Annotated in this window: 40 protein-coding genes and 2 pseudogenes; 23 read left to right on the plus strand and 19 right to left on the minus strand. The window is 71.7% G+C overall.

Annotation, left to right across the window (positions count from 1 at the left end; all coding sequences use genetic code 11):
* Nucleotides 1–391: pseudogene (locus FREUN1FDRAFT_RS20040) on the minus strand (serine/threonine protein kinase); the annotation flags it as partial.
* A 2-nt stretch (nt 392–393) separates the two neighbouring features.
* A complete protein-coding gene (locus FREUN1FDRAFT_RS20045) occupies nt 394–876 on the minus strand; it encodes a hypothetical protein (RefSeq protein WP_232295294.1) in 483 nt (160 codons plus the stop codon).
* On the opposite strand from FREUN1FDRAFT_RS20045, the gene FREUN1FDRAFT_RS20050 reads away from it, so the two are divergent.
* From FREUN1FDRAFT_RS20050 to FREUN1FDRAFT_RS20060, 3 genes are all read left to right on the plus strand, one after another.
* Nucleotides 860–1,519, plus strand: a complete 660-nt coding sequence (locus FREUN1FDRAFT_RS20050; RefSeq protein WP_198144420.1) for a hypothetical protein — start codon at nt 860–862, stop codon at nt 1,517–1,519. The two genes, FREUN1FDRAFT_RS20045 and FREUN1FDRAFT_RS20050, sit on opposite strands and share 17 nt — an antisense overlap.
* Before the next feature lie 27 nt (nt 1,520–1,546).
* Nucleotides 1,547–2,227, plus strand: a complete 681-nt coding sequence (locus FREUN1FDRAFT_RS20055) for a hypothetical protein (RefSeq protein ID WP_006541985.1) — start codon at nt 1,547–1,549, stop codon at nt 2,225–2,227.
* 331 nt (nt 2,228–2,558) lie between these two features.
* Nucleotides 2,559–3,296, plus strand: coding sequence for a hypothetical protein (locus FREUN1FDRAFT_RS20060; RefSeq protein WP_232295295.1), 738 nt, complete (start codon nt 2,559–2,561; stop codon nt 3,294–3,296).
* A gap of 81 nt (nt 3,297–3,377) precedes the next feature.
* Here FREUN1FDRAFT_RS20060 and FREUN1FDRAFT_RS20065 read toward each other — a convergent pair whose 3' ends face one another.
* The gene (locus tag FREUN1FDRAFT_RS20065) at nt 3,378–4,190 is read right to left on the minus strand and encodes a mycofactocin-coupled SDR family oxidoreductase (RefSeq protein WP_006541987.1); all 813 of its coding nucleotides are present in this window, start codon (nt 4,188–4,190) and stop codon (nt 3,378–3,380) included.
* 158 nt (nt 4,191–4,348) lie between these two features.
* A complete protein-coding gene (locus FREUN1FDRAFT_RS45230; RefSeq protein ID WP_035952554.1) occupies nt 4,349–4,732 on the minus strand; it encodes a hypothetical protein in 384 nt (127 codons plus the stop codon).
* 284 nt (nt 4,733–5,016) lie between these two features.
* Between FREUN1FDRAFT_RS45230 and FREUN1FDRAFT_RS44035 the strand changes: the two genes are divergently transcribed.
* The 3 genes from FREUN1FDRAFT_RS44035 (at nt 5,017) to FREUN1FDRAFT_RS20080 (ending at nt 6,727) form a co-directional block, all read left to right on the plus strand.
* Nucleotides 5,017–5,157 (plus strand): hypothetical protein, encoded by a 141-nt coding sequence (locus FREUN1FDRAFT_RS44035; protein WP_157475064.1) that lies wholly within the window; start codon nt 5,017–5,019, stop codon nt 5,155–5,157.
* A 451-nt stretch (nt 5,158–5,608) separates the two neighbouring features.
* A complete protein-coding gene (locus tag FREUN1FDRAFT_RS20075) occupies nt 5,609–6,178 on the plus strand; it encodes a hypothetical protein (RefSeq protein WP_006541989.1) in 570 nt (189 codons plus the stop codon).
* A gap of 165 nt (nt 6,179–6,343) precedes the next feature.
* Nucleotides 6,344–6,727 carry a hypothetical protein gene (locus FREUN1FDRAFT_RS20080; RefSeq protein WP_006541990.1) on the plus strand — a complete coding sequence of 128 codons (384 nt, stop codon included), beginning with the start codon at nt 6,344–6,346 and terminating at the stop codon, nt 6,725–6,727.
* Nucleotides 6,728–6,855: 128 nt separating this feature from the next.
* Here FREUN1FDRAFT_RS20080 and FREUN1FDRAFT_RS48105 read toward each other — a convergent pair.
* A pseudogene (locus FREUN1FDRAFT_RS48105) lies at nt 6,856–7,274 on the minus strand (YciI family protein).
* Between the two features lie 479 nt (nt 7,275–7,753).
* Here FREUN1FDRAFT_RS48105 and FREUN1FDRAFT_RS20090 point away from each other — a divergent pair.
* Nucleotides 7,754–8,818: a hypothetical protein gene (locus tag FREUN1FDRAFT_RS20090; RefSeq protein ID WP_035952557.1), complete on the plus strand. Its 1,065-nt coding sequence runs from the start codon at nt 7,754–7,756 to the stop codon at nt 8,816–8,818.
* Between the two features lie 14 nt (nt 8,819–8,832).
* Complete coding sequence (locus FREUN1FDRAFT_RS20095; RefSeq protein WP_006541993.1) at nt 8,833–9,591, plus strand: effector-associated domain EAD1-containing protein; 759 nt, start codon at nt 8,833–8,835, stop codon at nt 9,589–9,591.
* Nucleotides 9,592–9,880: 289 nt separating this feature from the next.
* On the opposite strand, the gene FREUN1FDRAFT_RS20100 is transcribed toward FREUN1FDRAFT_RS20095, so the two are convergent.
* Together FREUN1FDRAFT_RS20100 and FREUN1FDRAFT_RS41675 are read right to left on the minus strand one after the other, a co-directional pair.
* Nucleotides 9,881–10,216 (minus strand): DUF6458 family protein, encoded by a 336-nt coding sequence (locus FREUN1FDRAFT_RS20100; protein WP_006541994.1) that lies wholly within the window; start codon nt 10,214–10,216, stop codon nt 9,881–9,883.
* 179 nt (nt 10,217–10,395) lie between these two features.
* The gene (locus FREUN1FDRAFT_RS41675; RefSeq protein WP_006541995.1) at nt 10,396–10,761 is read right to left on the minus strand and encodes a RidA family protein; all 366 of its coding nucleotides are present in this window, start codon (nt 10,759–10,761) and stop codon (nt 10,396–10,398) included.
* An 81-nt stretch (nt 10,762–10,842) separates the two neighbouring features.
* Between FREUN1FDRAFT_RS41675 and FREUN1FDRAFT_RS20110 the strand changes: the two genes are divergently transcribed.
* Nucleotides 10,843–12,318 (plus strand): cytochrome P450, encoded by a 1,476-nt coding sequence (locus FREUN1FDRAFT_RS20110; RefSeq protein WP_006541996.1) that lies wholly within the window; start codon nt 10,843–10,845, stop codon nt 12,316–12,318.
* Nucleotides 12,319–12,329: 11 nt separating this feature from the next.
* On the opposite strand, the gene FREUN1FDRAFT_RS20115 is transcribed toward FREUN1FDRAFT_RS20110, so the two are convergent.
* The gene (locus tag FREUN1FDRAFT_RS20115) at nt 12,330–13,733 is read right to left on the minus strand and encodes an aspartate aminotransferase family protein (RefSeq protein ID WP_006541997.1); all 1,404 of its coding nucleotides are present in this window, start codon (nt 13,731–13,733) and stop codon (nt 12,330–12,332) included.
* Nucleotides 13,734–13,863: 130 nt separating this feature from the next.
* Nucleotides 13,864–14,286 (minus strand): molybdopterin-binding protein, encoded by a 423-nt coding sequence (locus FREUN1FDRAFT_RS20120; RefSeq protein WP_006541998.1) that lies wholly within the window; start codon nt 14,284–14,286, stop codon nt 13,864–13,866.
* A 366-nt stretch (nt 14,287–14,652) separates the two neighbouring features.
* On the opposite strand from FREUN1FDRAFT_RS20120, the gene FREUN1FDRAFT_RS20125 reads away from it, so the two are divergent.
* Both FREUN1FDRAFT_RS20125 and FREUN1FDRAFT_RS20130 read left to right on the plus strand, forming a co-directional pair.
* The gene (locus FREUN1FDRAFT_RS20125) at nt 14,653–15,705 is read left to right on the plus strand and encodes a phospholipase (RefSeq protein ID WP_006541999.1); all 1,053 of its coding nucleotides are present in this window, start codon (nt 14,653–14,655) and stop codon (nt 15,703–15,705) included.
* Between the two features lie 60 nt (nt 15,706–15,765).
* A complete protein-coding gene (locus FREUN1FDRAFT_RS20130) occupies nt 15,766–17,277 on the plus strand; it encodes a DHA2 family efflux MFS transporter permease subunit (protein ID WP_006542000.1) in 1,512 nt (503 codons plus the stop codon).
* 29 nt (nt 17,278–17,306) lie between these two features.
* On the opposite strand, the gene FREUN1FDRAFT_RS20135 is transcribed toward FREUN1FDRAFT_RS20130, so the two are convergent.
* From FREUN1FDRAFT_RS20135 to FREUN1FDRAFT_RS20145, 3 genes are read right to left on the minus strand one after another with little or no spacing between them, the layout of a single operon-like run.
* Nucleotides 17,307–18,359, minus strand: coding sequence for a TIGR03842 family LLM class F420-dependent oxidoreductase (locus tag FREUN1FDRAFT_RS20135; protein WP_006542001.1), 1,053 nt, complete (start codon nt 18,357–18,359; stop codon nt 17,307–17,309).
* Nucleotides 18,360–18,380: 21 nt separating this feature from the next.
* A complete protein-coding gene (gene hydA / locus FREUN1FDRAFT_RS20140; RefSeq protein ID WP_006542002.1) occupies nt 18,381–19,835 on the minus strand; it encodes a dihydropyrimidinase in 1,455 nt (484 codons plus the stop codon).
* A complete protein-coding gene (locus tag FREUN1FDRAFT_RS20145) occupies nt 19,832–20,680 on the minus strand; it encodes a nitrilase-related carbon-nitrogen hydrolase (RefSeq protein ID WP_006542003.1) in 849 nt (282 codons plus the stop codon). The genes hydA and FREUN1FDRAFT_RS20145 overlap by 4 nt, the downstream gene beginning before the upstream one ends.
* An 851-nt stretch (nt 20,681–21,531) precedes the next feature.
* Here FREUN1FDRAFT_RS20145 and FREUN1FDRAFT_RS20150 point away from each other — a divergent pair.
* Complete coding sequence (locus FREUN1FDRAFT_RS20150) at nt 21,532–23,055, plus strand: LCP family protein (protein WP_006542004.1); 1,524 nt, start codon at nt 21,532–21,534, stop codon at nt 23,053–23,055.
* A 141-nt stretch (nt 23,056–23,196) separates the two neighbouring features.
* Here FREUN1FDRAFT_RS20150 and FREUN1FDRAFT_RS20155 read toward each other — a convergent pair whose 3' ends face one another.
* The 6 genes from FREUN1FDRAFT_RS20155 to FREUN1FDRAFT_RS20180 all read right to left on the minus strand — a co-directional run bounded on the left by FREUN1FDRAFT_RS20155 (nt 23,197) and on the right by FREUN1FDRAFT_RS20180 (nt 31,274).
* Nucleotides 23,197–24,258: a phosphotransferase gene (locus FREUN1FDRAFT_RS20155; RefSeq protein ID WP_006542005.1), complete on the minus strand. Its 1,062-nt coding sequence runs from the start codon at nt 24,256–24,258 to the stop codon at nt 23,197–23,199.
* 12 nt (nt 24,259–24,270) lie between these two features.
* Nucleotides 24,271–24,678, minus strand: coding sequence for a hypothetical protein (locus FREUN1FDRAFT_RS20160; protein WP_006542006.1), 408 nt, complete (start codon nt 24,676–24,678; stop codon nt 24,271–24,273).
* A 78-nt stretch (nt 24,679–24,756) separates the two neighbouring features.
* Nucleotides 24,757–26,214: a class I adenylate-forming enzyme family protein gene (locus tag FREUN1FDRAFT_RS20165; protein ID WP_006542007.1), complete on the minus strand. Its 1,458-nt coding sequence runs from the start codon at nt 26,212–26,214 to the stop codon at nt 24,757–24,759.
* Nucleotides 26,214–26,969, minus strand: a complete 756-nt coding sequence (locus FREUN1FDRAFT_RS20170) for an ABC transporter ATP-binding protein (protein WP_006542008.1) — start codon at nt 26,967–26,969, stop codon at nt 26,214–26,216. The genes FREUN1FDRAFT_RS20165 and FREUN1FDRAFT_RS20170 overlap by 1 nt, the downstream gene beginning before the upstream one ends.
* A complete protein-coding gene (locus FREUN1FDRAFT_RS20175) occupies nt 26,966–29,857 on the minus strand; it encodes a branched-chain amino acid ABC transporter permease/ATP-binding protein (protein WP_006542009.1) in 2,892 nt (963 codons plus the stop codon). The genes FREUN1FDRAFT_RS20170 and FREUN1FDRAFT_RS20175 overlap by 4 nt, the downstream gene beginning before the upstream one ends.
* 25 nt (nt 29,858–29,882) lie before the next feature.
* Nucleotides 29,883–31,274, minus strand: a complete 1,392-nt coding sequence (locus tag FREUN1FDRAFT_RS20180; RefSeq protein WP_006542010.1) for an ABC transporter substrate-binding protein — start codon at nt 31,272–31,274, stop codon at nt 29,883–29,885.
* A gap of 265 nt (nt 31,275–31,539) precedes the next feature.
* Here FREUN1FDRAFT_RS20180 and FREUN1FDRAFT_RS20185 point away from each other — a divergent pair, with 265 nt between their 5' ends.
* From FREUN1FDRAFT_RS20185 to FREUN1FDRAFT_RS20235, 11 genes are all read left to right on the plus strand, one after another.
* The gene (locus FREUN1FDRAFT_RS20185; protein WP_006542011.1) at nt 31,540–32,769 is read left to right on the plus strand and encodes a CaiB/BaiF CoA-transferase family protein; all 1,230 of its coding nucleotides are present in this window, start codon (nt 31,540–31,542) and stop codon (nt 32,767–32,769) included.
* Entirely contained in the window at nt 32,766–33,263 is a 498-nt protein-coding gene (locus tag FREUN1FDRAFT_RS20190; RefSeq protein WP_006542012.1) for a Zn-ribbon domain-containing OB-fold protein, read from the plus strand. Before FREUN1FDRAFT_RS20185 ends, FREUN1FDRAFT_RS20190 begins: the two co-directional genes overlap by 4 nt.
* A complete protein-coding gene (locus tag FREUN1FDRAFT_RS20195) occupies nt 33,260–34,489 on the plus strand; it encodes a thiolase family protein (RefSeq protein WP_006542013.1) in 1,230 nt (409 codons plus the stop codon). The genes FREUN1FDRAFT_RS20190 and FREUN1FDRAFT_RS20195 overlap by 4 nt, the downstream gene beginning before the upstream one ends.
* Before the next feature lie 8 nt (nt 34,490–34,497).
* A complete protein-coding gene (locus tag FREUN1FDRAFT_RS20200) occupies nt 34,498–35,970 on the plus strand; it encodes an aldehyde dehydrogenase family protein (RefSeq protein WP_035952565.1) in 1,473 nt (490 codons plus the stop codon).
* Complete coding sequence (locus FREUN1FDRAFT_RS20205; RefSeq protein ID WP_006542015.1) at nt 35,967–37,175, plus strand: amidohydrolase family protein; 1,209 nt, start codon at nt 35,967–35,969, stop codon at nt 37,173–37,175. Before FREUN1FDRAFT_RS20200 ends, FREUN1FDRAFT_RS20205 begins: the two co-directional genes overlap by 4 nt.
* A gap of 32 nt (nt 37,176–37,207) precedes the next feature.
* On the plus strand, nt 37,208–38,002 hold the full coding sequence (locus tag FREUN1FDRAFT_RS20210; protein WP_006542016.1) for an SDR family NAD(P)-dependent oxidoreductase: 795 nt from the start codon (nt 37,208–37,210) through the stop codon (nt 38,000–38,002).
* Between the two features lie 14 nt (nt 38,003–38,016).
* On the plus strand, nt 38,017–39,264 hold the full coding sequence (locus FREUN1FDRAFT_RS20215; RefSeq protein ID WP_035952584.1) for a cytochrome P450: 1,248 nt from the start codon (nt 38,017–38,019) through the stop codon (nt 39,262–39,264).
* Nucleotides 39,264–39,698 carry a nitroreductase family deazaflavin-dependent oxidoreductase gene (locus FREUN1FDRAFT_RS20220; RefSeq protein WP_006542018.1) on the plus strand — a complete coding sequence of 145 codons (435 nt, stop codon included), beginning with the start codon at nt 39,264–39,266 and terminating at the stop codon, nt 39,696–39,698. The genes FREUN1FDRAFT_RS20215 and FREUN1FDRAFT_RS20220 overlap by 1 nt, the downstream gene beginning before the upstream one ends.
* 92 nt (nt 39,699–39,790) lie before the next feature.
* The gene (locus FREUN1FDRAFT_RS20225) at nt 39,791–40,396 is read left to right on the plus strand and encodes a TetR/AcrR family transcriptional regulator (protein ID WP_006542019.1); all 606 of its coding nucleotides are present in this window, start codon (nt 39,791–39,793) and stop codon (nt 40,394–40,396) included.
* Nucleotides 40,397–40,402: 6 nt separating this feature from the next.
* Complete coding sequence (locus FREUN1FDRAFT_RS39970; RefSeq protein WP_006542020.1) at nt 40,403–43,357, plus strand: ABC transporter substrate-binding protein; 2,955 nt, start codon at nt 40,403–40,405, stop codon at nt 43,355–43,357.
* 149 nt (nt 43,358–43,506) lie between these two features.
* Complete coding sequence (locus FREUN1FDRAFT_RS20235; RefSeq protein ID WP_006542021.1) at nt 43,507–45,255, plus strand: GGDEF domain-containing protein; 1,749 nt, start codon at nt 43,507–43,509, stop codon at nt 45,253–45,255.
* A gap of 168 nt (nt 45,256–45,423) precedes the next feature.
* Here FREUN1FDRAFT_RS20235 and FREUN1FDRAFT_RS20240 read toward each other — a convergent pair whose 3' ends face one another.
* Entirely contained in the window at nt 45,424–46,296 is an 873-nt protein-coding gene (locus FREUN1FDRAFT_RS20240) for an NAD(P)-dependent oxidoreductase (RefSeq protein WP_006542022.1), read from the minus strand.
* Nucleotides 46,297–46,384: the final 88 nt, after the last annotated feature.

A 46,384-nucleotide genomic window follows, 5' to 3' on the forward strand; every position in this document is an offset into this window, starting at 1 on the left:
CCACGAACTCGGTCACCAGATATGGGACGTCCCCGGTGACGTCGACGTCGAGCACCGCGGCCGTGCAGAACCGGGCGACCCGCCGCGCGCTGTCCGCCTCCCGCTTGAGCCGCGCCCGGAACTCCGGCCGGCTGGCCAGGTCGGTGCGGATCAGCTTGACGGCCACCTGGCGGCCGGCGGGGTCCACACCCAGGTGGACAGTGCCCATCCCGCCCGCGCCGAGGCGGCGCACCAGCCGGTACCGGCCGACCTCGGTCGGGTCGGTGGTTCCCCCGGGCCCGCCGGTTCCGCCGGTCGCCCGGGACGAGGACGAGCCCGCGGACGACGGACGGTTCGGGGACGCCGGTGGGTTCGGGGACGCCGGTGGGTTCGGGGACGCGGAGGAACTCATCGTCATCCGTCGCGGCCGGCCGTGGTGGAGGTGGAGGCCGCGACGCCGGGAGAGCGCCCGTGCCGCGGTGCTGCCTGCTGGTGCACGGCCAGGCCGCCGACGGCCAGGCAGAACAGCAACAACAGCGACGAGGGGGAGACACTGGTGTCGGCCGAGACCAGCATCATGTCGACCCCGGACGCGAGCCGGATTCCGCAGTCGGCGACGACCTGCCGATGGCCCGGCCGGAAGCTGGCGAAACGCACCACCGTCTCGAAACGACCGTCCTGGTCGGCGACGGTGCGCCCGACGAGCTCGCCATCCGCCGCCAGCATTGTCTCGGCACCCGGTGTGCAGCCGGCGCCCTGGGCGTAGAGAGGGTCACCTGCGGACAACACGTACCGGTCGAAGCGCAGCTCCCCGGGCTCCGGTTCCCGCGCCATCGGCACCCCGGCCGCCGGCTGCGGCGCGCCGGGGCGGGCGATCGGGGTGCAGACACCCAGCACCCGCACGGTCCCGGCCCGGCAGGTCGCTGCTTCGACCGGCTCTGCGCATCTCACGCCGACGGGCACGGTGATCCCGCCCGGGCAGAAGGTGCGGCCCGGGGGGCAGCCGGCGGTGCTCGGCGCGGACGAGCCGTCCCAGCAGGCGACCGACGTCTTCCGGGGCGGTGCCGGTTTGGGGCACTGCTCACCGACGGCCACGCTTACCGGGCTGTCGGGGCACTGCACCCGCTGGACCGGGCAGGTGGCGGACGTCGGTGCCCAGGACCCGTCGGCGCAGCGCACCCAGGGAGTCCCATTGCCGGTGCCGTTCCCGGTGCCGTTCCCGGTGCTGGTGCTGGTGCTGGTGCTGGTGCTGGTGCCGTTGCCGTTGCCGCCCGCTGGGCCCGTGCCGCCGCCAGACCCGGAGGCCGGTCCGCCGGTGCCCGAGCTCCCACCTGGCCCGCTCGTGGAGCCCGTCCCGCTGGTGGAGGTGCCCGTCCCGCCTGAACCGCCGCCCGTGTTGCCGCCGCCGGTGCCGCTGCCTGTGCCGGGGTCGGGGACGCTGTTTCCCGGCCCGCTGCCGGACCCGGACCCGTTCCCGTTCCCGCTGCCGCCGGTCGGGCTCACGTCCGGCGGGCAGGCGGTCGCGTACTGCGCACCGTAGGCCCGGCCTGAACCCGGGCACGCCGACGTGCGCGTCGGCGCGGGCCGCTGCGTTGGCGTGGCCTTCGTCGGCGTGGCCTTCGTCGGGGTGGCGCGTGTCGTCCGGGTGGCACGCGTTGTCGGCGGTGGCGCCGGCGTTCCCCGTCTGGTCGTGGTCGCCCGTGGCGCCGGCGTCGTGGACGTCGCCCGGGTCGGCGGTCTCGTTGATGTCGTGGGTGCGGACCGTGTCGTCGGCGCGGTCGAGGCGGCCTGTGACCTCCGCGTCGCCGTGGCCGTGGAGGTACGGGCCGGCGGGGAGGTACGGGCCGGCAGGGACGTACGGGCCGGCGGCGAGGTGCGCGCGGGCGTGCCGGCGCCGCCGGACGTCTCGTGGTGGGTCGGTGCATCCGCGGAGGCAACGGTCGCCGCCGGTGCAGGTACAGGCGCAGGCGGCGGCGGGGACGGCGACCGCGGTGGTATGGGCGTGGGCTTGGAAGTGGGCTTGGATTCCGGCTCCGGTGTGACGCCCGGTGGCTCGGAGGCGGCTGTCGGGCTCGCGCCGGTCGCCGCGACGGCCGGCGCCAATGATCCCCCGGCCAGAGCGGCGACCAGCAGCGCGAGCGCGAGCAGCGGAAACCGCCCGCGCCACCGTCGCGCCGCCAGCTGTGCGACGACGGTCTTTCTCCAGCCCATCATCGGCCTGCCCCCAGATCGCCTGCCTGCCCCGTGACACGTGCCGGTGGCGTGGTATCGGTCACTGACGAAATACCTCGCCGTCGGCTTTCTCCGCCGCCACCCGGGAGTGGAATTCAACGGTGAGCCGCCGTGGAAAGGCGCCACGCCGCCACGGCCATTGCCGCTGGTTCATCGCGCGGCCGTGTGCCGGCACTCCCGCTTACCCGACTGCTTACCCGCCGGCCGTGGCCCGAGCGCGTCAACCTGTTTTCCAGCGTAACATCGGAGTCGGTGACCACCCGGTCCATGGGGGAGATGTGATTTCCGGATCGCGTGAACCGAAAGCAACATCAAAATGCCGTCTGCTGGCATTTTTTGTGGTGTTCGTGACAGCTCTCGGCTTGTTTCCCGCGGCCGCCGCCCGGGCGGGCGACGACAATACCGCACGGCTGTCCGTCACCATCGACGGTCAGCCCCTCGATGGTGACGTCGTGCTGGACTCGTCCGCCGTCACGCACCTCGTCGTGGGTGTCGAGAATCTCGGCGGCTCGGCCCTGGAGGTCGATTCCGTGCGCCTGCGCGGTGCGGTGCTGGGGCTCACGTTCTTCGACTACGACACCCGGGTCCGAACCACCGTGCCCGCCCGCGGCGAGGCCACCTGGGCGGTGGATCTCGACCTTCGTGATCTCGCCCGCCGGGCGAGCGGCCTGATGGCGATCCGGGTGGAGGTCCGCGACGGGGGCCTGGGCGTGGCCGCCGTGCGGGGCGGTCAGGCGCGGATCAACGGGTCGCTGTTGTCGACCTACGGCCTGTTCGGCCTGGGCCTGCTGATGCTGGCAGGGCTGCTCGCCGTCGCCGCCGTTCTCTCGCTGGCGCGGAGCCCGTTGCCGGCGCCGTCATCCCGCCGCGGCCTGCGTTTCGTTCCCGCCGGTTGCGCCGGTGGGCTGTTCGGTGTCTTCGCGCTGTCCGCGCTGCGGCTGGTGACGCCTTCACCCTTGACCGACTTCATGATCACGTTCGGCGCAACCCTGATCGTCTTCGGGATCGGCCGGCAGTTGTCCGCGGCCCGGCGGCACCACGCCGACGAGGAGGCGGCCCCGCCGGCGCCGACGGCGTCCGCGTGACCGTGCCGCGGCGCCGCGCCGGACCGTGCTACGGCGCACCACCGTGCGCGGCCGAGATCCTCGGCCGGTGCGCGCGCCCCGTCAGCGTTTGTTGACGAATCCGGCGTCCACCGGGAGGGTCACGCCGGTGACATAGCGGGAGTGGTCGGAGACGAGCCACAGAACAGCTTCGGAAATGTCCGAGGACTCCAGCATCGACACCGGCAGGGCATGCGGGTTCGCCATGTTCGGGTCGCTCTGGAGAAACCCGAGCATCATGTCGTTCATCACCATCGGTGTGCCCACACCACTCGGATGCACGGTGTTGACGCGGATTCGGTGCGGTGCCAGAGCGTTGGCCCAGGTCCGCATCAGCCCCACCAGTCCGTGTTTCGACGCCGTGTAGCCGAGGACCCCCGGTGTGTCGACGGACATCCCGGTGAGGCCGGCCGTCGAGCTGGTGATGACGATGGATCCGCCCGCGCCCCGCTCGACCATGGCGGGCGCGGCGGCCCGGACGGTGTTGTAGGTGCCGGTGAGGTTGACATCCAGAACATCGCGCCACTCGTTCCCGTTGCCTTTGCCCGCGGCGGAGAACGGAGCGATACCGGCGTTGGCGACCACGATGTCGACCGGCCCCAGCGCCGCCACACCGGCGTCGAGGGCCGCCTGTAAGGCGACCGGATCACGGACGTCGGCCACCGCCGCGTGAATGCCGCGGCCGAGGGCCTCGACCTGGCGCACCGTCTCCTTCAGATCATCCGATGTGGCCAGTGGATAGCCGACCGAATCGATATCCGCGCAGATGTCGACGGCAATGATGTCGGCACCTTCCCGGGCGAGACGCACCGCGTGCGAGCGGCCCTGCCCGCGGGCCGCGCCGGTGATGAAGGCGACCTTGCCGGCAAGAATCATGAGAACCTCCTGGCCCTGGAACAGGCGACGCGTAACGGTTAACGCGCAACTGTCAACGGGTGACGGCAACGTGGAACCAGAGAACGGCAGGACTCGACAGAACGCCGAACCGGGAACTTCGCGTAGCCCGGTCTGGCGTCCGGTCAGCGTAGTGCCTTTCACGGTTGTACGTCGCCGCCCGACGTCGGCGCGGTCGCCGTATCCAGGGCCAGGAATGCAACGGGCGCGGTGATCAGACCAGGGCGCCCCAGGGGCCGGTGATGACGAGGGTGAGTGCCTGGGTACTGGAGGTTGACGAACAGGTGGCGGCCGTCGGCGGTGAAACGCGGGCCGGCGAGCTCACTGGCGCCGATCGGGCCGGGCTCCGGAAAGTCTTCGGCCTCCCGGTAGTGCAGGTCCAGCGGAGCGATCATCTTGGCCACATCGACGATCCGGCCCGAGGTGCTGCCGGCCCACGCCGCCTGACCGAGGCCGTGTGCGAGGCCCGCACCGAGCAGGCCGAGACCCGCCGCCGTGATCAGCTGCCTGCGAGTCGTGCCCATGCGCCCACGTTGTCGTGTTTTCGCAGATAGCGCGTTTGGGACGAAGGGATCGTAGTGAGGGCCCCAGGGATCCCGGGCGGTGGTCCGGTGCCTCGCGGGTAGCTGTCCAGCAAACACCAGGCCTCCGGCCGGGGATCCCGCGCCGCCGCACAGCCCCTCAGCACAATTCACACCAATAACCGCAAACGGGACACAAGGTCGCTTGACAATCCGAAAGAAGTGCGGATTTCGGTTGTTCCAGCAGCCAAAAGCCTCGCTTCTTGCTCAGCGGCAGCAGCGGCAGCTTGAAGCTCGGGATTCCGCGACCCGAGGGCTACGCTCACATCCTTTCCGGCCGTGGGAACCTACCGGGATGCGGCGTCTGGGCCGGTCTCGTCGAGGCGGTCGCCCCCTTCCAGGTCGCGATCGACCTCGCGCGGCTGTAGCGCCGTCCCAGCCACCAGAGGTCGGGTCGTAGCAGGCTGGTGCGAGACGGGAGAATTCACCTGCCTGCCCTGGTGGCGGGTGTTCGCGGCCGGTCGTACGGGGTGGGTGAGAGGAAGGCGTTGGCACATGAGCGACAGCCGGGGAGACGTCCGTGCGCGCTGCTGACGCCGATCGACTGGCGAGGTTCGTCCAGCTCGCGCAGCCGATGGCGGCGGCAGCTGTCCAGGTGTCCCGGCCCGGTGGCCGGACGAGCGGTGATGGGCAGCCTTCCACCGCCACCGCCACCGCCACCGCTTCGGCTTCCACTTCCACCGCCGTCGACACCCAGGCCCACGGCCATGTCGACCACCGGTCGCGTCGGGAGCATGCGGACCGGATTGTCCGGCACTGGCGCGCCGAGCTCGCGCCGCTGTCCGCACTGCCCGGTTTCGCCGGGCGGTTCGGGGGCCGGTGCGTGACGTTCTGTCCGCCACGGTGCAGGGCCTGCTGGTCCTGTCCCTGGCCCGCCTGTGCGACGTGACGGATGTGCACGGCCAGGTGCGGCTGCTCGCGCACACGGTGCTCGACGAGAAGCTCCCCGCCGGTTGGGTACCACCGGATGCCGTGCCGCCGCAGCCGTCCGCGGGCGAGGTCCCAGGCCCGGGCGCCAGTTCCATCCCGGGCGCCCGCTCCGCCCTGGATGCCGACCCCGCCCCGGATGCCGACCCCGCCCAGGACGCCGACTCCGCCCAGGACGCCGGCTCCGCCCTGAACATTGACGGGACCGAGGAGGAGCGGGCGCAGTGGCTGCGGCTGGTGCGTCGGGTGCCGGCCGGTGTCGTCACGCTGGCCCGCGAGATGTGGGCCGTGCGGCGGCTGATCGACGGGCGTGCGGAGGGGCGGCGGTGGCATCGCGCGGTCGCGAACGTGCCCGCCGTCGGGGTGGTGGGCGCGGCCCTCGGGGAGCGGCACGCGGCCACCGAGATCTCCGCGCGGGTCTATGTCGCGCTCGGCCTGGCCGACGAGCTTCCGGGTATCTGACCCGTTCGGAACCGGCCGGCTCCGCCCTGACCTGTGCCGACCTGACCGGCTCTGACCTGGGCGGATGATGCCTCGGGCGGCGCCATGACAACGGAGGCGCGACAGTGCCTCGCCGGACATCCGCGACTCTTGACAGAACGATCTACCGAGGCCAGGATCGAAAGTATGTTCGATCTCCTCGGGGTCCGGCCACGTCCTCGCACCGCTCACGGCGAGCCCGCCGTCCAGGGCGAGCAGATGGCGCCGGGTCGTCCGCTGCCGTCACAGCGGAGTGCCCCGTCCACCGGCTCGTTGCCCGGTCGCCCGGCGACGACGCTACCGCCCAGCGTGGCCCGGGTGGCGGCGCGTACCCGGCTGTCCGCCGAGCTGTTGGCGGCCATTCTCACGGTCGACGGGCGAACCCGCGCCACGCTCGACGACATGGAGCGGGCGGATGCGCTCGCCGATGTTCTTCTCGCCCGGCGCCGCGAGCGGGTGGGCCAGCACCGCCACGAGGCTCCCGTCCGGCCCGCAGGCGAGGGCGGTCCGCCGCTTCGTTGGTCGGCCTGACGCTCACCTTCCGGCCCGCTCTGCCTCTGCCTCTGCCTCTGGCCCTGGACCTGGCCCTCGCCGGGGCCGGGACCGGGGGCAGGAGCGAGTGCTCAGCCCAGCGCGGCCGCCTTGCGCTGGCCGAATGGTCAGAGCTGGCCGAGCTTCTCGCGCCACGCCCGTTCCTTGATGATCCACTCGTTGTCCTGGGGGAACTCGTCGATGCCCGGCACCCGCCGGATCTCGCACTTCGATCCGGGGACCGCAGGCAGCCGCCGGGCCCACTCGATCGCCTCCTCCTTGGAGGCCACTCGATCAGGTAGAAGCCGCCGAACAGCTCCTTCGTCTCGCCGTACGGGCCGTCGGTGACCACCGGCGTGTCGCCGCTGAAATCGAGGACTACACCCTCGGAGGGGTCGTCGAGGCCCTCGCCGGCCACCACGACACCGGCCCGCATCAGCTCCTCGTTGTAACGCCCGATCCGGGCGAGCATCTCCTCGAAGGGCGTCTCCTGCATCCGCGCGAGGGACTCGTCCGTGTTCCGCATGATCGGCATGTACTTCGCCATCGTGTGTCTCCCTGCCGCCGGGTCGCGTGTCGACCCTCTCACCCACAGGTCGAACGGCACGGCCCCGGATCGACACGTTGTGGCCACAGCTCGATGATCCCGTACCGCCGCACCGCACCGGCAATTCACCTCAGGTGGGGTAAAAGGGGCGCAGAGTCGCCTGGCGACCCGCAAGAAGTAAGGATTTTGGTCGTTGGAACGACCAAAATCGTTCACTCTTGCGACTCGCCAAACCGGGCCACCGGGCCACCGGGCCACCGGGCGCTCGGGCTCTCGGACGTCCGACCGCGTTCGTGGAGTGAGAGCTTTCCCGCTCGCCGACGGCCAATCTTGATCGGCGCCAATCTGCGAGGCCACTCTGGCGCCCAAAGTCCTGCCGTCCTGCTCGGCGGCGGCAGTGTCGACTACTGGAATGCGGTGATCAACGGACGCGGCTGTTGTTGAAAGGTTTCCTTGGATGCCGCACTATCCTGATCATCGTGCGAGTCCAAGAAACGACCGTCCTGGCCGACTATCACCAGTTCATCGTCTTCAGCAGGAACGGGGCTGGTGACGAGGGCCATGTTCCGGAAGGATGCGGCGACGGGCTTGTCGTCGTCAACAAGGCCATCCTGAAGGTACTCACCGGGACCAGCTACGGCGAAGTCGGCGTACGTCTGGAGCTCCACAACGGGGAGCCAGAGCTGCCCGCCCCGGGCTGGACCGAGGTGTCCGACACGAGCTTCCACCTGCGGAAGGGTCCGCTGGAGATCGGCACCCTGATGGGAGGGCCCGAGCCCGACAGCCTCGACCTCGCCTTCGCCGGCCCGGGCTGGTACCGGATCAGGGTGGCGGCGAGTGGGCGGGACGACGGCCCGCGAGGCGGCCCCGTGCCCCCGGGCGGTCCACACGAGCGGTTCGTCATCGCCGTCTGGGCAGGGCCGCGCGCGCCCGCGGTGACCCACCGCGGATCGGACCGGACCGGCCGCGCGTTCCGCGGCGAGCCGCTTGCCCCGAAGCTCGACGAAGCGGTGGAGGGGCCGGCGCGTGTCGCGTTCCGCGACCTCCTCCACCTGCTGCGCACCGGCGCCGGCGCCGCGTCGGCCGCGACCGGTCGGATCGACCGCACGACCGCGGTCGCGGTGCCGCCCGAGCGGATGTCGGAATGGCTTGCCAACCCGGATTTCTGGGCTGGCTGGCTCGGCGGCGGTGGGGGCAGCACGGATCTTCGGGGCGGGTGGAGTTCTCACCTGGACACCACCGACAGCCTGAAGATCGTGGGGGAAATGATGCGCGGACCGGCGGCCGTGCACACGTCCTGGAACTACGAGAGACTCACCACTCCCTCCGCCGCGGATCCGTTCCCGCGACGCGAGCCGCTGCTCCCCTCGGCATCCCAGGTCGACATCGACTGGGCCCCAGGCGGTACCGGGACGCTCGTCAGCGTGCGGCACCGTGATGTTCCGCAGGTGCTTACCGCGTGCCTGGAGGATCTCTGGCACTACTATCTCGCGCGGCTGGCCGGGCTGGGCGAGGCCGGCGCGTTCAGCCAGCTGCCGTGGTAGGTACGGAGGAGCACATGGCGGGCCGCCCCGACCGTCTCACCGAAGCAGAGGTCATCGAGCTCGCCCGCGTGCTGCATCATCTCGGCGACGCGATCCAGGTTCTCGACGAGGCCGGAGCGGACCGGTCGCGCCTGCCGCACTGGCAGGGCCGCGGCTCCCTGGAGTTCTGGCGCGAGATCAACATTCTGCTGGGTGCGGGATTCCTGGCCGACGGGCGACAGCGGATCCTCACCGCCGCGGCGCGGCGGTTTCCGGTGAACGAGGTCTTCGGCTCCGGCGAAGACCCGCCTCCGCCCACCGAGGGTGGCTCCGCCACCGATTACGGGCCCATGGGGGTGCTGTCGACCGCCTTGGTCCGTGAGTTCGTCCTCGCGAAGTTCCCTCCGGTTCAGCGCTGGAACGACACGGACAGCCTGGTCAATGTGGTGACCGGCATGCTCCTGCCGGGTGAGACGCCGTTCGACGTCGGCAACGGCGTTTTTGGCCGTTCCGCTCCGGGCTCGGGGGTCATTCTGCTGACCGACCGCGGCATCACCATCGCCGACCGGACGTGGGGCGGCGCGCTGGAGCAGGTGGTCCGGTTTGACTGGCCGCTCGTGACCGAGGTGAGGCTCCACCATCGGCGCCGGATCGGCATCGCGGTCAGTGACGTCGATCTCGCGGCCGGCGGAAGCCGGATTCTGTTTCGCGGAATGCTGCGGGCACCGGCGGTCCGGATGGAAGATCAGATCTTGCGGAGAATTTCCCGCGATGGACGCACCTCCAGGAGTTGAGAACGTTCGTCGTCGCGGTGACCACGACCACCACCAGCCAGACCCGACCGAGCCGACCTGTCTGACGGATCGCGGGCGATCTGCCGTGGTGCCTCATTCGGCTCGCCCGGCAGGCGGCCTCGCGCGGGCCGCCCCCGTCACCGGGGGATAGGCGTGACGGGGGCGACCCGCGCGGGACCGCGCTGTCCCGTCGCGTTGCGGCCGGTGTGGACGGTGTGGCCGGTGTGGTGGTGTCGCCGCGGTGTCACCGCGGTGTGGCCTGGGAGCGCTGGTGGGCGCTGCGGTGTGATCAGCCGCGGTGGACGTCGGTGACCCGGCGCCGGTGCCAGGGCCGACCGCCCGGCTGGTCCTCGTAGACGTCGGTGGTCCGCCGGTAGTCGCCGCGAGGCGGGGAGTCGAGGTCAGGCGGGTAGAGCTCGCCGCCGGTCTCCGTCAGGCCGGCGTCGTAGCCGACACGGCGGCGGCGCGGCGCGAACACGGCGAGATCGAGGATGAGCCCGGCGGCGCCCGCCAGCATCAGGACAATGCCGATGACCGCGATGTCGAGCCCGGAAATGCTGACGTCGACGGCGAATGTGAGGATCGCGCCGAGCGCCATCAATGCGATGGCTGCGCCGATGCCCATGGTCTGCGCTCCTTCCATGACATCCCGCCGTGGGCGGGACGAGGCGCCCGGCCTGGCCTGCCCGGGCGGCGGATGGAGCATGGGCTACCCGGCATCGGGCGTGATAGTCCGTCGGATCAGAAGAAATACTCAAACAAAGAATTTGTCGGGCTCCCGGTTTCCGTGGCGCCTCGGCCCGGTCAGATCGGTCGCGTGGACGTCCGCTGGGCCTGTTTGGTGGCGACGGCCCCCACCTCGACCGCGCAGCCGTAGGGGAGGGCGGCGACCTCGACGAAGGTGCGGGCCGGGCGCGGCTCGGCGAACGCCGCGATGAAATGGACGTTGGCGTCGTCGCGCAAGGTCACGTCGGTGACGTAGTAGGTCGTCTTGCAGACGTGCTCGAGGCCGAGGCCGACGGTGGCCTCACCGTGCGGATCGTGCTGCCCGCGCCCGCTTCCCGTCCTGACATGACGTCCTGACGTCCTGGTGTGCCGACGTCCTGCCCGCGACTGACATGCTGCCTGGCTGACGGCGTGCGGTCCGCTGCCGGCGCGCCTACCGTGCAAAGCGTGGCCGTGTCCGGTCTGAGCGGCCGGTGTCGGAAGACGCCCGTCCGCGACCGGCGCCCCGATCGCGAAAGGTCCCTTGTGGTGTCTGCTTCTCTGGTGACCACGCCGAGCACCCAGCGCGCGCCGCGTCCCGTCGACGAGGTGCCCGGGCCGGCCGACGGGCCGCTCGTGGCGGTACGTCGCATGCGCGCAGATCCGTTGTCCCAGTTCACCGCGCTGCACGACCGGTACGGGCCGTTGGTGCGCCTAATCCGGTGGCCGGTGTCGCTGTTCCTCGTCAGCGACCCGGAGGCGATCGGGGACATCCTCGTGGGCGGTCAGAAGTCGTACGGCAAGGGCGCGGTGCTGAGCGGCCCCGGTTCCCGGCGGCGCGTCGTCCAACCACTGCGGACGCTGCTCGGTGACGGCCTGCTGACCAGCGCGGGTGAGGATCACCTGCGGCAGCGGCGGCTCATGCAGCCGCTGTTCCACAAACAGCGCATCGCGGACTACGGCCAGCAGTTCGCCGCCATCGCGGAGTCCACCGCGGCGAGCTGGCACGACGGCCAGCGACTCGACGTGCACGCCGAGATGTCCGAGATGACCCTGGCGATCGTCGCGCGGACCATCTTCGACGTCGACATCAGCGACCATGTCGTGGACGTCGTCCGCGCCGCTCTCGACGAGACGATGTCCGGCTCGGCGGTCCAGCAGGCCAGTGGGCTGGGGCTGGGGGAGTCATCGCGGCTCCCCCTGCCGGCGGTCCGCCGCCGCCGCGCCGCCCGGGCCGCGCTCGACCGGACCATCTACGACCTGATCGCCGCGCATCGCGCCGCCGGGGCCCGTGGCACTGATCTGCTGTCGCTGCTGATGGCCGCCCGGGACGGCGACACCGGCGGGCAGCTGACCGACCACGAGATCCGGGACGAGGCCGTGACCCTCCTGCTCGCCGGCCACGAGACCACCGCGAATGCCCTGACCTGGACGTTCCACCTGCTTGGCGGTGCACCAGCGGTCGCGGCGAAGCTGGGCGAGGAACTCGACACCGTCCTCGCCGGCCGGCTGCCGACCTTCGACGATCTGCCGCGGCTGGCCTACACCAACGCGGTGTTCAACGAATCCATGCGGCTGTACCCGCCCGTGTGGGCGATGGTCCGCCATCTCGTCGAGGACCGGGAGGTGGCCGGGTACCTGCTGCCGGCCTGGTCGACGCTGGTCATCGGCCAGTGGGTGATGCACCGGGACGGACGCTGGTGGCCTCAGCCGGAACGGTTCGATCCCGGCCGCTGGCTCGAACCGGCAGGTGGTGCCGCTGGCACGTCCGACGCGACCGGTGGGGCCGGTGCGACTGATTCGTCCGGTACGCGGCCGCGTTTCGCCTATTTTCCGTTCGGTGGTGGCAAGCGTCAGTGCATCGGGAACGGCTTCGCCGTCGCGGAAGGCGTCCTTGCCCTGGCGACGATCGCCGCACGGTGGACGCTGACCCCGGCCAGCAACACCCCGGTCCACCCCGAACCGGCGATCACCCTCCGCCCGCGGGGCCCCGTGTCGATGATCGTGCACAGCCGGAGCTGAGAGCGCGGCGGTCAGCCCTCGGTGGCGCCCAGGGCGCGGTCGAGCATCGCGAGGCCGGCGCGGGCGTCGCCGTCCGAGATGTTCAGCGCGGGCACGACGTGGATCCGGTTGCTGTTCACGAACGGCAGCAGGCCCTCGGCTCGGCAGGCCGCGGTGATGCGTCCCATGCGTTCGCTGGTTCCGCCGGTCGGGGCGATCGGTGTGCGGCTCGCCCGGTCCTCGACGAGGTCGAGAGCCCAGAAGGCACCGACGCCGCGTACGTCACCGATCACCGGATGCCGCGCCGCGAGATCGCGCAGCCCCGGGCCGAGGACGTCCCGACCGAGGCGGTCGGCGGCGGCCACGGTGCCCTCGTCCTCCATCGCGCGGACGGTCGCCACCGCCGCCGCGCAGGCCAGCGGATGGCCCGAGTAGGTCAGCCCGCCGGGATAGGCCCGGTCGTCGAAGGTCCGCAGCACCGGGCCGGTGATCGCGACCCCGCCGAGTGGCACGTACCCGCTGTTGACGCCCTTCGCGAACGTCACCAGGTCAGGCCGGACGTCGCCGAGCTCGAACGCGAACCAGCGCCCGGCGCGGCCGAACCCGGCCATCACCTCGTCGGCGATCATGACCAGGCCGTGGCGGTCACAGAGCTCGCGGACTCCCCGCAGATAGCCCGCCGGGGGAACCATGACACCGGCCGTTCCGGGGATGGACTCCAGCGCGACCGCGGCGATCGTGCCCGGTCCTTCCAGCGCGATGACCTGCTCCAGGTGGGCGAGGGCACGCTCGCACTCCTGCGCCTCGTCCGTCGCCTGGAACGGGCTGCGGTACAGGAACGGCCCGAAGAAGTGGACGACCCCGGCGGCGCCGTGGTCGTTCTCCCACCGGCGCGGGTCACCGGTGACGTTGATCGCCAGGTCGGTGCCGCCGTGGTACGAGCGGTAGGCCGAGAGCACCTTGATCCGTCCGGTGTGCAGCCGGGCCATCCGGATGGCGTGCTCGACCGCGTCGGCCCCGCCATTCGTGAAGAAGATCTTCTCGAAGGTGTCCGGCAGGTGCGACAGGATCAGCCGGGCCGCCTCGGCGCGCGCCGCGTTCGCGTGCTGCGGGGCGACCGTGCACAGCGTGGCCGCCTGCTGCTGGATCGCCGCGACCACCCGCGGGTGCTGGTGGCCGAGGTTGGTGAACACGAGCTGCGAGCTGAAGTCGAGCAGCGGGTGGTCGTAGTCGTCCCACACCCAGGACCCCTCGGCGCGGGTGATCACCATCGGGCTGATCCGCTCCTGGGCCGACCAGGAGTGGAAGACGTGCCTGCGGTCGAGCTCGTACGTCCGTGTGGCGGCGGGTGTGCGCGGCGCCGCCGGCACCGCGGAGCCGCCGCCGCGCGTGGCGATGCCACCTGTCGCGGTGATGCTGCCCTTCGTCGTGGTCATCCGCCCCGCCTCGGTGGTCGCGCCAGCGCGTCGCGCAGCTCGATTAGACCGCCGTCGGGCCGTGGCCGCAGGGCGTGCCCGCGTGGTGGCGGCCGAGGTCCTGGCGGGCAGCGTGATTCGCCGGGCCTGGTCAGACCGCCGAGAGCGACACCTCGGTCGACTTGATCAGCGCCGTCACGGCGGAACCCTGGGCGAGGCCGAGGGCGGTCGCGGCGTCCACCGTGATCGCCGAGGTGAGCTCGCCGCCGTTCTCGAGGGCGATGTGCGCGACGGCCATGGCGCCGCCGGTCTCCAGACCGGACACCGTGCCGGGCAGCTGGTTGCGGATGCTCAGGCCGTCCACGCTGCCGGTGGCCAGCGCCACCTCGGTCGACTTGAACAGCACCTCGACCGCGGAACCCGTGGACACTCCGAGATCCCTGACCGCGTCGAGAGTAATCGCCGCTGTCACGGTCTGTCCGCCGGAAAGAGTGATCCGTACTGCGCTCATTACTGCGCCGTCGGTAATTTCAGCCACCGTTCCGGCCAGCCGGTTACGAATGCTGAGGCTCATTGATCCCACCTTGTGTACTGGGTCCTGCCTGACTGCCCTCCCACTCCTTACCTGAGTGGACGCCACCTTCGCATCTCGGTGGCACGCCGCCGTTTCCGAAAGCGCGGACCCGCTTCTGCCCGCGTCTCCGTGCCTGCGGGCGACCGCTGGCGTTGACCTACGCATACAAGAACGTGAGCCTCACAGGAAGGATCATCGAGGGATGGGCGGCCATGGCCGGCGACAGCCGCCCCCGGCGGCGTCAGGCCCGTGGTGCGGCGGCCCAGAAGCGGTCGGTGACCGACCTGTCGGTCATTGCACAGGAGGAAACGGGTCACCGCCGGCCATTCGGGACCTAGTGTTCGACTGGTCGAGAGGAAGCAGACCATGTCGGACCGTCGAGGCCCCGCCACGCGCGGCCGGCTGTCGCGCCGTGGCGCGGCAGCCGCGGCCACCACGCTGGCGCTCGTCCTGCTGACGGCCGGCTGCCAGCCCGGCGCCGCTGGTCTGCAGGCCGGCGAGCCGTCGCCGTCGATGACCCCGGCGGGAACGGAGCCGACGAGCCCGACGGACCCGACCCGGACGACCGTCGACGCGGATCTGATCGACTCCCCGGATCCGGGCGGTTCCGCGGAACCGGACGCCGACACGTCGGCCGACCCGACAACGCGGCCCGCGACGCCCGCGGCGGGCGGTGACACCTGCCATCAGGTGGGTGACTTCGACGTCTGCGGGCAGATCTACACGCGATACACCCAGCTCGGCGGCACCACCGGCTCACTGGGACGTCCCGTCGACGACGCGACGCGAGCCGGAGCCGGCACGACCCAGCGGTTCGAGAACGGCACGATCGCCACCAGCCCGTCGACCGGCACCCACGTCGTCACCGAGCCCGCTGCCGACGCCTGGGAGGACGGCGGCGGCGCTGACGGCCCGCTCGGCTACCCGCTGCTCGACCCCCGCCAGGCCGTCGGCGCCGACAGCGTCAGCTACTTCCAGGGCGGCGCCGTGTACGTCACGGGGGAGGAGACCGACACTCACGAGTCGCCCGGCGGGGAGGTGCCCGAGATCGACGTGCCCAGCGTGTACGGGCTCCCGCTGGCGGACTTCGTCGTCGTGCGCGACGCGCGGGCGGCCGGCCCGGCCGGCGGTGAGCTGGTGTGGACGACCGACGGGTGCAGCGGCCCGACCCCGCCCGACGTGGACGGCCTGTTCGCCGGCCCGTGCCTGCGCCACGACTTCGGCTACCGCAACTATCTGAACGGCCCGCGGGTCGACCCCACCCAGCAGCGCCGGCTCGCGATCGACAACCAGTTCTTCACCGACCTGCGGGCGACCTGCGGGTCGGCCGGCGAACCGCAGGTGATCTGGTTCGGGGTGAAGGTCACCTGCCAGCGCGCCGCCCAGCTGATGTACGACGCCGTCCGCGCCTTCGGTTAGACGGCGGTAGTCCGCGGTGGTTGCCCAGGCGGTGCCCGGGCAGCGACGTAGGGTGCTGCCATGGCCGCCGCCGGGAGCCCGGAGCAGGCCGGGCTGCGGATGTCGACGGCGCGCGGGCGCTGGGTGCTGCTCGCGACCGTTCTCGGCTCCGGGATCGCCTCGATCGACGCGACCGCGGTCAGCGTGGCCCTGCCGTCGATCGGCCGCGATCTCGGCGCCGATCTGGCCTCACTACAGTGGGTGATCACTGCCTACACGGTCACGCTGGCCGGGTTTCTGCTGGTCGGCGGGTCGCTGGGGGACCGCTACGGGCGGCGGCGGGTGTTCATGATCGGCGTCGGCTGGTTCGCCGTGGCCTCGTTGCTCTGCGGGATCGCTCCCAACGTCCCGGTGCTGGTCGCGGCGCGCGCGTTGCAGGGGGTCGGCGGCGCGCTGCTCGCCCCGGGCAGCCTCGCCATCCTGCAGGCGTCCTTCGCGGTGGGCGATCGGCCGCGCGCCATCGGTGCCTGGTCGGGGCTGTCCGGGGTGGCCACGGCGGTGGGTCCGTTCCTCGGCGGCTGGCTCGTCGAGGTGCTCTCCTGGCGGCTTGTCTTCTTCATCAACCTGCCCCTCGTCGCCGCCGTGCTCGTCGTCGCGGCGCGGCACGTCCCCGAGTCCACCGATCCGGGTGCCACGGGCCGGGTGGACCTGGCCGGCGCGGTGCTCGTGACCGGCGGTCTGGTGGGGCTTTCCTACGGGCTGATCGAGGGGCCGGACTCCGGGTGGGACGCCCCGGCCGTGCTCGGGGCGCTGCTGCTCGGCGTCGCGTCGCTCGCCGGGTTCGTCGCCGTCGAGCGACGGGCGGCGACGCCGATGATGCCCCTCGACCTGTTCGGGTCCCGGCAGTTCAGCGCCGCCAACATGGTGACGTTCGTGGTCTATGCGTCCCTGGGCGGCGCGTTGTTCCTGTTGCCCATCCAGCTTCAGCAGGTCGGCGGGTACTCGCCCTTGGCGGCCGGTACGGCGCTGCTGCCCCTGACGATCGTCATGCTCACGCTCTCCGCGCGCTCCGGCGCGCTTGCGGAACGGATCGGCCCACGGGCGCAGATGACCGTCGGGCCGGTGGTCGCCGCCGCCGGGCTCGCGCTGATCACCCGCGCCGCGGGTGAGGGCGGGTATCTGCTCGACGTCCTGCCCGGTGTCATCGTTCTCGGCCTCGGGCTCGCCACGGTGGTCGCGCCGCTTACGTCGACGGCGCTCGGCGCGGCACCGGCCGAGCACGCTGGTATCGCCTCGGCGGTCAACAACGACGTCGCCCGCACCGCGCAGCTGCTCGCGGTCGCGGTGCTGCCCGCGGCCGCCGGGCTCACCGGCGACGCCTACCTGGACGCCGCCGGGTTCGCCAGCGGCTTCCAGTCCGCGCTGTGGATCGTGGCGGGGCTGTGCGCCAGCGGTGGCCTGGTGGCCTACCTCGGAATCCGCAACCCGGCGCCGACGCGTCCCACCGCGATCCCCAAGCGGCCGATGGTTCCCTGCCGGCACTGCGGAATCGACGCGCCCCCACCGGTCACGGGCACCGCGGCCCGCCGCTGACCACGGTGGCCCGCAGCCGTGAACGCCGGTCAGAGCCGGGCGGCGAAGCGGGTGTTGACCTGGGGGATGACCTGCTCGCCGTAGGCGGCCAGCGTGGCGTCCTTGTGGTCGTGTTGCAGGTAGAGCGCGAACTGGTCGACGCCGAGCGCGGCCAGCTCGTTCAGCCGCGCCACATGTGCCTGCGGCGGGCCGATGAGACAGAAGCGGTCGATGACCTCGTCGGGGACGAAGTCGGTGTGGGTGCTGCCGGCCTTGCCGTGGGCGTTGTAGTCGTATCCGTCACGCCCGGCGATGTACTCGGAGAGCGCGGGCGGTACCGCGGTGCCGCCTCCGGCGCCGTCCGCGCCGCCGGCACCGTAGCGGGCGACGAGGTCGGCGACGTGGTTGCCGACCATCCCCCCGAACCAGCGGCACTGGTCGCGCCCGTGCGCGAGCCCGGCGTCGGTGCCGTCGGTGATGTAGGCCGGTGCCGCCACGCAGATGGTGACGGCGCCGGAGTCCCGCCCGGCGTCGGCGGCGGCGCGGCGCACGGCGGCGATCGACCAGGCCGTGATGTCGGGGTCGGCGAGCTGCAGGATGAACCCGTCACCGACCTGGCCGGCGAGGGTGAGCGCCTTCGGCCCGTAGGCCGCGACCCAGACCGGCAGCCGGGATTCGCCGCCCCAGGGGAACCGGAGCTTGCTGCCCTGGTACTCGGCGACGCCGCCGTTGGCCAAGGGACGGATCACCTCGATCGACTCGCGCAGGTGCGCGAGGGTGGCCGGCCGGCCGCCGGTGACCCGTACCGACGAGTCGCCCCGGCCGATGCCGCAGATCGTGCGGTTGCCGAACATGCTGTTCAGGGTGGCGAACAGGGACGCGGTGACGGTCCAGTCGCGGGTGGCCGGGTTCGTCACCATCGGCCCGACCGTCACCCGGTGGGTGGCGGCCAGGATCTGGCTGTAGATGACGAACGGCTCCTGCCACAGCAGGTGCGAGTCGAAGGTCCACACATGGCTGAACCCGTACAGCTCGGCCTGGCGGGCCAGGTCCACGACCCGCCACGCCGGCGGATCGGTCTGCAGAACGACGCCGAAGTCCATGGTCTTGCCTCCGAACACAGCTCAGATGAGGTTCTGGGACAGGCCGCGGGGGACGAACCGGCCGTGCGAGCGGCTGCCGACGTAGCCGGTCTCGTCCTTGACGACGGTGCCGCGGGACAGGACGACGTCGACGTGCCCGTCGATCTCGAAGCCCTCCCACGCCGAGTAGTCCATGTTCATGTGATGGGTACGGCCCGGGCCGATGCCGAGGGAGGTGTGGCCGCCCGGGTCGTAGATCACGATGTCGGCGTCCGCGCCCGGCGTGATCACGCCCTTGCGCCCGTACAGGCCGAACATGCGCGCCGGCGCGGCGCAGCACACGTCGACCCACCGCTCCAGGCTCAGCCGGCCGTCCTTGACGCCCTGGAAGAGCAGGTCCATCCGGTGCTCGACGGAGCCGATGCCGTTCGGGATCCGGGAGAAGTCACCGATCCCGCGGTCCTTCTGGTCCTTCATGCAGAACGGGCAGTGGTCGGTCGACACGGCGGTGACGTCGCCGGTGCGCAGGTACCGCCACAGCTCGTCCTGGTGGCCCTCGGCCCGGGAGCGCAGCGGGGTGGAGCAGACCCACTTGGCGCCCTCGAAGTCGCCCCACTGCTCGCCGTGGGCGCCGAGCTGGTCCTCCAGCGACAGGTACAGGTACTGCGGGCAGGTCTCGCCGAACACGTTCTGCCCGGCGTCGCGGGCCTCGGCGATACGCGCCAGGGCCTGCCGGGCCGACACGTGGACCACGTAGAGCGGCGCGCCGGTGAGGTCCGCGAGCATGATCGCCCGGTGGGTGGCCTCCTGCTCGGTCTGCCACGGCCGGGTCAGCCCGTGGTGGATCGGCGTCGTGCGGCCCGCGGCGAGGGCCTGGCGCACCAGGACGTCGATCGCCGAGCCGTTCTCGGCATGCATCATGATCAGCCCGCCGTTGCCGGCCGCGGTCTGCATCGCCCGCACGATCTGGCCGTCGTCGGAGAGGAACACCCCCGGATAGGCCATGAACAGCTTGAAGCTGGTGACGCCCTCGCCGATCAGCTCGTTCATCGCCTTGAGCGACTCGTCGTCGACGTCGCCGATGATCTGGTGGAAGGCGTAGTCGACGGCGCACTTGCCGCCGGCCTTCTCGTGCCACAGCGCGAGCTGGTCCTGCACCCGCTGCCCGTGGGCCTGCACGGCGAAGTCGATGACGGTGGTCGTGCCGCCCCAGGCCGCGGCACGGGTACCGGTCTCGAAGGTGTCGCAGGCGAACGTTCCGCCGAACGGCATCTCCATGTGGGTGTGGGCGTCGACCCCACCCGGGATCACGTACCTGCCGGTCGCGTCGATGACCTTCGCCCGCCCCGTGGAGCCCGTGCGCACAGCGTCGGCCAGGGCCGATTCCGGTTCCAGCAGGGCGGCGACCCGCTCGCCCTCGACGAGGACGTCCTGGCGGGCGGTGCCGGTGGCGCTGACGACCGTCCCGCCGCTGATGAGCAGGGAGCTCGAGCTCACGCGGTCACCGTCCGCTGGTAGGAGTCGGGCCGGCGGTCCCGGTAGAACTGCCAGTCGTTGCGCACCCGGGTGATCTCGTCGAGATCGAGATCGCGGATGACGATCTCCTCTTTGTCCGCGGAGGCGACGTCGCCGACGAACCGGCCGCGCGGGTCGACGAAATAGGACGAGCCGTAGAAATGCGGGGCCTCGGCGCCGAACTCGCCGATCTCCTGGCCGATGCGGTTGTTCGCCGCGACGAAGTACTGGTTCGCGGCGGCCGCCGCCGGCTGCTCGATCTCCCACAGCCGGTTCGACAGCCCCGGCTTGGCCGCCGACGGGTTGAACACCAGCTGGGCGTTGTTCAGCCCCAGCTCGCGCCATCCCTCCGGGAAATGCCGGTCATAGCAGATGTAGACGCCGACCCGGCCGGCCGCGGTGTCGAACACCGGGTAACCGAGGTTCCCTGGACGGAAGTAGAACTTCTCCCAGAAGGCCGGCAGGTGCGGAATATGGTGCTTGCGGTATCGGCCGAGCAGGCTGCCGTCGGCGTCGACGACCGCCGCGGTGTTGTAGTACTCGCCCTCGTTGGCGACCTCGTAGACCGGGAGGATCATGACCAGGCCCAGCTCGGCGGCCAGGACCTGGAACCGCTCGACCGTGGGGCCCGGGACCGGCTCGACACAGGCGTAGTACTTCTGGTCCTGTACGGCGCCGAAGTACGGGCCGTTGAACAGCTCCTGGAAACCGATCACCTGGGTGCCCGCGGCCGCCGCCTCGCGGGCCAGCTCCTCGTGCCGGGCGATCATCGACTCCTTGCCGCCGGTCCAGGCCACCTGGGTGATCGCGGCACGTATCGTTGCCATCGGATCCGACTCCTTGAATATGCGGCTTTCGTCATGTCGGGGTCTGCTGCTGTGCCGGCGCTTTCTATGACGTTGTGGGTGATGGCATCGGCCGCGGCCGATCTCCTCGTGCCACCGCTGTGGACTGGCCGCGATGAAGTCCGTCATCATCCGCACGCGGCGCTCGTTCTGCATTACGGTCGCCCCGACTCCGGGTTGGCCAGTCGCGACTCGCCGACGAGGAACGTCTGGGCCTCGCTGCTGACGAGCCTGCCGCGGATCGGCGCTTTGATGCCCGGTGGCCTGCGGCCCGGTTTGGCGAGTCGCAAGAAGTAAAAATTGGCCACTCTTGAGAGACTTGAGAGGAATTGCTGGTGCTGTGCGGTGGCATGGGATCCTCGATGGTTGGCCGTGCGGGTGGGGTTCGCACCCCATCAGCTCTGCTCCGCCAGGCCCGTGCTGGTGGCCCGGATCCGCCGCGTCTCGGGCTTCGGCTGGAGGCTCTGCCGACCCGGAGCCGGGGTCGGTGCGGCGTGCTGCGCCGCCCACCGGCCGGGCCCCCTCGGAGGCCGGCCGGCCCCGGTTGCCGGCGCCTTTCCTCCGTGCTCGCCGTGGCGAGCGGAGGATCCTGGCACCTGAACTCGTTCGTATTGCGCCTACTCGGCTGACCGTGGGTTCTGGCCAGTGGTCGACCACATCAGCGGGTCTTTGCGACGGAGTCTATAATTCTGCCCTTATCCGCCGTGATCATATGACCTGCGGCTTTTGTCGCTTGTGCATCGCGGGGGCCGGTTTCCGTGAGTCTGTCGGCGGTCCTGCCGCCGAAGGCTCGGGTGAGAGGCGGTACGCGGGTGGCGGACGAGGGCAGGAGAATGCCATTCGACCTGCGTGGTGGCCGGCCGCGGCCGACAGCCGCCCGCCGCCTGACGGTGGCGGTGGCGGCGTTGACCTCGATCGTGATCATGACTGGCGCGGTGGGTGGCTGGGGTGCGTTGACCTATTTCGACGCCCGCACCCACCGGGCCGCGATCGGCGACCTCGGTGCGAACCGCCCGGCCGCCCGCGAGGGCGCGAAGAACTTCCTGCTGGTGGGCACCGACGACCGGGCGGGCCTCGGGGGCATGCGTTCGGACACCACGATCCTTGCCCATCTCGGCGAGGACGGCAAAGTCACGCTGATCTCCTTCCCGCGGGACACCCTCGTGGTCATGCCCGCATACACCGACTCCGCCGGCAAGGTCCACCCGCCGAGCGAGGAGAAGTTCAACTCCGCCATCGCCAACGGTGGCCCCACGCTGCTGATAAAGCTGGTCGAAGCGCTGACCAGGGTGCGGATCGACCACTACATCTCGGTCGACCTCGCTGGCTTCAGGACCATTACCGAGGTGATCGGCGGGGTGGACGTCTGTATCACCGAAAGGAATGTCACGGACCGATTCACGAACGACGACGGGAAGTGGGTCTCCAGCACGAACACGAACGACCCCATGAGTGGGTTCAGGGGCGGTCCCGGGCACATCCAGATCAGCGGCGAGCAGGCGCTGGCCTTCGTCCGTCAGCGCCATGGGCTTCCGGGCTGGGACATCGGCCGTACCAAACGCCAGCAGTACTTCCTGAGCCGGATTCTTGCCAAGGTCAGGGAGGACGGCGTGCTCACCAGCCCGGCCAGGGTCAGCGGCCTGCTGTCCGCCGTGGGTGACGCCCTGACCTACGGCGAGGGGACCAGCACGACCGATGTGACCCAGCTCGCCAGCCGCCTGCAGGGGGTCTCCAACGGCTCCCTCGGCCTGCAGACCCTGCTCACGCACGCTCCGACCAAGGCAGAAGGTGCCATAGACGAGAACAAGGGGGAGCTCTCCAAACGGCTCGGTGCCGTTCAGCTTTACAACCAGTCGGATCTCGACGCGGTCTTCGGGCCCTTCACCGGTGACCACGGTGACGCGGCCGGCGGTGGCGACGCACGGATCTCGGTGCTCAACGGCAGCGGTGCCGCCGGGGTCGTCGCGAAGGTCGTCCGGGATCTCGGCGCCCGCGGCATCAGCGCGGACAACGGCGGCAACGCCGCCTACAACAACTACAAGGCCACCTGGATCCGGTACGGCGCCGGCGCCGAGACCACCGCGCGCAAACTGTTGTCCCAGATCCCCGTGGCGAGGCTGATGGCCGACGACGATCTCGACGGCGGCGTCCAGGTCATCGTGGGGTCGACCTACAAAGGCCTCGCCGACCTGCCGGCCCCGACCGCGACACAGGCCTCGGGGGCGCAGGCCCTTGCGGCCGGCACCGGCGCGACGGGCCCGGCGACCGCGGCGACCTCGGCCACCGCGGGTGCCGCGACGCAGCCGGCCGGCTCCACGGCCCCGGCCCCGGCGCCCCCCACCGACTGCGTGTACTGACGGGCCCGGGAGCACCCCGAGGCGTTCATGCCGCGCCGAAGGGGAAGGGCCGGACGAGGAAGGGAAAACAGACCGGCGGCACGAATGAAAATCCGTGCCGCCGGTCCGGGCCGGTCGGGAGACCTTCCGGCCGGCGACCCGTCAGCTTCCCACCGAAGCCAGGGATTCGTGGTCGGCGACCGCGGTGCCGAGCCTCTCCAACAGCACGCGGGTCACCGCCGGGTCGACCATGGAGGTGATGCTCCACAGATAACAGCCGTGGAGCACACTGCGGCGTACCCCCAGCCGAGCCTCGTCCCAGGAGGGCGGCTCGACCCCCGTCGTCCGCAGGCCGGCGCCCAACACTTCGAGATAGTGCCGCAACAGGTCGTCCTCGTGGCGGCGGCGATCGGCGACGGTGAGAGCGGAGGCGATGTGGTAGCCGGTGTCGAGATACCAGGGCGCCCGCTGCACGAGCTGCCAGTCCAGCAGCGAGGGGCGGCCGGCGCCGTCCAGGAAGATGTTGCCGACATGCGGGTCGCCGTGCACGATCGTCCACGGCGTGGTGTCGGCGACCAGCGCGGCCAGAGCGCCGTAGGCGGCCATGATCCGTCCGACGTCGCGGACCTGCTCGGGAACACCCGCACCGGTGTCGCTGGTGTAGTTCGCCTCGATCTTCCTTCGCCACACCTCTCCGCTGCGCGGCCCCATCCGCGAGCTCAGCCAGTCGGCGTCGGCAAGACGCGGATCACCCCAGGTCGCGGTGTGCAGCCGGGCAAGCTGTTCCAGGCTTTCGGCCGCCTGGTCCGGGGTGTAGGGGTGCCGGCCGTCGAGGAAGGCACCGCCATCGGAGATCACGTCCTGGGTGATGAGGACGTTGGCGCCGGTCGCGCCGTCGACCTCGGCGTAGACGCCGCGCAGCGTGCGCACCCCCGTCCGCTCGGCGAGGTCGCGGTAGAACAGCGTCTCCGGGATGCCGGCGTGGCGCGCCGGCATCGTGCGTTCGGAGAAGTAGCCCTTGACGCACAGATCGGGCGACAGCCCATCGGGGACACCGCCCGCGCAGGTGATGGCGAACCGGACGTTCGTCGAGATCCGGCTGACTGTCGGGCCCCGGGTGACGGCGGTGACCTCGATGCCGGGGAAACGGCGTCCTAGCGCCGCCGTCAGCCATTCGGGGGAGAGCACCTCGTCCAGCTGCTCGGGCACACGGGCGTCGGGCATGTCGTCGCCTCCTCAGTCGCCCTCGACATCGAGGCGGCCGGTGCCGGCCAGGGACTCGAAGTGCGCCATGACCTGCTGCAGCGCCGCCGCCGGGTTGAGTTCGAGAACCTCGCTCGGCTCCTCGTAGACCAGCGAGTGCCCGGCGGGGAAGAAGTAGACGTCACCGGCGGTGGCGACCTCGTCCGGCCAGTTCGTGCCCGGGTAGATGGCCCGCAGCCGGCCGGAGAAGACATAGCCGTAGTGCGGGCACGGGCACACCCCGCCGGGCAGGCCCTGGTAGCCGGGTGTGCAGTCCACGGGCCCGGTGGTGGTGTAGCCGACCTCCATGTCGCCCCACTGCACCGACCTGAAACCGGTGCCGCTGGCCGGCCAGCGGCCGCCGCCGCCCTTCGGTAACTCGCTCGGCTTGCTTACTGGCATTCGATCCTCCTGATCTGGCGGGCCTGTGGCCGCAGCTGCTGTCGCTGTCCTGTTCCGTTTCCGTGTGCCTGTTCCCCGTCAGGCCTCCCGGGCGGCGACGAGCGCGCCGCGGTTGACCTTCGTCGCCGCGCTGCGCGGGATGGCGTCGACGAACTCGACGGTCTTCGGGACCTTGTAGGGCGCCAGCCTGCTCTTTGCGTATCCGACGATCTCACTCGCCACCGGCGGATGCGCGGGATCCGCCGGCTCGATGATCGCGTGGACCCGCCGGCCCCATTCGGGATCCCGCAGGCCGATGACGACGACGTCCGCGATCTCCGGGTGCTCGATGAGGGCGGCCTCCACCTCGGCGGGGAAGACGTTGGCACCACCAGAGACGATCATGTCGACGCGCCGGTCGAGCACGTACACGTATCCGTCGGCGTCGAGGTAGCCGACGTCGCCGGCGGTGCTGAAGCCCTCGGCGGTGGCCCGCAGCGCGGGTGCGTCCCCGAGGTAGCGGTAGCCGGCCGACATCCGGGAGCGCAGGTAGATCAGCCCGGGCTCACCGGCGGGCAGCGACTGGCCGTCGTCGTCGAGCACCCGCACCTCGGTGTCGCGGAACGGGCGTCCGACGCTGCCCTCGTGTGCCATCCACTCGTCGGCGCGCAGCGCGGTGAGGCCGAGGCCCTCGGTCATCCCGTAGGCCATCACCAGCCGCTCCGGGCCGATCAGCTTCGCCCAGCGGTGTACCAGCGACGGCGGCATCGGGGCCGCTCCCTGCAGGATCCACACCAGGCTGGTCAGGTCCCGCTGCTCGACGTCGGGCAGGTCGGCGATGCGCTGCAGCATCGTCGGCGTGGCGGTGAACGTGGTGACCCGGCAGTCCTCGATCACATCGACGACCCGGGCCGCGTCGAACTTCTCCATGACGACCAGCCGGTCGCCGGCCAGCAGGTTGTAGAGCGTCGTCAGGCCGTTCGCGTGGTACATCGGCGCGAGGACGAGGATCGTCTGCGGGCGCGGCACCGGGTTCCACGCGGTGATGAACGGAGTGGTCAGCCGTTCGTCGTAGAGCGACGGACGGTTGGTGAGAATGACCTTCGGGGTGCCCGTCGAGCCGCTGCTGCAGATGCCGTTGATCTGTGGCGAGACGGCGTCGGGCAGGTCGGGGACGGGCGCGCCCTCGGTGGCGTCGATCCAGCCGAGGTCGGCGTCGCCCAGGAAGACCCGCGGGTCGATCACGGCCCGCAGCCGGGTCAGCTCCCACTCCGGGACGTCCCAGCGCACCGGGACCGGGACCGCGCCGAGCTTCCAGGCGGCCAGCACGCTCAGCACGAACTGCGGCGAGTTGCGCAGCCCGATGCCGAGCCGGTCGCCGACGGTGAGCCCGCGGCCCGCCAGCGCTCCGGCGAGCTGGCTCGACCGGCGGTCGAGCTCGGCCCAGGTCGCCGTCGAGTGCGTCCCGTCGACGGTGACGTGCCGCAGGGCCACCTCGTCCGGGTGGGTCGCGGCGAGGTCGCGGATGCGGCGGGCGTTGCTGGTTTCGGTGTCCACTAGCCGTCCTCCCTGGGCGTGGATGTGGGTGCTGATCCGGCCGTGGATCCGGCTGTGCCGAAGTAGGCGCGCTCGAAGCGTTCGGGCTCGGCGGAGAGGTCGTCGGCCGGTCCGTGCAGGACGACCGCGCCGCCGCGCAGCACCGCGGCGGAGTCGGCCGCGCCGAGGGCCAGGCCGATGTGCTGCTCGACGAGCACCACCGCGCAGCCGTGCTCACCGGCGATGCGGCGCACGGTCGCGAACAGGGCCTCGACGACGAGCGGGGCGAGGCCCATGCTCAGCTCGTCCACGAGGAGCACCCGGGGCTGCTGCACCAGCGCCCGGGCGAGCGCGAGCATCTGCTGCTCGCCGCCGGACAGCGCCCCCGCGGGCAGGGACCAGCGCTTCTCGAGGTCGGGGAAGATCTCGAGCATCGCCTGCGGCTTCGGCCCGCCGCGCCGCGCCGCGACCCGGATGTTCTCCTCGACCGTCAGCGTCGTGAACAGGCACCGGTTGTCCGGAACGAGGACGAGCCCCGCGCGGTTCGCCGCCGTCGGCCGGCCGCCGGGAAGCGGGGCGCCGTCGAGGGTGACGGCGCCGGCCTGGCGCGGGAGCAGGCCGGCGAGGGTGAGCAGCAGCGTGGTCTTGCCGGCTCCGTTCGGCCCGAGAAGCGCCAGCACGGAGCCGGCGTCCACGGCCAGGTCGACGTCGCGGAACGCGGTGGCGGTGCCGTGACCGCCGGTGAGGCCGGCGCAGGTGAGCCGGGCCGCCGTCATCGGGTCACCACCGGTGTGGGCTCGGCCGCCGGTCCGGCCGGTGCTCCGGCGGCTGGTTCGGCGGCTGGTTCGGCGGCCGGTTCGCCGGCTGGTTCGGCGGCGGGCCGCGCGGCGCCGAGGTAGGCGTCCATGACCGCCCGGTCGGCCCGGATCCGCTCGGGATCCCCGTCCGCGATCAGCCTGCCGAAGTCGAGGACGTAGACGTGGTCACAGATTCCCAGCACCAGGCTGACGTCGTGGTCGACGAGCAGCACACCGACTCCGGAGGCACTGATCGCCCGAATGCGCTCGCCGAGCCAGGCCGTCTCGGTGGTGTCGAGGCCGGCCGCGGGCTCGTCGAGCAGCAGCACCCGGGTGTCCGCGGCGCAGGCGCGGGCGATCGACACGAGCTGCCGCTCGCCGTGGCTGAGCGCGCTCGCCGGCCGGTCGGCGCGGTCCGCGATGCCGACCAGGCCGAGAGCGCGTTCCAGGGCATGCCTGCGCTCGTGCCCGGGCACACCGGACAGCGCGGCGCCGACGTTCTCCTCGACGGTGAGGTCGTCGTACAGCTCCAGCGACTGGAACGTGCGCGCCAGGCCGTGGCGGACCCGCCGGTGGGTCGGCAGGGTGTCGAGCCGGACGTCGTCGAGGTGCGCCGTCCCGGTCGCCCGCGCGAATCCGGTGATCGCGTCGATCACGCTGGTCTTGCCGGCGCCGTTCGGCCCGATGAGGCCGACGATCTGCCCTGGCTCGACGCGCAGCGAGACGTCGTCGACGGCCAGCACACCGCCGTATCGCACGGTGAGGTGGTCGACCCGCAGTGTCGCGGGCCGGGTGGCAGCCGTCGGTAGCCGCACCGGTGCCGCCGTCTCGGCCGTTCCGTCCGTGTCGTCCGCCTCGGCCAGCTCGGCCGTTTCGGCCGGCTCCGCGGAGCTGCGTTCGGTGTGCCTCGCGGCCCCGAGCCCGGGCGGGCCGACCCGTCCGACGAGCGTGCGCAGCCGCCCGGCGAGTTGGTGCCCGCCGCTGGCCAGTCCTTCCGGATGGCCGATCAGCACTCCGATCACGCCCAGGCCGGACAGCACCGGGAACCAGTCGCCGAGGTCGACCCAGCGGTCCATGGCGACGAACGCGACCCCGCTGCCGCCCATCACCCCGGCGAGAATCCCGCCGTAGACGGAGGTGACACCGGCCAGGTAGGCCGTCGACAGCAGGGTCAGGCCGGCGATCGCGCTGAACGAGTCGAAGGTCACGACACCGCGGCGATAGGCGAGCAGGCTGCCGCCCAGGCCGGCGATGAACGACGCCAGCGCGAAGCTGATCACCTTGACGCGGACGACGTCGATCCCGATGCCGGCGGCCGAGCGCTCGTTCGCGCGCACCGCCAGCATCGCCGAGCCCAGCGCGCTCATCCGCAGCCGCGCCACGCCCCACGCCACGGCGACCAGCACCGCCAGGCACATCAGCCCGAACGGCAGCCGGGGGAAGGCATGGCCGCTGCCGATCCCCAGGTCGAGCCCGAACAGCGTCGGCTGCTCCACGGTGGCGCCGTCCGAGCTGACGAAGTCGGAGTTGCGGAACCAGACCGCCTCGATCGCGTAGGCGAGGGCGAGGGCGACGATGCCGAGGGTCAGCCCGCGCAGGCGCAGTGCGGGCAGGCCGACGAGCACCCCGACGGCCGTCGCGACCAGGGCGGCCAGCAGCGGCGCGACGGGGAAGGGGACGCCCCAGCCGCTGGTGAGGCCGGACAGTGTGAACGCGGCGCAGCCGGCGAGAGCCAGCTGCGCCAGCGACACCTGCCCGGCGAAGCCGGTGACCACGACGACGGACAGCCCGATGACCGCGCCGATGAACGTGCCGATCACCGCACTGCGCCAGGTGCCGTCGGTGAGCAGCAGCGCGAGCACGCCCAGGCCGGTGCCGGTGAGGGTGGGCAGGACCAGCGACCGCGGGCGTGGCGCGTGCCCGAGCGGCTGGCGCACCAGCGACCCGCGGACTGGCAGGCCACGCCGGCTGGCCAGCAGCGCCACCATGATCACGAGAAGGGGTACCAGCTCCGCCAGCCCCGACTCGGGCAGCCAGGAGTGGTCGGCGGACAGCGAGAGCGCCTCCGACTGCACCATCCCGATCGCGAGGCCGGCCGCGACCGTCGGGAACAGGTGCTGGAAGCCCCCGACGACCGCCGCGGCCAGCGCCGGCACCACGAACAGCGTGTAGTTGGACGGGGTGAGTGGGCTGAGCGGGGCGATGAGGATCCCCGCGGCGCCGGCCACGGTGCCGCTGATCATCCAGTTGGCGAGCGCGACCCGGTCCGGGGAGGCCCCGCTGACGTACGCGCCGGTCTGCGACTCGGCCACCGCCCGGGTGAGCAGGCCGAGCCTGGTCGCCCGGAAGACCGCGGTCAGCGCGAGCGCGATGGCGACGACGGCCAGGGCGAGGTAGAGCCGGTCGGAGAGCACGGTCAGAGAACCGAGCGTCCAGCGGTCCTCGGGGAAGATCGCCTCGACGCTGACCGGCTCACCTCCGATCCTGATCGCCATCACGGACTCGACGACGACGAGCACCCCCAGCGAGGCGACCGCTCGGGCCAGCGGCGGGGCCTCCCGCAGCGGCCGGAACACCAGCAGGTACAGCAGGGCGCCGAGCAGCGCCCCGACGACTAGCGCGATCGCGGCGGCGGGAACCAGCCCGAGGTTCCCGCCGACGTCCACGGTCTTCGGCAGCCCCGGCACCGGTATCAGCAGCTCGCCCTCGCGCAGCGAGCCATAGGTGTAGGCGACGTAGAGGGCCACCGACCCGGTGGCGAAGTTGATGACCCCCGAGCTGCGGTAGGTGAGCACCAGCGCGAGCGCGAGCGCCGCGAAGACGCCGCCGTTGCCGAGCCCGAGCAGAAGCGAAGCGACATGTTCCATGGGGAACTCCCGATGCCGGTCCGGGTCAGTCCTCGATCGGCGTCACGCCGACGAGCTTGTACTCCGTCGGCTCGCCCGCGTCGTCGAGGGTGGTCAGCAGGCCACCGCGGCCGCACACCGCCGGCGAGCCGGCGACGGCGTGGCCGTTACACCGGATCTTCAGGCCGCCTCCGCCGGGCAGCTCCGTCGCCGGCATCGCCTTCAGCGCGGTGATGATGGTCGTCGGCGTGACGTCGCCGGTCAGGTCCGCGAGACTCGCCTGGAACCCGGCCAGGGTCGTGAAGATGTTCATGCCGGACGGCTTGCCGGGGTCGATGTCCTTGCCGTAGGTGGTCACGACCGCCTTGTAGAGCCGGGTCGACGGGTTGTCGGTGCCGATCGGGCTGTTGGCGGCGACGGACACGCCCTCCAGGTAGCTTTCGGGTACCGCCTTGCGGGTGGCGTCGGTGACGCACTGGCCGATCATCGAGATCGGGCCGTCGTAGCCGACCGCGCGCAGGCCGTTCAGCGCCGAGATGCAGAACGAGTCGTTGCCGTGGATGTGCACGACGCCCGGGTCGTCGCCGGCGAGCTTGCGCATCTGCGGGGTCATGTCGGCGGTGCCCAGCGGGACGGGGACGACCGTCAGGTCGATGCCGGCGGCCTTGTAGACGGCCACGGCCGCCTGGTAGCTCGCCCGGGAGGACGGCACGTCGATCACGACGGCCGTGACCTTGGTGGTCTTGTGCTCCTTGGCCAGCGCGATCGGAACGCCGGACACGCTGAACGTCGGATCGGTGAGCGTGAACGTGGCCTTGGTGTCACCGAGGATGCGGTTGCCGCTCGCGCCGAAGAAGACCGCGGGCAGCCCGGCCTGGTTGATCGGCTGCCAGACGCTCTCCAGCACGGGTGTGGAGCCGACGACGACCGCGGCGACGTTCTCCTCGACCATCCGGTTGCCGCAGTCGGCGCCCTTGCCCGGGTCGGCCAGCGTCTCGCAGAGGACCAGCTCGACGGGCCGGCCGGCGATGCCGGAGCGGTGCTCGTTGAGGTACTTGACGGTCGCCGTGGCGACGTCCTTCTCGATGTTGAGGTCGCCGGACGCGCCGCGCCCCGTGACCAGCCCGATCCGCACCGGCTCGCCGCTCGCCGGCGCCGCCGGCCCGAGTGCGTCGGCGGTGCTCGCCCCGCTCGTCGCTGCGGCGCCCGTCGCGGCGCCCTGGCCGTCGCCTGCGTCGTCCCCGCAGGCGGTCACCGCCAGCAGCACGGCGACCGCGGACGCCGCCAGCGCCAGCCGGGCTCGGGCGGCCGAACGGCCTCGAACCGCGAGGGCCGGGAGGGCCGGTGAGGCCGTCGGCGCCGGTAAGGCGGGTAGGACTGGCGAGGTGGCTAACGCCGGTAGTTCGCGCTGCCTGGTTGTCCTGCCACTTCTGCGCATGTGCAACCTGCCCCGGGTCTGTCGTGGTGGGTGGTCCCGCCGCGCCGCGGGCGGCCCACAGCGGCTCGTGGCGGTTCGGGATCGGGTGGGCTGACCTGCCTGGACGCTCGGTCAGCCGGGCGGGCCGAGCTGATCTGCCGGCTTGGCGGTGGATGCTTGCACGCACATTTCGAGAAGTCAACGTCTTCACAAATGTGAGAGTGACGTTCTACATTCACGCACCACAAGCTTGCTTAACCGTCGAGTGGCCGAGGGAGGTGCCGGCGTGGACGATCCCGCGTTCGGCGGTGTCCGCGTGATCGAACTGGCCCAGTGGGTGTTCGTGCCCGTCGCCGGCGCGCTGCTGGCCGACTGGGGCGCCGACGTCGTCCGGGTCGAGCGCCCGGAGGGCGATCCCTACCGAGGACTGGCGACCCAGGGCATCGGCACCGACGGCGCCGGCGGGGTGAATCTCTCCATCGCCCTGGCCAACCGGGGCAAACGCTCGCTCGCTCTCGACCTGCGCACCGAGCCGGGCCGCCGCGTGCTCGACCAGCTGCTGGCCACCGCCGACGTGTTCCTCACCAACTTCCGGCCGGGCGCGCTGCGCCGCCTCGGGCTGGACGCCGAGACGCTGACCGCCCGGTTCCCGAAGCTCGTCTACGCCCGCGGGCACGGCTTCGGCGCCCGCGGCCCCGGCGCCGACCGGCCCGGCTACGACTCGTCCGCGTTCTGGGCGCAGGGCGGGCTCGCCCACGTCCTCACCCCGCCCGGGCAGGACGTCCCGATCAGCCAGCGGGGCGCCATGGGGGACCGCAACGGGGCGACGGCGCTCGCGTTCGGGATCGCCGCGGCGCTGTTACGGCGTGAGCGCACCGGCCGCGGCTCCGTTGTGGACGTCTCGCTGCTCGCCACCGCCATGTGGACGCTGTCCTCCGACGTGCTCTCCGCCCTCGCCGGCCAGACGCCGCGAGCCGCGTCCGGCGCCGCCGCGTACCGCAATCCGCTCGTCGGTCCCTACCGCACCAAGGACGGCCGGCACATCCAGCTCGTGTTCCTGGAACCGGACCGCTACTGGGCTGACTTCTGCCGCCTCGTCGGCCGGGACGACCTCGTCACCGACCCCCGCTTCACCGACCTGGCCGCCCGCGCGGCGAACCGGGAGGCCTGCGTCGCCACGATCGCGGCGATCTTCGCCGACCGGACCTTCGCCGAGTGGAAGGACCTGCTCGCCGGGATCGACGCGCCCTGGGCGCCGGTGCAGGCCGTCGAGGAACTGCTCACCGACCCGCAGGTGCTCGCCAACGACTATCTCGGCGAGGTCCGGCTCGGTGAGGTCGCCGGGGACGCCGGCCCGTCCTACCGGCTGCCGACCGGCCCGGTGCAGATCGACGAGCGCCCGCCGGAGCTGCGCCGCGCCCCCGAGCACGGCGAGCACACCGAGTCGGTGCTGCTGGAGCTCGGCTACACCTGGGAGCAGATCGGCGAGTTCGCCGAGGCGGGGGTGATCCCGTGACGGCCCGCCCGTTACCGGTTCCCGACGAGATCTCCGCGCCCTACTGGGCCGCGGCGGCCGGCCATGTGCTGGCGATCGCCCGCTGCGCCCGCTGCGGGTCGTTCGCGCTGCCGCCGGACCAGGCCTGCCCGCACTGCCGCAGCACCGACCCGGACTACGCCTTCGAGCCGGTCAGCGGCCGCGGCACGGTCCGCTCGTGGACGGTGATCCGCCAGTCGGGCCTGCCGGGGTTCGCCTCCGAGGTCCCGTTCGTGCTGGTGGACGTCGAGCTCGCCGAGCAGCCCGAGCTGCGCATGATCGGCCGCCTGCTGGACGGACCCGCCGCTCTCGAAGGACCCGCCGCTCTCGAAGGACCCGCCGCTCTCGACGGCCCCGGAGAGCCGCCGCTGCGCCTCGGCGCCCCGGTCCGGGTCGGCTTCGAGGACGTGGCGCCGGGGGTCGCCATCCCCGCCTTCACCCTCGCCGCCGCCGCGCGGCCGGGGGAGGAGCCGTGACCGGGCGGGGGTTCACCGCCCGCGGCAAGGTCGCCGTCGTCGGGTACGCACAGAGCGCCATCCAGCGCCACGCCGGACGCCCCCTCGGGGCGATCACGCTGGAGACCGCCCGCGCCGCGATCGCCGACGCCGGGCTCACCAACGCTGACATCGACGGCGTGGTCACCTCCGCGCTGTTCCCCACCGCGGGGTCGCACGACGTCCAGGACGGTGTCAGCTCGGTGCCGGCGACCTGGCTGGCCGAGCGGCTGCGCGGGGCCGGGGCCGGGGCCGGCGACGCGCCGCGCTACGTCGCCGGCTTCCACGGCATCGGGCAGATCCCGGGCATGGTCGGGATGGCGGTCAACGCCGTCGCGAGCGGCGCCGCTGACAACGTGCTGGTCTACCGGGCGCTGCACAACCCGCCCGGGAAGTACCACGCCAACACCATGGAACGCGCCGCCGGGCCGGCGCAGTGGACCGCCCCGCAGGGCTTCTTCGGCCCGCTGGCGATGATCGGCCTGCCCTACACCGAGTACCTCCAGCGGTACGGCGCCCGGCGCGAGGCGATGGCGGCCGTCCTCGTCGAGGCGCGGAAGAACGGCGCCCGCATCCCCTGGTCCCACTGGTACAAGCGCCCGCTGACCGCCGCCGAGTACCTGGCCGCGCCGATGATCAGCGACCCGGTCTGCCGGTACGACTGCGACATCCCCGTCGACGGGGTGGCGGCGTTCGTCCTCACCTCGGCCGAGCGGGCCGCCGACCTGCCGCACCGGCCGGTGTACGTCGCCGGCTACGCCAGTGGGCTGCCGGCCACCCGGCGGCTGCCGCTGCACTGGCCGCTCGACGACATCATGGACGTCGGTGCCGAGACCGCCCGGCGGCTGTGGGAGAGCAGCGGGGTCGGTCCGGACGAGGTCGACCTGCCGCAGCTGTACGACGGGTTCTCCCCCTTCGTCTACTTCTGGCTGGAGGCCCTCGGCTTCTGCCCGCGCGGCGAGGCGCACCGCTTCGTCCAGGACGGGCGGATCGACAGCGACCGCCCCGACGCCCTGCCGGTGCTCTCCGGCGGCGGCGCGCTCGGCAACGGCCGGATGCACGGCATCCCGCAGATGCTCGAGTGCTACCTGCAGCTCTCCGGACGGGCCGGCGACCGCCAGCGTGTCGGCGCGACCGTCGGCCTCGCCTGCCACTCCTCCCCCCACTACGGCGGTGCCGTCGTCTACACGGCCGAGCCGAGAAGGTGAGACAGCCAGTGCCCGACCTCATCGCCGAGCGATGCTCCTACATCGCCGGCAGCTGGGTGGACGGTGACGAGACGCTCGCCGTTGAGAATCCGGCGGACGAGTCGCACGTCACCGACGTCGCCGCCGCGCCGCTGGCCGAGATCGAGCGCGCCGTCGTCGAGGCTCGGCGCTGCTTCGACACGGGGGAGTGGGCGGACGTCCCGCCGGCCGAGCGGGCCCGGGTGCTGCACGCCCTGGTCGACCATGTGGTGGCCCGCCGCGACGCCCTGATCGCCACCATCGTCGCCGAGGCCGGCCAGCCCGTCTCCTTCGCCGAGCGCGCGCAGTTCGGCGCCGGCGTCGCGCTGGCCCGCGGCACCATCGATCTCTACCTGTCGATGCCGCACGAGGACACCAACCCGGTACCCGTCGACGAGCTGGTGCGAGCGGGCGGGGTCCTGAGTATCCGCCGGCACGAGCCGGTCGGTGTCGTCAGCGCCATCACGCCGTACAACGGCGCGATCATCATGGCCTTCCAGAAGCTGATCCCGGCGCTGATGGCGGGCAACTCGGTGATCCTGCGGCCCAGCCCTCTCACCCCGGTCTCGTCGCTGCTGTTCGGCGCGGCGGCCCAGGCGGCCGGACTGCCGGCGGGCGCGCTGAGCGTGGTGGTGGAAGGCGGCGCCGGCGGGGCGGAGCTGCTCACCAGCCATCCCGCCGTCGACATGGTCTCCTTCACCGGCTCCACCGCGGTGGGCCGGCGCATCCTCGCCCAGGCGGCGCCGACGGTGAAGCGGGTGGCCCTGGAGCTCGGCGGCAAGTCCGCGCAGATCTACCTGCCGGACGCGGTCGGCCGGGTCGCGGCGGGTGCCGCGGCGGTGGTCGCTGCGACGGCCGGGCAGGCCTGCGTCGCCGCGACCCGCATGCTCGTACCCGCTGACCGTAAGGACGAGGTCGTCGAGGCGGTGTCGCGGGCCTACGCGGCCATCACCGTCGGCCCGCCCAGCGACCCGGCGGCCCGGATGGGGCCGCTCATCAACGCCGCGGCGCGGGAACGCTGCGAGCGGTTCGTCGCCGCCGCCCAGGAGCACGGCGGCAAGGTCGCCTTCGGCGGTGGCCGCCCGCGCGGGCTGGAGCGCGGCTACTACTTCGAGCCCACCGTGCTCGACCTGCCCGACAACACCAACCCCGCGGCCCGCGAGGAGATCTTCGGGCCGGTCATCAGCATCCTCGGCTACCGCGACCTGGACGACGCCGTGCGCATCGCCAACGACAGCGACTACGGCCTGTCCGGCCAGGTCTACGGCGCCGACCTGCCCGCGGCGACCGCCGTGGCCCGCCGGCTGCGCACCGGGGCGGTCAACGTCAACGTCGGCGGCCTGTTCAGCGCCTACGCCCCGAGTGGCGGCTACAAGCACAGCGGCCTTGGCCGCGAGCGCGGGCCGGACGGAATCCGCGCCTTCCAGGAGGTCAAGCACCTCGCGATCAAGGAGCAGTCATGACAGACACCCTCTCGCTCGACTGGCTGATCTCGGTCGACGACCACGTGCTCGAACCGCCCAACCTGTGGCTCGACCGCGTGCCGGCGAAGGACCGCGACCGTGCCCCGCACATGGAGTTCGACGAGACCGGCATGGACTTCTGGGTTTACGACGGCAAGAAGTTCCCCAGCTCGGGACTGTCCGCGGTCGCCGGGAAGGAGAAGGAGGAGTTCTCCCCGGAGCCGCTGCGGTACAGCGAGATGCGCCCGGGCTGCTACGACGCCGCGGAGCGGATCAAGGACATGGACCGGGCCGGCATCCTGGCCTCGCTGTGCTTCCCGACCATCACCCGCTTCTGCGGCCAGCTGTTCATGGAGGCGTCCGACCGGGAGTTCGGGCTGGTCTGCCTGAAGGCCTACAACGACTGGATGATCGAGGAGTGGTGCGGCGCCGCGCCGGGCCGGTACATCCCGCTGGTCCTGATTCCGCTGTGGGACCCGGCCCTGGCGGTGAAGGAGCTGGAACGCTGTGCCGCGAAGGGCGCGACGACGTTCGCGTTCTCCGAGAACCCGGCCCCGCTCGGCCTGCCGACGATCCATGACCCGTCCGGCTACTGGGAGCCGGTGATGGCCGCGGCCAACGACCTGGAGATGGTCGTGTCGATGCACGTCGGCTCGTCCTCGCAGGTGCCGAAGATCGCCCCGGACGCACCGTTCATGGCGAACCTGACCTGGGGTGCCATGCGCACGTCCGGCGCGATGCTGTCCTGGCTGTTCTCCGGGATGTTCCAGCGTCACCCGAAGCTGAAGATCGCGCTGTCGGAGGGTGAGATCGGCTGGATGCCGTACTACCTGGAGCGCGCCGAGCAGGTGCTCGACAAGCAGCGGCACTGGGTGAAGAAAGGGGCGCGCTGGAACGACCACGGCGCCGCCGGCGCCATCGACCTGGACACGTTCGACGTCCGGGCGACGTTCCGCGACCACGTCTTCGGCTGCTTCATCGAGGACCACCACGGCATCGCCAGCATCGCCGAGATCGGCGAGGACAACATCATGTGCGAGACGGACTACCCGCACTCCGACTCCACCTGGCCCAACTGCATCCAGACGGTGAAGGGCATCATCAGCCACCTGCCGGCCGAGACCCAGTACAAGATCCTGCGGGGCAACGCCGAGCGGCTCTACCGCTTCACCCCGGCGGTTCCGCCCGTCCTGAGCGGGGTCTGAGTGGGACCAGAGCGCAAGGACGGAGGGACGTCGTGACGGGCCTGCTGCTCGACGGGAAGGTGGCCGTGGTCACCGGAGCGGGCTCGGGGGTGGGGCGGGCGTCCGCCCTGCGCTTCGCTGCCGAGGGTGCCCGCGTGGTGTGCGCCGACATCAGCCTCGACGGCGCCGAGGAGACCGTTCGCGAGATCGAGAAGGCCGGTGCCGACGGCCGCGCCGTGCCGGCGCGCTGCGACGTCTCCGTGGAGGAGGACGTCGTCCGCGCCCTCGACCTCGCCGCGGAGAGGTTCGGCGCCCTCGATGTCGTGTTCAACAACGCCGGTATCCCGACCCCGCGGCTCGGAGCGAGGCTGGAGGACCACACGGTCGAGGACTTCGAGCGCCTGGTGGCGGTCAACCTGCGCGGGGTCTTCCTCGGCTGCAAGCACGCCGTGATCCGGTTCAAGAGCCAGGGCGGCGGCGGGGTCATCCTCAACACCGGCTCGGTCGCCGGCCTCGTCGGCTGGGGCGGCTCGGTGTACGGGGCGACCAAGGGCGGGGTGCACCAGCTCACGCGGGCCGTCGCCGTCGAGGGCGCGCCGTTCGGGATCCGCGCGAACGCCATCTGTCCGGCGGGAATGCCGTACACCGGCTTCATGGCTGCCGGCGGGCTGGGCGGCGACGCGGAGACCACGGCCGCCACGGCCCGCCAGGTCGGCGCCACGCATCCACTGGGACGTCCGATCACCGCCGAGGACTGCGCCGAGACCGCCGCCTTCCTGGTGTCCGACCGGGCCGCCAACATCACCGGGGTGCTCGTCCCGATCGACGGCGGATACGTGGCTAGGTGAGCGCGGTGAGCGACATGAGCCAGGTGCTCGACCCCGACCGCATCCGCGCGCTGTTCGACCTGCGCAGCAGCTACAACGTGCGCAGCGGCGGCGACTACGAGGACGACCCCAACCCGGTCTGGCGGGAGCTGCGGGAGCGGGGGCCGGTGCACGAGGGCACCGTCCACGAGCTGACCGGGTACTCCCGCCCGGCGATGTTCCAGGGCCTGCCCTACCCGGACCGGCCGCACTTCTCGGTCTTCTCGTTCGACGAGTGCGACCGGGTCTTCCGCGACAGCGAGGCCTTCGCTTCGTCGCCGGAAGCCGTCGACCCGACCGGAGGGGGGATCGGCACCGCCAGCAGCATGCTGTCGATGGGCGGCGCCCAGCACCGCCGGTACCGTGCCCTCGTCCAGCCGTCATTCGCCCCGGCCCGCGCCGGCTGGTGGATCACGAACTGGATCGAGGAGACGGTGCACGCGCTTATCGACCGGTTCGCCGACAACGGCTCCGCGGAGCTGAACGTCGACTTCTGCGCGGCGATCCCGGTGCTGACGATCACCAGCAGCTTCGGGGTGCCCGTCGAGGAGGCGCTGCACATCCGCGAGGTGCTCACCGACCCACCGCAGGTGATTCGCGCGCTCGCCCCGATCGTCGCGGCGCGGCGCGAGCAGCCCCAGGACGATCTCATCAGCACCCTGGTCGCGGCGGAGATCACCGACGAGGACGGGACGCGGCACCGCCTGGCCGACGCCGAGATCTACACGTTCGCCGTACTGCTGCTGCTCGCCGGCTCCGGCACCACCTGGAAGCAGATGGGCATCACGCTGACCGCCCTGTTGCGGCGGCCGGAGCTGCTCGACGCCGTCCGCGCGGACCGCTCGCTGCTGCGCCCGGCCGTCGAGGAATCGGTGCGCTGGTCGCCCACCGACCCGATGTTCTCCCGCTTCGCCACCCGGGACGTCGAGATCGCCGGTCGGCGGATCCCGCGCGGTGCCCTGGTGCACCTGTGTCTGGGCGCGGCGAACCGCGACCCGGCCCGCTGGGAGCGTCCCGACGAGTTCGACATCTTCCGCCCCATGAAGCGCTCCCTCGGCTTCGGTGGCGGGCCGCATATCTGCCTGGGCATGCACGTCGCCCGGGCCGAGATCAGCGTCGGTATCGGCGCGCTGCTCGACCGGCTGCCGAACCTGCGCCTCGACCCGCTGGCCGCCCCGCCGCGCCTGATCGGCATGTACGAGCGTGGCGCGACCGAGATCCCCGTCGTCTTCGGAGGTTCCTGATGAGTGAAGCCGGCTACCGGCCGCCGGATCTGGCTCTCGTCGGCGCGGAGCATGTAGCGCGCTACCGGGAGACCGGCGGGGAGGTGGGCTACGAGTGGAACGGCGTGCCCACCCTGTTGCTCACCACGGTCGGCCGCCGCTCCGGCCAGCCGCGGACATCCGCGCTGATCTTCGGGCGGGACGGGGCGGACTACCTTGTGGTGGCCTCGAAGGGCGGCTCGCCCGCCGCCCCGCAGTGGTATCTGAACCTCACCGATCAGTCGGCGGCGGAAATCCAGGTCCGTGCCGAACATCTGTCGGTGGTCGCGCGGACGGCCTCCGACGAGGAGAAGCCTCGACTGTGGAAGATCATGACCGAGGTCTGGCCGAACTACGACGCCTACCAGACCAGAACCTCGAGACCGATACCCGTGGTGGTGCTGACCCCCGCGTAGCCCCCGGTACCGTCGGAGGGGTGTCCTGGGCCGATCGTGCCGCGGACCGGTCGCCGCTGGTCCAGCGGTCCCGGTCGCGCAGCGTGCAGCAGATGACGGTGATCGTCGATGCCGCGAAGCGGCTGATCGCCAGCCGGGGTTCCTCCTTCACGACGCAGGACCTCGTGAAGGAGGCTGGTATCGCGATGCAGACGTTCTACCGGCATTTCCCCGGCAAGGACCAGCTCATGCTCGCCGTCATCGAGGACGTCATCAGCGGGCAGGTGGTGCGCTACCAGGAGTCCGCGGCCGGCGAGCCGGACCCGCTCGCCCGCATGCGGAGGTACATCGAGGCCGCGCTGCACTCACTCGGCAGCGAGGACGGCGCCGTCCGCGGTGCGCGGTTCATCACCGCCGAGCACTGGCGGCTGTACCAGCTCTACCCGGACGAGGTCGACCACGCGACCCGCCCGTTCGCCGATCTCGTGGCTGGTGAGCTGGAGGCCGCCCAGGCCGGCGGCCTCATCGGCCCGATCGACACCGCGCAGACCGGTGAGCTGGTCAACCTGCTGGTCAGAGCAGTCTTCCATCACTACGCGTTCGCGACACGCAAGGAATCCTCCGCCGAGGTCGCCGCCCGGGTCTGGGCGTTCTGCCTCGGCGGTTTCGGGGCCGTGGCTCCGCCGGCCACACCGCTGGCAGGAAAGGGCGCAGAATAAGGCAATATGCGCCCACCTCGTCGCGAAAGCGTCGAGCGGGCCCTGCCCGGCTACGAGATCGGGGGGCCGCTCGGGCAGGGCGGGTTCGGTGTCGTGCTGTCCGGCCGGCACCGCCAGCTGGGGCGCAGCGTCGCCATCAAGATCCTGGACGTCGACAGCGGCACCGACAGCGACACCGACGTCGAGGTGCGCCGGCGGTTCGCGGCCGAGGCCCGGGTGCTCGCGCGGCTCGACCACCCGCACGTCGTCGCGATCTACGACTATCTCGAACACGACGACCTGCGGATCATCGTGATGGAGCAGCTCGCCGGCGGCAGCCTCTCCCGGCGGCTGCGCGCCACCAGCCCGCAGCAGGCGTGCGCGATCGGCCTGTGCGTGGCCGAGGGGCTCGGTGCCGCGCACCAGGTCGGCGTGCTGCACCGCGACATCAAACCGGCGAACATCCTGTTCACCGGCAGCTCGCTGGTGAAGGTCGCCGACTTCGGCATCGCCAAGATCGTCACCGAGTCGACCTCGGTGACGTCCGGGCTGGTCGGGACCCTGCCCTACATGGCGCCGGAACAGTTCGGCGAGGGCGGGCTCGGCCCGGCCACCGACCTCTACGCGCTCGGTGTGACGCTGTACGAGCTGTTCGAGCGGCACCGGCCGTCGGGTCCGGTGACGACTCCCGGCGCACTGGTGCACTGGCATCTGGCTGGACGTCCCGCGCCGCTGGTCGAGGCCCCGGCGCCGGTGGCGGGTGTCGTGCTGCGCGCGCTTGCGAAGGACCCGGCGCAGCGGCACCCGTCCGCCCGCGCGTTCGCGCTCGATCTTGCCGCGGCGGCGGCCCACAGCTTCGGGCCCGGCTGGCTGGCGGACTGCGGTATCCCCGTCCGGCTCGACGACGAGGTTGTCGACGCCGCACGAGCCGCCCCGCCGGCAGCACTCCCGCCGGCACCACTCCCGCCGGCAGCCGCGCCGTGGCGAGCCACGCGGCCGACCGCCCAGCCGCCGCTGACTTCCCAGCCGCCGCCGACCGCGCCGACCGCGCCGACCCCACCGCCGCCACCGGGCGTACCTGCCTGGACGCCATCGGGTCCGCCGGCCGGTGCCGTGCCCGGTTCGCGTGGTACCGGGATCGCGATCGGCCCGCCGTACCTGGGTTCGCGCGGCCTCCGCCGCCTCGATCGCCGCCGGGCCGTCGCGCTGGCGACCGCGTTGATCATCGCCGTGGGTACCGGGCTCGGCCTGCTGCTCAACTGGCCGGACGGCTCCTCCCAGCGCCAGCAGCCCGCCGGGGATGGGGATTCCACGGTGGCAGCCACGATCACGGCCTCGCTGCACCAGCCGTCGGGGAAACGCGGCGGAACCCTGAAGCTGGTCGCGAGCAGCGGCGACTGTGACTCGTGGGATCCGGGACTGACCTACCTCGCCCCCTGCTGGTCGATGCAGCGGCTGGTTTCCAGGACGCTGCTCACCTATCGGGCCGAGACCGGGACGGCCGGCACCGAGCTGGTGCCGGACCTGGCGGCGGCCATGCCCGAACGGGTCGACGGCGTCACCTGGAAGGTCCGCATCCGTGCCGGCCTGACGTTCCAGGACGGCTCCGTGATCCGGGCGGCGGACGTGAAGTACGCGATCGCCCGAAGCTATGAGCAGGCGCTGGTTCTCCGGGGCGCGCTCGGGTACTTCGGCGAGGTGCTCCGCCAGTCGCCGGCCGACTTCCCGGGGCCGCGCAACGAACCCCTGTCGGACTTCACCTCGATCGACACGCCCGACGAGACCACCCTGGTCTTCCACCTGCGTGAGCCGTTCGACGACTTCCCCTACCTGCTCACGCTGCCGCAGACAGCGCCGATTCCGGCCAGCGCCGACCGCGTCACCGACGCCGGCTCCGGCTACGACGCGGCGCGGCTGGTCTCCAGCGGGCCCTACCAGGTCCAGTCGTACACGGCGGCCAGGTCGATCAGCTTCGTGCGCAACCCGAGGTGGGTCGCGGCCACCGACCCGAACCGGGCCGCGCTGCCCGACCAGATCACGGTCGCGTTCGACGTCCCCGCGGACGAGATCGACGCCGATCTGATCAGCGGTACCTACGACGCCGACATCTCCGGGGCGTCGGTCGGGTCGTCGACCACCGCGGCGATCGCCGCGCAGCCGGCCCTGAAGGCGCGCAGCGAGGTCACCGTCCTGCCCTACCTGAGCTACCTGGCCGTTGTGACCACGCAGACGCCGTTCGACAACGTTGACTGCCGGCGCGCGGTGGCCTGGGCGGTCGACCGGGCGCGCCAGTCCAGCCTCCGGGGCTATGGCGCGCTCGGCGGCACCGGGGCCGCGGGCCTGCTGCCGCCGTCGCTCGCCGGCTACTCCGGCGTCAGTGCCTACCCGAGCGACGGCCTGCGCGGTGACCTGGACAGGGCGCGCGGCGAGCTCACGGCCTGCGGCCACCCGGACGGCTTCGACACCACCCTCTCCGCGCCCAACCGCGCCGCTGACGTCAAGGCGGCCGAGGCGATCCGGGCCGACCTGGGCAAGATCGGCATCAGGGTGACGGTGAAGACCTATGCGACCGGGGACTACTACGGCACGCTGGGTGCGCCGGAGCAGGTGCACGCCGCCGGGATCGGGCTCGCGCTGACCAACTGGGGCCCGGACTGGCCGAGCGGCTACGCCTTCTTCCACCAGATCGCAGACGGCCGGCAGATCCGTGGGCAGGGCAACTTCAACATCTCGGGGCTCGACGACAAGGCGGTCAACGCCGCCCTCGACGCCGCGGCGGCGAAGAGCGATCCCGAGAATCCCGGGGCGGCGGCGGACGCCTGGGCCACGGTGGACCGTCTGGTGCAGCAGAGCGCGGCCCTCGTGCCGCTGGTGCATCGCCGCGCCCAGGTCCTCTTCAGCGAGCGGCTGACGAACGTCTACCTGAACCTTGGGCTCAACGCCTCGTACGACGTCGCGAACCTCGGCGTCAGGCCCGGCTGACGATGGCGGCGCCCTGGCGGAGAACGGGGACGAGCCGAGGCGGCGGGCGTGGGCAGCGGGCTGTGATCGCAGGTCTGTAGTTGCGATGTCCCGAGTGTGTTGACACGCTCGGTTCAACGCAATCTCAGCGGCATTGGCGGTGGTGGGCCATGCGGGGCCACGTCCCGGAGCGGACCGGAGAGTCTCCCGGCGGCCTGGACGAGTCTGTCGGCCTCACGGCTGTCCGGAGCGCCAGGCGGGCTCCGCGGGCGTGCCCGCACCGCACGGGATGGGTGAACCGCCTGTGGGAACAGACCGACCGCCCGTTCCGCCGGGCCGCTGGCGTGATTCTGCTGCTCCTGCTTGGTTCCGCGCTCCCGCTGCTGGTCCTGGAGGGCCGCACCGAGCTTGCGTTCGTGCGCCTCACGAGCCCGATCTTCTCGGCGCTGGCGGTGGGTATCTGTGTGTGGGCTGGTCTGCGCAACCACGGGGCGGAACGAGCCTGGCGATTACTCATCGCCACGATGATCATGGCGAACGCGCTGGGGGGAGGGGCGATCGCGCGTGACGTCATCAACGGCGGTCCCGCGCTGCCCAGGATGACACCGCTGGCGATGCTCGGCCTGACACCGACGGTGTGCGGCCTCGCGGCCCTGCTGTGCTTTCCGTCCGAGCCCTACGACCACGCGACCCGCGCTCGGGTCGACGGGGCGAACCGGCGACTACACGTGATCACTGTTCTGGACGGCCTGATCGTCGTCGGTGCGGTGGCGTTGCTCTGCTGGGTGCTGATCCTGAACCGGGCGCTGGACTCACCGGTATCACCGGGCCTGCCCGGGACCCTGGCCGTCGCGGCTGTCGCGACCCTGCTCATCGTCCTGGTCATCCTGACCGCGGCGTTCCGCAGGCCGCGGTCTCCGCTCGGCCTGGTGCTGGTCGGATCCGGGATCACGCTCTTCTGTCTGTCCGTCATGTCGCACATGTATGCCGGTGTCCGTGGGCTTGCCGACGTCCCGCGGGTGCTGGATCTGGGTTTCGGGGGCAGTGGTCTGCTCCTCGCGCTCGCCGCCCTGCTCCGCCCCGGCGGGCCGGTGCCGGCCACCGGGCGGTTGCCGCCAGACCGCTGGGAGATCGCCGCCGCCGTCCGGGTGGACGGCCGCGCGGCCGCGGGGGCAGGTTCGGCCGACGGGATGGCGTCCGCGCGGTCGCCGGCACGTCACCGCTGGTGGCACGGGGTGCTGCCGTACGTCCCGCTGCTGGTCGGCGGCGCGTTCGCCGTCTTCCATCTCCAGCCCGTAAGCGGAAGCCTTGATCGTGATCTGACCCTGTGGGGGCTGCTGGGCCTGCTCCTGCTGGCCGTGCTCCGCCAGATGACCACGATGGCTGACAACGCGCACCTGCTGACCCAGCTCGAGGGGAGCCAACGCGAGCTGCACCACCTCGCGTTCCATGACCCGCTGACCGGGCTCGCGAACCGCGCGCTCTTCGTCGCTCGCCTCAATCGCGCGATGGCCGACCGCCGCCTCCGGCCGCACCGGATCTCGCTCCTCTTCTGCGATCTGGATGGATTCAAAGGTGTCAACGACAGGTTCGGGCACGCGGCCGGCGACGAACTGCTGCGCGTCGTCGCCGCGCGGCTGGCCGGGCAGGTCAGGCCGGACGACTCGGTCGCCCGGCTCGGCGGGGATGAGTTCGCCATCCTGCTCGAATCGGATTCGCGGGATCCGGAGGCGGTCGGGCGCCGTCTGACCCGCGCGGTACGCGCCCCGATCCAACTGCGGAGCTGCCAGTGCCGCATCGACGCCAGCGTCGGCCTGGTCACGGTGGAGGAGGATGCGGGGACGGTCTCAGCGGAGGCCCTCCTCCATCGGGCCGATCTCGCCATGTACCACGCGAAGGCCACGGGTGGGGGCAGCTGACCGTCTTCCGCCCAGGGCTGGCGGAGGACGGCCACGCTTGACCGCGTCGGCTCGTTGCGGTGTGCTGACCGGCCTCAACGACGCCTACGACGCCTACGACGCCTAGGACGTCGCCAACCTCGGTGTCAGGCCCGGTTGAGCCCGGCGCCCATGCCCCAACCGCGTGGGTCAGCCCACGATCGCCTCCGGCCAGTTCCCCCGCCGTGCGGTCCAGCCGAGAAGGCGCTGTGCCCGGCCGCTGTCGATCCGCTGGTTGTCCAGATCCGGTTCGAGGTCAGCGTCGACGGCTGGTTGCGGGGCGCCGTCGATCCGGGCGAGCCGGGTCAGATATGACTCGTAGGTCACCGGCTCGGCGGCGAGGTTGAGGATTTCGCCTGACGGTCGTTGGTCGAGCACCGCGAGCACGGCGTCCGCGACATCCGCGACGTGTACATGGGAGACGAAAGTGCTGCCATCCCCAGGAATCGGGAGTTTTCCCGCCCGCAGCAGCTCTCGCTGCCGATCCTGAATGGTTGCCGGCCCGACGAAACGCGCGGCCCGCAGAATCGTCCAGGAGCATGTCCGGGGAAGTCCGATGACAGCTTCCTCCATCGCCGCGGTCGGGCCTACGAGCGCGGCCCGCTCGGGATCGGAGTCGATGGGGACCGACTCATCGATCCATTCGGCGCCGCGCACCGGGTAGATCATGCTGATGCTGAGCTGGACCAGCACCGGGACACCGACCTGGGCGACCAGCCTGGCCAACCGCGGGGAACCCGTCTCGCGGATGCTCGAGTCGAGATCCCACCCTCGTGGGTCGTCATCATCCGCTGGTACCGCCGTGGCGAGGTTGACGACCGCGTCGTGACCTGCGAGCCGAGACGGCAGAACGTCTTCCAGATCGGCGTCCAGCAGCCCCGCGCGCAGCCGTCGTACGGCGGGAGGCAGCTGGTCCAGTCGTTCGCCCGGAGACATCGCCGTGATCTCGTGGCCCGCTGCCAGGAGAGCGTCCACCAGCGGCCTGCCCGCGGCGCCGGTGGCACCGACCACAAAAACACGCATCGCGCTATCACCCATTTCTTGTCAGTTGACGGACTGTTCACGCGGCGTTGGCATCTCGGACGGAGTCGGCCCGTCGCCCCGGACACGT

Source organism: Parafrankia sp. EUN1f (genome assembly GCF_000177675.1).
GTDB lineage: Bacteria > Actinomycetota > Actinomycetes > Frankiales > Frankiaceae > Parafrankia.

Bases quoted from the DNA above. Each gene is read 5' to 3' on its own strand.
- FREUN1FDRAFT_RS20065 (WP_006541987.1), bottom strand. From the start codon at position 4,190: ATGATTCTTGCCGGCAAGGTCGCCTTCATCACCGGCGCGGCCCGCGGG.
- FREUN1FDRAFT_RS45230 (WP_035952554.1), bottom strand. From the start codon at position 4,732: ATGGGCACGACTCGCAGGCAGCTGATCACGGCGGCGGGTCTCGGCCTG.
- FREUN1FDRAFT_RS20080 (WP_006541990.1), top strand. From the start codon at position 6,344: ATGTTCGATCTCCTCGGGGTCCGGCCACGTCCTCGCACCGCTCACGGC.
- FREUN1FDRAFT_RS20095 (WP_006541993.1), top strand. From the start codon at position 8,833: ATGGCGGGCCGCCCCGACCGTCTCACCGAAGCAGAGGTCATCGAGCTC.
- FREUN1FDRAFT_RS20100 (WP_006541994.1), bottom strand. From the start codon at position 10,216: ATGGGCATCGGCGCAGCCATCGCATTGATGGCGCTCGGCGCGATCCTC.
- FREUN1FDRAFT_RS20115 (WP_006541997.1), bottom strand. From the start codon at position 13,733: ATGACCACGACGAAGGGCAGCATCACCGCGACAGGTGGCATCGCCACG.
- FREUN1FDRAFT_RS20120 (WP_006541998.1), bottom strand. From the start codon at position 14,286: ATGAGCCTCAGCATTCGTAACCGGCTGGCCGGAACGGTGGCTGAAATT.
- FREUN1FDRAFT_RS20125 (WP_006541999.1), top strand. From the start codon at position 14,653: ATGTCGGACCGTCGAGGCCCCGCCACGCGCGGCCGGCTGTCGCGCCGT.
- FREUN1FDRAFT_RS20130 (WP_006542000.1), top strand. From the start codon at position 15,766: ATGGCCGCCGCCGGGAGCCCGGAGCAGGCCGGGCTGCGGATGTCGACG.
- FREUN1FDRAFT_RS20135 (WP_006542001.1), bottom strand. From the start codon at position 18,359: ATGGACTTCGGCGTCGTTCTGCAGACCGATCCGCCGGCGTGGCGGGTC.
- FREUN1FDRAFT_RS20145 (WP_006542003.1), bottom strand. From the start codon at position 20,680: ATGGCAACGATACGTGCCGCGATCACCCAGGTGGCCTGGACCGGCGGC.
- FREUN1FDRAFT_RS20150 (WP_006542004.1), top strand. From the start codon at position 21,532: ATGCCATTCGACCTGCGTGGTGGCCGGCCGCGGCCGACAGCCGCCCGC.
- FREUN1FDRAFT_RS20155 (WP_006542005.1), bottom strand. From the start codon at position 24,258: ATGCCCGACGCCCGTGTGCCCGAGCAGCTGGACGAGGTGCTCTCCCCC.
- FREUN1FDRAFT_RS20160 (WP_006542006.1), bottom strand. From the start codon at position 24,678: ATGCCAGTAAGCAAGCCGAGCGAGTTACCGAAGGGCGGCGGCGGCCGC.
- FREUN1FDRAFT_RS20170 (WP_006542008.1), bottom strand. From the start codon at position 26,969: ATGACGGCGGCCCGGCTCACCTGCGCCGGCCTCACCGGCGGTCACGGC.
- FREUN1FDRAFT_RS20175 (WP_006542009.1), bottom strand. From the start codon at position 29,857: ATGGAACATGTCGCTTCGCTTCTGCTCGGGCTCGGCAACGGCGGCGTC.
- FREUN1FDRAFT_RS20180 (WP_006542010.1), bottom strand. From the start codon at position 31,274: ATGCGCAGAAGTGGCAGGACAACCAGGCAGCGCGAACTACCGGCGTTA.
- FREUN1FDRAFT_RS20205 (WP_006542015.1), top strand. From the start codon at position 35,967: ATGACAGACACCCTCTCGCTCGACTGGCTGATCTCGGTCGACGACCAC.
- FREUN1FDRAFT_RS20215 (WP_035952584.1), top strand. From the start codon at position 38,017: ATGAGCCAGGTGCTCGACCCCGACCGCATCCGCGCGCTGTTCGACCTG.
- FREUN1FDRAFT_RS20220 (WP_006542018.1), top strand. From the start codon at position 39,264: ATGAGTGAAGCCGGCTACCGGCCGCCGGATCTGGCTCTCGTCGGCGCG.
- FREUN1FDRAFT_RS20225 (WP_006542019.1), top strand. From the start codon at position 39,791: ATGACGGTGATCGTCGATGCCGCGAAGCGGCTGATCGCCAGCCGGGGT.
- FREUN1FDRAFT_RS39970 (WP_006542020.1), top strand. From the start codon at position 40,403: ATGCGCCCACCTCGTCGCGAAAGCGTCGAGCGGGCCCTGCCCGGCTAC.
- FREUN1FDRAFT_RS20235 (WP_006542021.1), top strand. From the start codon at position 43,507: ATGCGGGGCCACGTCCCGGAGCGGACCGGAGAGTCTCCCGGCGGCCTG.
- FREUN1FDRAFT_RS20240 (WP_006542022.1), bottom strand. From the start codon at position 46,296: ATGCGTGTTTTTGTGGTCGGTGCCACCGGCGCCGCGGGCAGGCCGCTG.